A 56,525-nucleotide genomic window follows, 5' to 3' on the forward strand; every position below is an offset into this window, starting at 1 on the left:
ATGGTCCTGTTCTTCGTCGCCTGCCTGGTCATCAGCCTCGGCGCGACGCAAGACCTCGCGGCGGTGTGGTGGATCGGGTTCGCCGCGTTCGTCCTGGCCGGTCTGCTCCCGGTCTGGACGCGCTTCATGGACCACACCCAGGACGCCCCGCGCGACACCGGCATGGAGTTCGACGACCGGGTCTCGTAGCGGGCAGCCCCGCGGCGCAGCGGACCTGTAGCGCAGCAGTCCCGTAGCCCAGGACAAGGAGAACCACGTGAGCCATCCCGACGGCCCCCGCACCGGCCGTGCGCCGTGCCGGGCACCGAGCGGCGTCGTGTCGACCCCGCACTACCTGGCGAGCTCCGCGGGGCTGGACGCGCTACGCCGCGGTGGCACCGCCGTCGACGCCGCGATCGCGGCCAACGCCGTGCTGTGCGTGGTCTACCCGCACATGGCGGGGCTGGGCGGCGACGGGTTCTGGCTGATCGCCGACCCGGGGGACCGGCAGGTTCACGCGATCGACGCCTGCGGACCCGCCGCGCGGGGCGCCACGCTCGACCGCTACCGGCCGCTGGCCGTGGACGGCGTGATCCCCGCGCGGGGTGCCCTCGCCGCGCTGACGGTGCCGGGCGCCGTCGACGGGTGGCGGCTGGCGCACGAGCGGTACGGCAGGCTGCCGTGGGACACGCTGTTCACCGCGGCGATCGGCTACGCCCGCGGCGGCATGCCCGTGGGCCGGTCGCTCGCCGACTGGACCGCCCAGGACGAGCAGGTGCTCACCCGGGACCCCGGGACGGCCGCCGTCTACCTGCCGGGCGGGCGCGTGCCGCGCGAGGGCGAGCGGCTGGTGCAGCACGACCTCGCCGGCTCCTTCGAGGAGCTCGCCCGCGGCGGTGCGCGCGGCGGCTTCTACGAGGGTGGCCTGGCGCGGCACCTGGCCACGCTCGGCGCGCAGGGGTCGCCGCTGACGCCGGACGACCTGGCCGCCTACCAGGCCGAGTGGGTCGAGCCCATCTCGACCACCTACCGCGGCTGTGAGGTGCACGAGCTGCCGCCGAGCACGCAAGGTTTCACGGCGCTCCAGGTCTTCAACCTGCTCGACGGGTACGACGTCGCCGCCTGGGGCGAGGGCACCGCCGACTACTACCACCACATGGCCGAGGTGGTGAAGGTCGCCTTCGCCGACCGCGACGAGTGGCTCACCGACCCGCGCTTCGTCGACATCCCGCTGAGTCGGATGATCAGCCGTTCGTACGCCGACGAGCGCCGGGCGCTGATCGACCCGGAGCGTGCCCTCGACATCGCGACGGTGCCGGCCGGGATCCCGTACCCGCGGGCGCACGCGCGCCTCGTGCCCGACGGCGACACCTGCTACTTCGCGGCGGCCGACGCCGACGGCATGGTCGTCTCGCTGATCCAGTCGATCTACCACGACTTCGGCAGCGCCGTCGTGGCCGGGGACAGCGGCATCATCCTGCAGAACCGCGGCGCCTTCTTCTCGCTCGACGAGGACCACCCCAACCACCTGCGGCCCGGCAAGCGCACGTTCCACACCCTGGTGCCGGCGCTGCTGACCAGGGACGGCGAGCCGTACCTCGCCTTCGGCTCGATGGGTGGCGAGGGACAGCCGCAGTCGCAGGCCGCCCTGGTCACCCGCATCCTCGACTTCGGGTACGACGTGCAGCAGGCCGTCGAGGCACCACGCTGGCTGATGGGCCGCACCTGGGGCACGCCGTCGCGCGCCCTCTCGCTGGAGGGCAGGATCCCGGACGAGACGGTGCGCGAGCTCCTGCGGCGCGGGCAACCGGTGCAGATGGTCACCGGGTGGAACGACAACATGGGCCACGCCCAGGCCATCCGCGTCGACCGGGCCCAGGGGCTCTACGAAGGGGGAGCGGACCCGCGCGGCGACGGTGCGGCGCTGGGGTACTGAGGTGACCGTCGACATCGCGATCACGCTGGGGGTCATCCTCCTGGCGATGGTGCTCTTCGTCTGGAACCGCATCCCGGCCGCGGTCGTCGCCGTGCTGGCGTCGCTGGCGCTGTTCGTCACGGGCGTGATCTCCGCGCCGGAGATGCTCGGGGGTTTCGGCGACCCGGTCGTGATCCTCATCGCGGCGCTGCTGGGGATCGCGGTGGCGCTGGAGAACGCCGGGGTCGGCGCCTGGGCGGGCCAGTTCCTCATGCGCCACGCGGGGTCGAGCGACACCACGCGGCTGATCGCGATCATGGTCGTCGCCGCGGTGTTCAGCGGTCTGATCGGCATGAACGGCGCGGTCGCCGCGATGCTGCCCGTCGTGGTGATCGTGGCGGTACGGACCCGTACGGCGCCGTCGCTGCTGATGATCCCGCTCGCGTTCGCGTGCCTGACGGGCGCCAAGCTCACGCTGCTCGGTACGCCGGTCAACGTCATCGCGGCGACGCAGGCCGAGGAGGCCGGCGCCGGCGAGATCGGGTTCTTCGAGTGGTCGCTGGTCGGCCTGCCGCAGCTGGTCGGCACGATCGCGATCGTCGTCCTGCTGGGCCGCCGTCTGCTGCCGGAACGGCACAGCCAGGCCATCCCGGCGGACTTCAGCGCACACGCGCAGACGCTCGTCGAGGAGTTCCGGCTCCGGGAGGGCCTGCACCGGCTGCGGGTGCGGGCGTCGTCCCCGCTCCTCGGCTCGGCGCCGGGCGCGGTCGGCCTGGGGCAGTACCAGGGCCTGGCCGCGATCGCCGTCCTCGCGGCGGACGGCGCCACCCCGTTGCGGCGCGAGCTGCGCGAGGGGGACATGCTGCTGGTGCGGGGCGACGCCGAGGAGGTCGGCCGGGCCGCGCAGGACCTGCACCTCGCGATCCGCGCGGACGACGACGCGGACGCCGAGGGCGACGGTGCGCCCGTGGCCGACGTGCTGCTGAGCCGGGACTCCGGCCTCGCGGAGGTCGTGGTGCCGCCGCGGTCCGCGCTGGTCGGCCGGCCCGCGTTCCCCGGGATGGTCACCGACGACGGCAGCCTCCTGGTGCTGGCCGTGCAGCGGGGCGGCAGCGACCTGCGGGCAGAGCCGGTCGAGCTCCGGGCGGGCGACCACCTGCTGCTGCGGGGTACCTGGCAGGCGCTCGACAGCTACCTGGCCGACCCCCAGGTGCTCGTGGTCGACTCCCCGGAGGCCGTCAAGCGCCAGACGGTGGCGCTCGGCCGGGGCGCGCCCGCTGCGCTGGCGATCCTGGGGCTGCTCATCCTGCTGCTCGTGTTCGACCTGGTCCCGGCGGCGGTCGCCGCGGTGATCTGTGCGACCCTCATGGTGGTGGCCCGGGTGGTGTCCCTGCCGCAGCTCTACCGCGGCGTGGACTGGAACACCGTGGTGCTGATCGGCGCGATGATCCCGCCGGCGATCGCGATGGGGACCACCGGCGCCGCGACGCTGATCGGTGACTGGGTGGTCGGCGCCCTCGGGGGCCTCGGCCCGTACGCCGTGCTGACGGGGGTGTTCCTCGCCAGCGCTCTGGTCAGCCAGTTCATCTCGAACACCTCGACGGCACTGGTGATGATGCCGATCGGCCTCGCGACCGCCGCCGAGCTCGGGGTGGCGGGGCTGCCGATGGTGATGGCCGTGGCGATGGGCGCCAGCGCCTCGTTCATGACGCCGTTCGCCAACGGCGTCAGCCTCATGGTCTACGGCCCCGGCGGATACCGGTTCGGCGACTTCTGGCGGCTCGGCACGGTCGTCCTGGTGTGGAAGCTCGCCGTGACCGTCGTCGTCGTGCCGCTGGTATGGCCGTTCTGACAGGTTCTCGTCCGGGAAACCAGGGGTGGTGAAAAAGGCCCGATACGGTCTATATGTCGCTATCGTCTCTTGCGTCTGGGAAATCTCGCCCTGGCCCTTGGCGGAAGAGGACGATGACGGATCCGAATGTGACTGTGGCTGCGCGCGGCTCGGGCTCGGTGCTGGCCGGGCCGGCCTCCGGCGGGTACCGGATGCGCCTGTACGACCCTGAGACGGTCCCGATGCTGGCCGACGTGCTCTCGGCGCGCGACATCGACGCCGCGTGGTCCGGCCTGCGACAGGAGTGGGGCGAGGCCCTTCCGGTCGATCTCGGGTCGGGCGCGCGAGCCTGGCTGGTGAGCGGGTACCAGACCATCGTCATGCTCGCCCGGGACTCCAGCATGGTCACGACCGACACCGGCGCCTGGAACGGAGAGCCGGGGTCGTTGCCCGCCCCGCTGCGGTCGTTGTTCCGGCCCCGGGTCGGGCAGCGGGTGGAGACGGCGTCCGGGCCGGTGCACGCCCGGCTGCGCGGACCGCTGGACGAGATGCTCGAGGCCGTCGACGCGGCCGAGGTCGGCCGGGTCACCCGGGCGGCGTGCGACCAGGTGCTCGACGAGCTCGGCAGCGGGGGCGACCGCGAGGCCGACCTGATGCGCCACTACGTGGTGCCGGTCACGCGTCTCGCGTTCGGCACGGTTCTCGGGCTGGACCCCGCGACCGGTCGTCAGGTGTTCGAGATCGCCGACGACCTCGCGGCGGGCAAGGGCGATGCCGCGAGCGTCGACGAGCTGAGCTTCGTGCTCGGCGGGCAGGTCATGGGACGTGACGCCAACGGCGCCCCGACGCCGTCCGGCCTGCTCGCACAGCACGCTGCCTACGAGGGCACCGACGAGGCGGTGGCCGGGATGCTCTCGGTGGTGACCGGGGCGAGCCTGGGCATGCAGGCGTGGCTGGGGCAGGCGTTGCTGCTCGCCCTGAGCGACCAGCAGTTCGCCCGGCGGCTGGCCGGCGGCCGGCTCGGGACCGACGAGGCGCTGGACGAGGTCTTGTGGGACGCGTCGCCGGTGACCGTCATGGCGCCCCGGTTCGCCGTCAAGGAGGGCCACCTGTTCGGCGACGGCGCCTACGTCGAGCCCGGGGACGCGGTGCTCCTGGCCGTCGGGGCGGCGGCGTCGGACCCGAGCATCCGGGGCGACGGCACCTGGGACGGGCTCGGCAACCGGGCCCACCTGGCCTGGGGCGCGGGCGCCCACCGGTGCCCCGCACCCCGGCAGGCCCGGCTCATCGTCCGCACCGCCGTCGAGACGCTCCTGCGCCAGGTCGAGCCGGTGCTCACGACGGGTGCCGACCAGATCCGCTGGGCGCCCGACTTCCGCTTCCGCCGCCCGGCGGCGCTCCCGGTCACGCTGCGCCCCACCGCACTGGCCGGCTGACCCGTCCGGCCGGCTGACCGGTCCGGCCCGGCAGGCCCGTCGTGACGACCCCGCGTCCCGTCGGGCGCACGAGCAGCTCCATCGAGCACATCCCCATCGAGCACAGCTACCGACATCCCCGGAGGACCAGTGAGTCGCACTTCCCGCACGACCCGCGTGCTGAACACCGTGCTTGCCCCTGTCATCAAGGGCTACCAGGACCCGGACGCGTCCTGGGCCAGGACGGTCGCGCAGGTCGAGAAGGAGGCCGGGACCGCCGACCCGCGGTTCGCCGCCGAGCTCGCGGTGATCGTGCGGGCGGCGGCCGAGATGCCCCGGCTGTCGCCGCTGGGCTGGTACCTCATCACCGCCGACGTCAAGTCCCGGTACGTCAACCGGCTGCGGATCGACCGGATGCTGGCCGAGCACCCGCGGATCGCGGACGAGGAGATCACCGCACCGGTGATCGTGTGCGGGCTGCCGCGTACGGCCACGACCCTGGCCCACCGGGTCGTGTCCGCCTCGCCCGACCACCGCGCCCCGCTGCTGTGGGAGATGCAGAACACCGGCCTGGACGACCCGCGGGCCGCGCGGAAGCTGATCAAGCAGCTCCAGCAGGGCGCGGCCATGATGGAGAAGTTCGCGCCCGACATCCCGCACATCCACCCGATCAACATCGACAAGCCCGAGGAGTCGATGTTCATCCTGCCGCACGGCAGCCACTGGCCGATCCTGCACGGCCTCATGCCCTCCTACTCCGCATGGGCGGCCGGGCGGGACGTGACCGGCGACTACGAGTACCTCAAGCGGGCGCTGCAGGTGCTGCAGCACGGGCGGCCGGCCAAGCGGTGGGTCCTGAAGTACCCGGCGCACCTGGAGGACATGGACGTCATCCGGAAGGTGTTCCCGGACGCGACGTTCGTGTGGACCCACCGCGACCCGGTCACGGTCATCGGGTCGTTCTGCAGCCTGGTGGAGACCTTCTGGGGGATGTACCAGCACGACACCGACCGCAAGGAGATCGGGCGGTTCGCCCTGGACCACCTGTTCACCCAGGTCGAGCGGGGCCTGGAGCTGCGCCGGAGCCTGCCGCCGGCGTCCATCGTGGACGTGCCGTACCACAAGCTGTCCGCCGACCCGTTCACCGAGGTGCCCCGCCTGTACGCCGCGATCGGAGCCACCTGGACCACCCGCGACCAGGAGAACCTGGCCGACGTGATCGCCAAGCCCAAGGGCACCCCGTCGCACCAGTACGACCTCTCCGACTACCTCGACCCCGCCGAGGTCGAGCAGACCTTCGCCCCGTACAACCGGCTGCTGGACCGCCTCGACATGCGCGACGCCGAGGCCGCCGTGGAGCTCTGACCGTCCCGTCCGCCGGCCGAACCCGGACCGATGAGTTCGGCCGGCGTCCCTCGTCAGCCGGAGAACGACCGACCGAGGGAACGGACATCGCGATGACTGAGCTGAGCACGGAGCACGCCCGGCGGGCGATCATCGAGCACACCAGGCGCCTGGCAGCGGCGGCCGCCGCCGCCGGGCCGGACGCCGCCGTGCCGACCGCCCCGGAGTGGACCGTCACGGACCTCGTTGCGCACGTGGGCCAGACCCAGCACTGGACCGCGGAGATCATCGAGCGGCGCGTCACCGACCCCGCGAACCTGCCCACGGACGTGCCCGATCTCCCCGCCGACCCCGACCGGTGGACGGAGTGGCTCGCGGAGTCCTCGGTGCGGGTCGCGTCCGCGTTCTCCGACGACGCGCTCGACGCGCAGGTGTTCAACGCAGCGGGGGACCAGCGGTCCGGGGCGCGGTTCTGGCTGATCAACGAGCTCAACGAGTCGGTCGTGCACGGGTTCGACGGAGCCTGTGCAGCCGGTGCGGCAGAGCCGGCCCACATCGACACCGACGTGGCGGCCGAGCTGGTCGGCCACCACCTCGCGATGCTCACCTCGCCCACGTGGGAGATGCTCCGGTCCGAGTCCGCCCAGGCCCTCCGGGGCACCGGGCAGGTCCTTCAGCTGCGGGCCACCGACACCGCGGACGGCGACGGCGCGTGGTTCGTCGAGCGGCTGCCCGACGGCGCGACCTGGCAGCACGGGACCCGGCCCGCCGACGTGACCGTGACGGGACCTGCCGGGGCGCTGCTGCTGACGCTGACCCGGCGGCTCCCGCTGGGCGCCGGCGTCGGTGTCGAGGGGGAGGCCGGGCTGGTGCGGCACTGGTTGGACAACACGGCGCACGTCGCGGACTGACCCGCGCCCGGACGCCGGACTACCCCGACGAGCCAGGCGTGGCCGCGGTTCTCCGGGTGGTCGAGAACCGGCGCTGGTACGCGGCGGGGCTCGTGGACAGCTTCCTGGCGAAGACCCGGCGCAGGCTCTCGTAGCTCGGGAACCCGGCGAGCGCCGCGGCCCGGGTCGCGGTGTGCCCCTGGTCGAGCAGGGCCCGGGCCAGGTCGAACCGGATGTCCTCCACGTAGCGGGCCGGCGTCGTGGACAGCTCGTCGCGGAAGAGCCGGGAGAGATGCCGGGTGCTCACGTCGAGGTGCCCGGCGAGGTCGGCCAGCGAGTACCGCCCGCCGGGGTCCGAGACCACGAGGTCGGTGATGGTCCGCAGCGCGGGGGAGCGGGGCGGCGAGGCCTGGAGCGGCGCCGAGAACTGGGACTGGCCGCCCGCGCGCTGCATGTAGACCACGAGGGAGCGCGCGACGTCGCGCGCGACGTCGGCGCCGTGGTCCTCCTCGACGAGGGCGAGCGCCAGGTCGATCCCGGCCGTCACCCCCGCCGAGGTCCAGGTGCTGCCGTCGCGGACGTAGATGGCGTCGGGGTCGACGTGGCACGTCGGGCACCGGGCGGCGAGCTCGTGGGTGACCTTCCAGTGCGTGGTGGCGCGCTTGCCGTCGAGCAGGCCGGCGGCCGCCAGGACGAACGCCCCGGTGCAGACCGACGCGATCCGGCCGGCGGTCGCGGCCGGCAGCCGTGCGGCGTCCGCCAGGTGACGGGGGACGCGGGCGCGGGGGTAGATGTCGGCGCCGGGGACCAGGAACGTGTCGGCCTCCGCGCCGGCGGAGACCGGACCGTCGACGGGGATCCGGACCCCGATGTTCGACGTGACGTCCGCGCCGTCGGGCGACAGGAGCGTCAGCCGGTAGTCGGCACCGAGGCGGCTCGCCTCGGCGAACGCCTGCGCGGGGCCGGCGAGGTCCAGCAGCGTCACGCCGTCGTAGACGAGGATCGCCACGTGGTGCGGGGTTGCGACGGGCGGGGGCACCGTCCATTGGTAGCACACGGCCGCGCGGCGTCCCTGTCCGGATATCGGGGGTTCGTGGCCGGTCGAGTGCGGCGTGGGGCGGGGTGCGCGGGACAGCATGGGGAGATGCCAGAGCTCACCGAGATTCCCCGGACGGCGGTGGTCGCGGAGGCGACCGAGCGCGTCCGGGCCATGCTCAGCCCCGTCATCTACCACCACTCCCGCCGGGTCTACCTGTTCGGCCTGCTGCACGCGCGCCGGCTCGGCCTCCGGCCGAACCGGGAGCTGCTGTACGTGTCGGCGCTGTTCCACGACGTCGGACTGGCGCACCCGTACTCGGCTGCCGAGCAGCGCTTCGAGGTCGACGGCGCCGACCACGCGCGGGAGTTCCTCGTCCGGCAGGGCTTCCCGGTGAGCGCCGCGGAGACCGTCTGGGCCGCCGTCGCGCTGCACACCACGCCGGGCATCCCCATCCGGATGGCCCCGGAGATCGCGGTGACCCAGCTCGGCGTCCTGACCGACGTGGTGGGGTTCGGCCTCGACGACCTGGACCCCGGGCAGGTCGAGGAGATCGTCGCGGCGCACCCGCGCGGGGACTTCAAGAACGAGTTCCTGCGGCAGACCGTGGAGGGGCTGCGGCACCGGCCCGAGACGGCGAACGGCACGGTGAACGCCGACATCCTGGAGCACTTCATCCCCGGTCTCCGGCGGACGACGACGGTCGAGCGGGTCCTCGGCTCGCCGTGGCAGAGCTGAGGGGGCGTGCGCATGAGACTTGGACTTCGCCTGCCCCAGCGCGTGGGCACCGACCTGCGGCATGACGTCACGGCCGTGGCCCGCGCGGCCGAACAGGCCGGTTTCGACAGCGTCTGGGCGTGGGAGCGGCTGCTGTTCCCCGTGGCGCCCCGCAACTCGCTGACGCCGGGCCGGCCCTGGCCGTCCGCGTACCGGCAGGCGGCGGACCCGCTGGCGGTGCTGACGGCCGCGGCCGTGGTGACCGAGCGCGTGAGCCTGGGCACCAGCGTCATGATCGCCGGCCTGCACCCGCCGCTCCAGCTCGCGAAGAGCATGGCGACCGTCGACCAGATCAGCGGCGGGCGGTTCGTCGCGGGTCTCGGCACCGGCTGGTCGGTCGACGAGTTCGACGCGGTCGGCGCGGCCCTGACCGAGCGCGGCCGCCTGCTCGACGAGACCCTCGACGTCCTGCGGGCGGCCTGGGGTCCCGACCCGGTGAGCTACCGCGGAGCACGCATGCTCATCGACGACGCCTACGTGCTGCCCAAGCCGGCCGCGCCGATCCCGGTGCTCCTGGGCGGCGACGTCGACCCGACCGTCACCGGCGGGCCCCGGGCGCGCGTGCTGGAGCGGATCGCGCGGCGCGCCGACGGCTGGCTCCCGATCCCGTCCGCCCCGGGCCTCGCCGGTGCCGAGCGGCTCCGTACCGCCTGGGACGCGATCCGCCAGACCGCCGCGGCGGCAGGCCGGGACCCGTCCCCGATGCAGATGGTCGTGGTGGCCAACGTCGCGTTCTCCGAGCACCCGGCCGAACCCGGTCGGCGCGCCTTCGAGGGCACGCGCGAGCAGGTGCTGGACGACGTCGCCGCGGCGGCGGGCGCCGGTGCCGACGAGCTGATCATCGACCTGAACCTGCAGGACTGGTGGCGGAGCACCACCCAGATGCTCGACGCGGCACTCGAGATCCGTGAGCTCACCGCGGCGGCCGGCATCTGACGACCGAACGGCGGCGTGGCGACGGGACCCGTGTCATGGTGGGACGGCGCCCACGACGAGGTGGCCGTCGAGAGGACCGAGGTGAGGTCGAACGATGAGCGAGAGTCCCACGCGGGTGGTCATCGTCGGGGGTGGTTTCGCCGGCTACAACGCGGCCCGGGCGCTCCGTCGCGCGCTGCCGCGCACGGCCGACGTCGAGATCGTCCTGGTGAACCGGACGGACTACTTCCTCTACCTGCCGCTCCTGCCGGAGGTCGCGGCCGCCGTGATCGATCCCCGGCGGGTGACGGTCTCGATCCCGGCGACGCTGCGCGGGGTCCGGCTCGCGCTCGGCGACGTGACGGCGATCGACCCGGACGACGACCGTGTCGAGTACACCGACCCGGAGGGTGGGACGCACACCCTGCGCTACGACCGGCTGATCATCGCCGCGGGCAGCGTCACCCGGCTCCTGCCGGTCCCGGGCGTCGCCGAGCACGCGCACGGCTTCCGCGGCGTCGCCGAGGCCCTCTACCTGCGTGACCATGTCATCCGCCAGGTGGAGCTGGCGGCCGCGACCGACGACCCGGCCGAGCGGGACGCGCGCTGCACGTTCGTCGTCGTCGGCGCGGGCTACACCGGCACGGAGGTCGCGGCGCAGGGACCGCTGCTCACCGAGGCGCTCCGGCGACGGCATCCCGTGCTGGCGGACCAGAGGATCCGCTGGCTGCTGCTGGACCTCGCGCCGAAGGTCCTGCCCGAGCTCGACCCACGCCTGTCCCGCACGGCGGACCGGGTGCTGCGCGACCGGTACGTCAAGGTGCTGACCGGCACCTCCGTGGCGGAGGCGACGACCGACGGCGTCCGGCTCACCACCGGTGAGCTGGTCCCGGCCCGCACCCTGGTGTGGTGCGTCGGCGTCCGGCCCGACCCGCTCGTCGGCGACACCGGGCTGAAGACGCAGAAGGGGCGGCTCGTCGTCGACACGACGCTCACCGTGCCCGGCCGGCCGCGCATGTTCGCGTGCGGGGACGCCGCTGCCGTGCCCGACGTGACCCGGCCGGGTGAGGTCACGGCGATGACCGCCCAGCACGCGACCCGCCAGGGCACGCTCGCCGGCCGGAACGTCGCGGCGTCGCTCGGCTACGGGCGCACCGGTGAGTACAAGCACCACGACCTCGGGTTCGTCGTGGACCTCGGCGGGCTCCAGGCGGCGGCGAACCCGCTGCAGGTCCCGATGTCGGGGCTCCTGGCGAAGGTCGTGACCCGCGGGTACCACCTGATCTCCATGCCGGGCAACCGGGTGCGGACCGCCGTCGACTGGCTGCTCGACGCCGTGCTCGGCCGCCAGTCGGTCCAGCTCGGGCTCGTCCGGTCGACCGCCGTGCCCCTCGACACGACGGCGCCCGAGGACAGGGGGGCGTGATCACGCGGGGTCGACGCCGGGTGCTGAGGTGCGCACGAGGCAGACGGGGGTCACGGCGCGGGTGCGTCGCAGGCGTCGGACGGCAGCTCGTCCGTCGACGGCTCCGGCGTGGCCGACGGCGTCGGGTGCGCCGGCGAGCACTCGCGCGGGTTCGGGCTGGGCTCGTGCGCCGGCGGCTGGGTCGGCCCGGTCTGCCCGGTCTGCGCGGGTGCCGGGGACGCGGGCGGCGTCGACCCGGGAACCGTCTCGCCGGACCCGGACCACAGCGCGGCGGTGCCCACCCCCGCGCCGCACAGCAGCGCCACGGTGGCGGCCAGGGCCCAGGCGGCCGCCCGACGGCGGGGGTGCGTGGGCCGCTGCCCGGACCGGATGATTTCCACCCGGGGCTCGGCGTCGCCGTCCAGCGGGTCCTGCTCCGTGCCCGGCGAGCCGTGACCCGTCACGGCGTGGACGCGGGCCAGGTCCAGCTCGTCGTCGACCTGGTGCAGCGCCCGGCGGGCACGTGCCAGGGGGTCGCCCTGCGCTCTCTTCAGCGCTCTCATCTCAGTCCTCCTGGCCTTCGGTCACGGTGCGATAGGCGGCCCGGAGCCGCCGTCGGGCCCGGTGGACGCGGGTGGCGGCGGTCGTCGCCGTGCAGCCGAGCACCCGGGCGAGCTCCGTGGTGCTGAGCTCGGCGGCCGCCAGCAGCTCGACCACCTCGCGGTCGGCCGGGCGCAGGAGCGTCAGGGCACGGTGCAGGAGATCGAGCTCGTCGACCAGCCGGGCATCGTCCTGGCCCGGTGGTGCGGGATGTCGCCCGGCCCGGTCCGCGAGGGCGGCCCGCCGCCGGTCGGCGCGGACCTGGTTGGCCAGGACCCGCCGGGCGACGGCGAGCAGCCAGGTGCGCGGCTCGTCGGGAACCTCACCCTTGCGCCAGGCGATGAGGAACACCTCGGCCACGACGTCCTCGGCCTCCGCGGCGCTCAGCCGCGTGCGCGCGTAGCGGTGCACGGCGCGCGCGTGCTCGTCGACCAGGGCCTCGGTCTGCTCCGGTGTCAGCGTGCCCCGTGCGAGGTCGCGTGGCTCGGCGTGAGTGGACAGGGTGGTCTCCAGTGGCGGGTGCGTGGACGGGCGCGGGTCTGCACAAGGGTCGGTGTCCGGCAACGCCCCCGTCGTCACAGTCTGCCGGTGTGGACCACGCCACACCCCGGAGCCGTGACGGGTCCTGCCCCGGCGCACACTGACCGGTGCGTGACCATCGAACCGAACACCCACGTCCCATCGACCACCCACCCGGCCGCGCGCCGCCGGGGTACCTGGAGCTCGGCCGTCCGTGGCGTCACCGCCGCGGGCGGGGCGCTCGCCGTCGCGCTGCTGGCCGCGGCCTGCACGCAGGCCAGCGCCGCCGTCCCGGAGGAGCCGACGCCCGTGCCGTCGGTCGCCGCCGACGCCGCGCAGCAGCCCGCGGAGGCGGCACCCGCACCCGCGGACGAGGACGCGGACGCCGAGCCCGCGGAGGCCGCTCCGGCGCCCGCCGACGAGGGGGAGCCGTCGCCCGTCCCGGCCGCCCCGGGCGAGTCCGGTCCCGCCGACGAGGGCGCGCCCACGCCCGCGCCGGCCGCTCCGGCCGAGACCGGACCGACCGACGAGGGCGAGCCGCGGCCCGTCCCGACGGTCCCGGGCGAGCCCGAGCAGGGCCTCGTCGTCACCGGCTGAGCCGTACCGCCCGTCCGGGCCCGGACGGGCGGGGGCGGTGTGCGAGGCGAACCTCGTACCCGCCCCCGCCCGCCCGGCGTGCCGGCCGCGCGGTCCGGGCCGACCTCACCGGACGGCCTGGAGCACACCGCTGATGATGAGCGCGGTCAGCGTGGTCCAGCCGACGATCGCGACGGCCTGCCAGACGAGGATGCGGGCCTTGCCGACGCCCGAGGCCGCGAGCATGGTGGCCGTGAAGTGGGTCGGCAGCAGCAGCGGGCCGAGCAGGCTCACGCCGGGTACGCCGTAGCGCTCGTAGGCGCGCTGGAACTTGGCCCGGCGGGCGGTGGAGCGGTCGTCCGCCCGTACCTCCGACGCCGTCCGCAGGGTGGTACCGCCGCCGACCGCCACGGCGTCGCGGGCCTGGGCCTTCGCGCGGTGGCGGGTCACGACGGCGTTGCGGGCGCCGGTGCTGAGCAGCACGAGCACGGCGACGGTCAGGAAGTTGCCGATCATCGCGGCCACGGCGGCCACGACAGGCGGGATGCCGCCGAGGATGCCGATCGCCACGCCGCCCTCGCCCTCGATGAAGGGGATCGCGCCGGCGAGCGCGACGATCAGGGGCTGGAGAAGCTCGGGCACCTGCCCGATCAGGTTCTGGAGGGCGTCGACGAGGTCCATGGGGTGCTCCTGTCAGTACGGCCGCCGGGGTGTCTCCTCGGCGCTGACCCCAGTCCACCGCGCGGGCGCGTCCCTCAGAAGTGCCGGGCTGTCACCAGCTCCCAAGGCGTTGCGCACGCCCGATCCATGACATGTGTCATGCCTGGCGCAGGGCGCCGCGAGGGTCCGCGTGCGAGTGGCGGAGTACCGTGACGAGAGTTGCGGGGAGCACCCCAGGGCTTGCTCGTTCCTCTTCCGCCGTCCGAAGGAGCCGCAGATGGAAGACAAGATCGAGGAAGTGCTCGACGGGGGCGACATGCCGCCGGTCGGCCGCTACCTGCTCGATCTGGTCACGGAGAAGTGGTCGTGGTCCGACGAGGTGTACAAGATGCACGGGTTCGAGCCCGGGGAGGTGGTGCCCACCACGGCGCTCATGCTCTCCCACAAGCATCCGGACGACCTCGGGCAGACCGACGGCGTGCTCAAGCAGGCTGCCGAGTCCGGTGAGACGTTCAGCTCGGTGCACCGGATCATCGACGCCAAGGGCGTCACCCGCGTCCTGGTGATCACCGGACAGGGCCGGCGCGACGCGAGCACCGGCCAGGTCGCCGAGCTGTACGGCTACTTCATCGACGTGACGGGTTCCCACCGAGCGGCGGCCGCGCGGGAGGCCACCCTCTCCATCAAGGCGTCCGCGGAGCGCCGGGCGGTGATCGACCAGGCCCGGGGGATGCTCATGATGGTCTACTCCGTCGACCACGACATGGCGTTCCAGCTGCTCCGGCGGGTGTCCAACGACACGAACGTCCCCGTGCGCGACATCGCGGACGCGATGGTCGCGTTCGTGTCGTCCTCCGTGCCGGCGACCTCGGAGAACCGCGCCCGCATCGACGAGTTCCTGAGGTCCTTCAGCCCGTCCTGAGGCGGCCGGGGCCCGGTGCGGCCCCGGCGTCGCCGACGGCCGGGGTCACGCGGACGGCTCGGACGGCTCGGGTGGCTGGGGCGCGGTCAGGACGGCGACGACGTCCGCGGCCGCGCTCTTGGCGCTGGTCAGCTCGACGATCCGGCGGGCGACGTCCCGCACCGCGACGTTCGTGTCGTTCGAGGCGCTGCGCAGGCGCTGGAACGCCTCGGCCGAGTCGATCCCCAGGGCGAAGGCGATGATGCCCTTGGCCTGCTCGATGGGCGCGCGGGTCGCGGCCGCGGCCTGGATGGAGCTGTTCGCGGCCCGGTTCGCCTGGGCCTTGATCCCGGCGGTCACGTCGATGAAGTACCCCACCAGCTCGACGACGCGCCGCGTGTCGGGGTCGCGGCGGCCCTGCCCGACGACGGCGACCGTCCGCTCCTGGCCCCGGGCGTCCACGATGCGGTGGACGCTGCTGAAGGGCTGACCCGTCGCCGCGACCACGCCGGCCGGGGCCTGACGGGCGGCGGGCAGGTCGTCGGGGTGCTTGTGCGCGAGGATCAGTGCCGTGGTGGGCACCACGTCACCGGGTTCGAAACCGTGGATCCGGTACATCTCGTCCGACCACCACCACTCGTCCGTGGCGACGTCGTAGCGGTAGCGCCCTACGGTGTGGATCGTCCCGACAGTGAGCGCGCGCTCCACTTCCATCGGTTCTGCGGTCAACGGCAAGCCTCCTCGTGCGCTGTGCGCCGACGAGCCGCGTCCTGACCCGCGGTAACCCTAGCCTGACTAGACCCGTGCTGACACATCGGCAGGAAGCGGCAAAGCACACCCGAGCGGCCCACGACCCCGGTGAGTCGCCGTCACCCGTGGGCATGGCGTGCTACAGGCGTTCGCCGGCCCGCCCGGCACCGTCAGCGGCCGGCACGTCAGCGGCCGGGCCCGACGGCGGCGATTTCGCCCACCGGATGAATTCAGCCGACGGTCGGCGGATTGTTCCGGGGCATTTGGGGACGCGTCGTGTCCGCCGGGATCGGCCGGCCGGGGGACATATTCTCTGAGGGGAAGGGGAAAACAGCAGAAATCCCCGAGCCGGAGCATTTCTCTGGCGTGAATCCGGGCCTCTCGGGGCAGTCAGATGCTTGAAATGTACAGCAGTGGGCGGGCTCCCGAATATTTCTCGCGGGGCCGTCGAATAGCGGCCTGATATGTTTGATCTCGACGGTTCCCGTTCTGGGCGGGAATTGCCGCGAGATGGCTCCCGCCTCCGGAAGCGCTCCGGGGAGAATGTGGTCAAGGGTCCCCGCGAGGTGGTGCGGGACGGGAGCTCGCGCGGTGCTCGGCGCGACCTCCGTGCCGGGCACTTCGCGTGTCACCCGGCAGGGGCCGGGTCGGCGGGGACCGGGTCGGCGGGGACCGGGCTGATCGGCGCCGGGCCCACCGGGTGCGTGGCTTCCACGGCGTGCGCCAGGGTGTCCTGGGTGATCCCTTCCCGGTTGTCCGGGGCCTGCAGCGCGGTCACGATCTGGTCGGCCGCCAACCGCACGGGAATCCCGGCGTCGTCGGCGGCGTCCGCCAGGATCTGGGCGGCCGTCTCCTCGTCGACGCGCCGCGCCACGACGACGACGCTCTTGGCTCGCTCGATCATCACCTGTCCGACGAGGCCGGGTGCCGCCGGCCGGCCGCTCTGCGGTGGTTCGACGTGATCGTCCTGCACGGCCGGCTGTGACTCGTGGCCGTGGTCGTCCGCGGTCCAGGACTGTCGGTGTGCAGGCATCATGAGGTTCTCGTTTCCGACGGGGATCGGAAAGCCACTTCATGACTTTGAACTCCTCAGAGTAGAGCAGTTCGGACGATTCGGACAGGTCGGCGTGCGGGTGGCCGGTCGTGTGTTCCGTCGCGTGACGCGCAGGTAAACAGTCACGGCCGGTTCCGGCCAGTGGCCTGATCCGGCCCGGCGGGCTCTTGCAGCGGATGGGCGGGGGCCGCTAGACAGCCCTCATGCAGCCGGAAGGACCTGCCGGGTCGCCCCGGACGCCGAGCGCCGGGACGGGTACCAGGATGACTGCTGGGCCTGCCCGTCCGGCCTCCGTCGAAGTCGTGGCGGATCCCGCCGAGTCCGCCGTCCGCGTGGCCGTGATCGAGTTGTTCGCGGCCAGGACGGCGGGCGCCTCGCCGCGCGACCTGGCGCAGCGGTTCGACGAGGACGTGGACCTGACGGTCCGCCGCGGTGAGGGCGACCCGCCCTGGAGCGGCCGGGGATCCGGCCGTGCGCGAGCCGCCGAGCACTTCGCCCGGCTCCGCGAGACGGTTGACCGGGAGCAGTTCAATCTCGTGACTGTCCACGCCTCCGGTCGCCGGGCCGTGGTGACGGGTACGGTCCAGGCCACCCTCGGTGCGACGGGTCGGGGCGTGGCCGGCGCCTTCGTCCTCGACATCGCCGTCGACCGCCAGGGCATGATCACGCGCTATCACCTGATCGAGGACGACTGGGCGGCCTCCGGCCGCTAGGCCGATGTCCCGGGCCTCCCGGAGGACGGCCGACCCCGGGAGCGCTACCGGCCGAGCAGGCGGACCAGCTCGGGCCAGGCCATCGCGCCGAGCCGGGCATCCGCGGACGCGGACCCGCCCCGGGCCATGCGCTGCCCGACGGTCGGAGCCGGCTCGGTCGGAAGGACCGCTCGATGACCGGCGGCTGGGTGCTCGACGACGGTGGTGGTCAGTCCGACCTGGTCGCGTCGCTCGGCGATCCGGCGGGCGTGGTCGACCGAGTCCCAGACACGATCGTCTCCACCGGCAACCACGAGCAGCTCACGGATGCGCTCGACGGGGATGGCGGCCGCAGCCGCAGCGTCCGGGTGAGCTGCACGGGACGCGGCGTACAGCCCGCGGAACTCGGGCGGGTCCGTGTCGGGAGTCCAGGAGGGGTCGAACGGAACGAAGGGCAGCGGCGTCCCCGCCGTCGTCCAGTGCGAGGTCCGTCGTCCGCCGGGCGCGACACCGGCCCAGACGACGTCGGTCGGGGCGAACGCGGCGACGGCGTCGACACGCGGGTGAACCGTGCCGAGGAGGAGCGCGGCCTCCGCCCCGAACGATGTCCCGACGACCATGACCCGGTCGCTGTCGGCAGCCAGGGAGTCGATGCGCTCGAGAAAGAGCTCGAGGGGGATCTCCCAGGGTCCGGGGTTCTGCCCCGGGCCGCCGAACCATCGGATCGACTCGCACAGCGCGCCCCGTTCCGCGAGCAGCCGTGCGCGGGCTGCATCGACCCTCCCGCTCGATCCCGCCAGGACGAGCACGCCGACCCCGTTCGGGCGGTCGGGCCTGAAGCGCACGCCCTCGGGCTCGACGAGTTGGGTCGTGTTCATGGCCGGGACCCTACGCGACGGACCGCGGTCCGCGGCGCCGGTTGATCCGGTCCGGTCCGTCTGCTTGGGTCGGGCCATGGGACGGTGGGTCGAGGTCGCGGACGGCGTGCTGGTGCGGCGGTACGCCGAGCTGGACCTCTCGGTCGGGCTCGTCGTGGGCGGCGCGTCGTGCCTGGTCGTGGACACGGGCGGGGACGCGGGGCAGGGCGCCGAGCTCGCCGCCGCCGTCCGGGAGGTGACGCCGCTGCCGTGGCAGGTGGTCCTGACCCACTCGCACTTCGACCACAGCTTCGGCACCGAGGCCTTCGCGCCGTGCGCCGTCTGGGCGCACCGCGGCTGCCGCGCCGACCTGGTGGCGACGGGCGACCAGCAACGGGAGACGTGGGCGCGGCGCTACCGGGACCGCGGCGCGCCGGACGTCGCCGACCGCATCGCCGCCGTGCGCCCGGTGCTGCCCGACCACCTGGTCGACGACGGCGCCGAGCTGGACCTCGGCGACCGCCGCGTCGGGCTGCGGCACTTCGGGCCCGCCCACTCCGACCACGACCTCGTGGTGCACGTCCCGGACGCCGACGTGGTGTTCGCGGGCGACCTCGTGGAGCACGGCGCGCCGCCCCAGTTCGGCGACGCCTTCCCGCAGGGCTGGCCCGCCGCGCTGGACGGCGTCCTCGCCCTGGGGGCGGCGACCGTCCTGCCCGGCCACGGCGACCCGGTGGGCCGCGACTTCGTCCGGGCCCAGCGTGCCGAGCTGGCGCTGGTCGCCGAGCTCTGCCGGGAGGTGGCCGCGGGCCGCCTCGGCCGGGAGCAGGCCCTGGCCCGCTCGCCGTACCCGGAGGAGTTCACGGCGGCTGCCCTCGCCCGGTGAGGCGTCAGGCGCCGGCGCCGAGGAGCGCGCGGCCGAGCGGGGTAATCGCGTAGACGACGTGCCGGCCGTGCCGTTCGCGGTCGACGAGCCCGTTGGTCCGCAGGACCGCGAGGTGCTGGGCGACGGCGCTGGGCGTCGTGCCCAGCTCCCGGGCGAGGTCGGTCGTCGTGGCGGGCGCGGTCAGGGCGCGGAGCAGGGTGGCCTTGCTCCGGCCGACGAGCCGGACCGTGCCGTCGGGGACGGGTTTTCGGTCAAGGACGACGTCGAGCAGCGCCGTCCCGCGGCTGGGGTAGCGCAGGGTCGTCCAGGTGGTGGTGTTGCGCTTGACGATCACCCGGTCCGGTCCGAGTGCGACCGGGAGCAGCACGAGTCCTCCGTGCGCGGCGGCAGTGTCGCGCCGGTCGGTCAGGACCGTCAGGCGGCCGTCGGACCAGGCGAGGTCCCGGTGCAGGTCGGCGAACAGCCGAGCGGCGCCGCCGGAGGCGAGCTGTGCCGCGCGGTGGGCGATGTCGGTCTCCAGCAGGGCACGGATGCGCGGCCAGTGCGGGAGCACGAGGCGGTCGTGGGCCGCACGGAGCTCTGCTGTCACCACGGCGAGCCGCTCCCCGGGAGCATCGGCCAGCTCGCGGGCCGCGGGCGGCAGGTCCTCCCCGAAGACCCGGCGCAGGCTCTCGACCACCTGCAGCGGTGTGGTCCGCCGCACGGCGTCCAGGTCGTCGTCGATACCGGTGCGGGTGGTGGCCGGTGCCGGCAGGAGGAACTGGGGCCAGGAGGGTCGGTCGCTGACGAGGAGCGGCCAGGTCGCCGCGAGCCGCAGCGGTTGGCGGGCGAGCTCGTCGTGGGCCCACCGCACCCATGCCCTGGCCCGGGGAGACGGCTCAGGCCGGGCCAGCTGCTGCAGCCCGGAGATCGTCTCGGCCAGCGGCGAGACGGCGAACCGGGTGCCCGCGAGGTCGGTCGCGCTGATCTCGATGCTCAGTGCCATGCCCCCATGATCATCGAGCCACGATCGTCGACCCACGATGTAGCGCAGGGCTCAACCCTGGTGCCGGCCGCCGGTGCGCTCCCAGGCTGCGGGCATGACATCGACGGAGGACAGACTGCCCGCCCGCTACTGGCGGCTCTGGTGGGCCGGGGCGGTCGACAGCATCGGCAACGGCGCGCTGGTGACGGCGCTGCCGCTGCTCGCGGTCACCCTCACCGCCGATCCCCGGCTCGTCTCGCTCGTCGCCGCGGCGAGCTTCGTCCCGTGGTTGCTGTTCGCGCTCCCGGCCGGGGCGATCGTCGACCGGTACAGCCGGATCGGCGTGATGCGGTCCGCCCAGGTCTTCCAGGCGGTCGTGGCCACGTCCCTCGCGGTCCTGTCCGCCGTCGGGGCCGTGGACGTCGTGACGTTGATCGCCGCCGCGTTCCTCGTCGGCGTCGGCCAGGTCGGCTTCGGGATCGCGAGCCAGTCCGTGGTGCCGGAGATCGTCGGGCACCGGCTGCTCGCCCGGGCCAACGCGCGCCAGTACCTGGCCACGACCGTGGGGCAGGGCTTTGTCGGACCGCCCGTCGGAAGTCTCCTGTTCGGGCTGGCGATCGCCCTGCCCTTCGGGCTCGACGGGGCGGCGCTGGTCCTCTCCGCGCTCCTGCTGACCCGGCTGCGCGGCGGATCGCGGGCGCGCGGATCCGCCGGGTCGGCTCGGCCCGCGGTCCTGGAGGGCCTGCGCTGGCTCGCCGGCCACCGGTTGCTGCGGACGCTGGCCCTGCTGCTCGGCGTGAACACGTTCTGCTTCCAGCTCGGCAACGTCACCCTGGTGCTGCTGGCCACCGGCGAGCTCGGCGTCGGCGCGGCCGGCTACGGCGTGCTGCTCGCCGTCGCCGCGGTCGGCAGCGTGCTCGGCGGGCTGTTGGCCGCCCGGCTCGGCACGGCGCTCGGGCAGATACCGGCGCTCGTCGCGGCCCTGGGCGTCAACGCCGTCGTGTTCGTCCTCCTGGGACTCAGCCCCGACGCGTGGATCCTCGCCGCGCTGCTCGCCCTCAGCGGACTGGCCACGGCGGTCTGGACCGTCCTGACGGTCACGCTGCGCCAGGAGCTGGTCCCGCTCGCCCTGCTCGGGCGGGTCAACAGCGTCTACCGGCTGCTCGGCTGGGGCCTCGTCCCGCTCGGCGCGCTGGCCGGCGGCCTGATCGCCCACGAGATCGGCGTCCGCGCCGGGTACCCCGTCGCCGGAGCGCTCCGCGCCGTCGCGCTGGTGGTCAGCCTGCCGCTCCTCCTGCGCGCTCGTCGCCGAGGACCACGGCCGCCGTCGGCCTGAGCCGTGCCCGGTCCTGGCTCATCGTGCGGCCACGCCCGGTCGGTCGCAGCGCAGGTCCGCGGGCGGATCACCCGCGGTGACGGCTCGCCACTCCCCGGGCGACAGGTCGCGCCCGGCCGCCCGGCACGCGGCCTCGGCCATCTCCGGGATCGAGAGGTCCCAGCGGGCGACGTCGGTACCGACCGTCGCGGAGTAGACGGCGGCCCCCGCGACGGTGAGGGTCGAGGAGTGCCAGGGGGCCTGGGCGGTCGTGGACCTCGGCACGGGCATCGCGTAGTCCGCGAGCTGCCGGCCGGTGGCCAGGTTCGCCAGGACGAGCCTGCCGTCCGTCCGGACCCGGGCGAGCACGTCCGTGTCCGGCACCACCGCCAGGGCGTCCGCGTAGTCGCCCGTCATCGCGAAGGAGGACGTCTGCTCGCCGTCGAGCGTGAACGTGCGGACGTCGCGCCCGGTCGCGACGATCACCCGTTCGCCGTCGATCAGCACCGACCCGACGGCGTCGGTCAGCGTCCGGACGCTCCCGTCGGCGGTGCGGACGAGCGCGACACCTGAGGCGTCGCCCAGGACGACGGCGGCGTGGCTGCCGTCGTCGCTGAGCGCGGCCTGGTTGGTGGTGGCCGCCGGCCGGTTCCACGCCTCGCCCCGCTCGAACCCCGGGTCGATCGTGCGTCGGAGGGTGCCGTCCCGGACGTCGCGGACCTGGATCACGCCGTCGTCGTCGACGAGGTAGAGGTCCGTGCCGACGATCCGGGCCGTGAGGGCACGGAACCAGGGGTCGACCTCCTCGGACCCGGTCGTCCACAGGTCTTGCGTCGAGGTTCCGTCCTCGGCGACGACGTATCCCTCGCTGCCGGTGACGAGCAGCAGCGAGCCGTCGGGCCGCCAGACCGGCAGGCCGCTGGTCGGGCCGGTGAGCTGCCCGGCGGTCTCGTCGACGTTCCCGTGGGACACCAGGTCGTACCCGCCGACCACGGCGATCGACCGGTGGTCGTCCGAGAGGGCCACGTGCGCGGAGAAGCCCACGGTGGGCCCGTCCGCGACCAGGTAGGGGAGCGTGGTCCAGGGGCCGGTGGGCTGCGCGAGGTCCCACAGGACGAGCGTCGAGCCGTGGGCGGACACGATCCGGGTCTCGTTCAGGAAGGCGGCCAGCCCGGGCAGGCCGGCGCCGGAGAGCTGCCACTCCACGGGCACACCCTCGGAGTCCGTCGTGGTCACCCAGACCTCGTTGCCACCGCCCACCAGGGCGCTGCTCCCGTCCGGCGACAGCTCGAACAGGCGCGGCATGAACGTGCCCGAACCCGGGATCGGGGCCTGGCGATACGTCTCGTCGAAGCTGCCCTGCGAGTTCCGGTTCACGTCCACGGAGTGCTTGACGAACCCGAAGTGCCCGGCGTCCGGGGACGCCTTTCCGATCCAGCCGTTGAACGGGGCCACTGGCCCGCCCTCGGCGACGACCACGCCGGGATCCGAGAGAGGCCGTCGCTGCCACGTGCCGTCGTGACCGACCAGGACGACCTCGTCCCCGTCGACCCCCACCCATCTCCAGTACCCGTCCACGGCCGTGGTCCGCAGGATGCGCGCGTCCGCCGTGTCGACCAGGACGAGCTCGAAGGTGTCCGGGCGCTCCGTGGTGCCCGAGCCGGCCCGGAGCACCGCCACGACATCGTCGTCGGACAGCCCGACGTCGAGCACGTTCTCCAGCGCGATCGACGTGGGCGCGGTGGCGCCGTCGGCGGAACGTGTCCAGAGCCGGAGCGTGTCGTCGGTGGCGATCGCGACCCGGTCGCCGTCCTGGTCGAGGTCGGCCGCGACCGTGCGCTCTCCGCCCAGGTCGACCGGCTCCGTCGTGCCGTGGAGCGTGTCCCAGAGGTAGGTCGTGTCCTGGGTCGCGGCGAGGACGTACGCGCCGGAGCCGGATCCTTCGAGCACGGTCACCTCGCCGTCGACCGTGGTCCGCGGCCCGAGGAACGGATTCTCGTCGGCGACGTCGTAGAGCGCCGTGAGCGTGAGGTCGTCCCGGTGCATCCGCAGCCCCTCCACGGCCAGGAGGCGCGCGAGGGCGCCGTTCTCGCCGGCGGACAGCATCGCCGACGACGACAGGAGGCGCGCGGTGGCCACGCGCCGTTCCTGTCCCGCCTCGTTCGCCTGCCAGACCGCGCCGACGAGGCCGGCGACCGCGAGGACGACGGCGACGGACAGGACGGAGACGACGGTCTGCGTGCGGCGGCGGGTACGGCGCTGCCAGGCGACCTCGTTGCCGACCAGCACCTCCTTCGGGACCTCGCGAAGCGTGGCCGCGATCGAGGCCATGGCGTCCACGGTGGTGGGATCCGAGCCGGCCTCGGACGACCGCCACCACCGTGGCGCCGGGAGCGTGGCCTGCGGTCCCGCGGCCCGTTCCCGCAGGTCGACGTAGAGGCGCTCGGCGCCGAACCGCGCCAGGTCCGTGGTGGTGATCGCGGCCTCGGGGCCGAGGGCGGCGAGCTCGTCGGGGTCCCAGCGGATCTCCCCGCCGACGAGCACGACGACGACGTCGCGGTAGCTGCCGTGGCGTTCCCACCACCAGTCGAGCTCCTGCCGCACCCAGGGCGAGGCCGCGGACTCCGGGGAGGCCAGCAGGATCAGCCGACGAGAGCGCGCCAGCCCGTCGATGATCTCGTCGCCGAGGGCTCCGCCGGCACCGAGATTGGTCTCGTCCCGGAAGATGCGCGAGGCGCGTCCGCGGCCGGTCCGTCCGAAGAACTCGAGGGCCTGGTGCAGCCATCGGGCGACCGGCTGGTTCTGGTGGCTGTACGACATGAAGGCGTCGTACGTGCCGGACTCTGGTGCTCTGCTGCCAGGAGCCATGGCCGGCAGTCTAGCGAGAAGCGGACAAATGGGGCGGGGGAAGTTCCGGCGCCGGGCCCGAGGACTCGCGCAGCACCAGCTCCGTCGGGAGCCTGACCTGCTCGGCGTCCTGCGTCGCGCGCCCGGCGAACTGCTCGATCAGCAGCTCGACGGCCAGCCGGCCGGCGTGCGCGCCCGGTCCGCCGAGGGTGGTCAGCGACGGGTGGACGAACTCGGAGGCGAAGATGTCGTCGAAGCCGACCACGCTGACGTCGTCGGGCACCCGGATGCCGCGCTGCGTGAGCCGGCGGATGACGCCGAACGCCAGCAGGTCGTTGTGGGCCACGATCGCCGTCGCCCCGGTGCGCAGCGCGCCGTCGGCCGCCGCTCCGCCGTTGGCGACGTTCGGGGTGTACGGGCCGACGCGGTGCGCCGTCAGGCCGTGCTCCTCCGCGCCGGCGCTCAGGGCCGCCCAGCGCACCGCGCCCATCCAGGATCCCGGCGGCCCGGCGCAGTAGGTGAAGCTCCGGTGCCCCAGCGAGGCGAGGTGCTCCAGGATCTGCTGGCAGCCCGTGGTGACGGCCATGGTCACGCTCGTCAGCCCGGCCAGCTCGCGGTTGAGCAGCACCACGCGGTGCTTCTCCGCCAGGGTGACCAGGGCGTCGTCGGCGAGCCGGCTGGCCGCCAGGACGAACCCGTCGACCGTGGGCGACAGGTCGCGCACCTGGTTCTCCTCGATGCGCTGCGACTCCTCGGCGTTGACGATCACGAGCGTGACGTCGGACACCTTGGCGCGCTGCTCCGCGCCGCGGATGAGCTCGAAGAAGTGCGGGTTGGTGATGTCCGACAGGACCATCGCGATGGTCCGGTGCCGTCCGCCCGGCAGCGCCCGGTTCTGCGGGCTGTGCTCGTAGCCCAGCTCGGCGGCCGCGGCGTGCACCCGCCGCCGGGTCGCCTCGTTGACCCGGCCGGGCTTGTTGAAGGTGCGGGAGACCGTCGAGGCGGCCACGCCCGCCGCCTTCGCGACGTCGTAGATCGTGGGCTGCACCTGGGCATCTAGCCATATCGCTGGCAACTTTGGCAACTGCTTGCGCAACTTGCCGCGCGGTTTCTAGGGTCGCCGCAGCTACGACGCCGCACACCGACGTGCGGCGACGACCGCGCCGCACACCGACGTGCCGTGCCGGACGGAAGGGGATCGTCCCGATGTACGTGAACCACGCATGAAGCAAGGCATCGACCGTCTCGTCAGGCTGCTCACCGGCGTGGAGCTGGCCATCGCGTGCCTGGCCACGGTGCTGATCTTCGTGCTCATCCTGTTCCAGGCGGCGCAGCGCTACCTGCCCGTGCCGCAGATCGTGTGGGCGGGTGAGATGTCGCAGTTCGGCCTGATCTGGCTGACGTTCGTCGCGGCCGGCGTGCTGGTCACCCGCAACGGCCACATCGCCGTCCAGCTCATCGACAACGTCCCCGGTGCCCGCTTCGCGCGCGTGGTGCAGACCCTGGCGATGGCCCTGGTCGCCGTCATCTCCGCGGCCTTCACCTGGGCCTGCTGGGAGCTGGTGCACTCCGCGGGCTTCCTCACCTCGCCCGCGCTGGGGCTGCCGATGTCGTGGGTCTACGCGATCGCGCTCGTCGGCCTGGTGAGCGCGACCGTCCGCGCGGTCGTGAGTGCGGTGCAGATCGCCCGGTTCGGCCCGCCGCCGCCCGAGCTCACCGACGGCGCGGGGGAGGCGTAACGATGACCTCGCTCCTGCTGGTGATCACGATCATGGTGCTGCTGACCCTCCGCGTCCCTGTCGCGTTCGCGTTCCTCGGGCCCGGCCTGGGCTACCTGCTCGTCGAGGGCCAGTCGCTCGGCCTGCCGATGCGCCTGGTCGCCGACGCCACCGGCAACTTCGTGCTGCTGGCCATCCCGCTGTTCATCCTGCTCGGTGTGGTCGCCAACCACGCGGGCATCGCCGACCGCCTCTTCGACTTCGCGCTCGCCCTGTTCGGCCGGGTCCGGGGCGGGCTCGGCTACGTGAGCGTCGGCGTCAGCCTCGGCTTCTCCTGGATGAGCGGGTCCGCCGTGGCGGACGCGGCCGCCCTCAGCAAGGTCGAGATCCCGCCCATGCTGCGCGCCGGGTACTCGCGCCGGTTCGGTCTGGGCGTGGTCGGCGCGTCCGCGCTCATCGCACCCGTCATGCCGCCGAGCATCCCGGCCGTCATCTTCGCGGGGCTGGCGACCGTCTCGACCGGCGCACTGTTCGCGGCGTCCGTGGTGCCGGCCCTCCTCATGGTCGTCGGCCTCTGCGTGGTGGTGTTCCTGCTGGTGCGCCGGCAGCCCGGCATCCGGCACGTCGGGTTCTCCTGGGCGCACGTGGCCCGGACCGGCAAGCGGGTCGTGCTACCGCTCGGGGCGCCGGTCGTCATCCTCGGCGGCATCCTGGGCGGCCTCTTCACGCCGACCGAGGCCGCCGCCGTCGGCGCGGCCTACATGATGGTTCTCGGCTTCGCGTACGGCCGGCTCCGGGTGAGCGACCTGCCCAAGATCTTCGTCGAGACCGTGCTGACGACGGCGGCGATCATGCTGATCGTGTCGTCCGCCGCGTTGCTCGGCTACGTGCTGGCCCTCGAACGGGTGCCCCAGGCGCTGGCCCAGCTCGTGCTCGGGATCACCGACGACGGCACGGTGTTCCTGCTGCTGGTGCTGCTCCTGATGCTCGTGCTCGGCACGGTGGGCGACGCGACGCCGATCCTGGTGCTCGTCGTGCCGATCCTCATGCCGATCGCCGCCACCCTCGGCGTCGACCCGCTCGTGCTCGGCGTCGTGATGATCATCTCGCTGATGATCGGCCTGCTCACGCCACCGGTCGGCACGGTCCTCTTCGTGCTCAGCTCGACCCAGAAGGTGCCGGTCGCCGAGGTGTTCTGGGGCACCCTCCCGTTCATGGTGCCACTGACCCTGGTCTGCGTCCTGATCATCTTCTTCCCCGGCCTCGCCACCTGGCTGCCGGGCCTGCTCGGCCTCTGAGCCCGCACCTCCTGGACACAGTCGGCCGACGACGACGTCGGCCCGAACCGAAAGGACTCCCTCATGAACGTTCGTCGCACCACCGCCGCGAGCGCGGCCGTGGCCCTGCCCCTCGTCCTGCTCACCGCCTGCGGCGGCACCGGCAACGGGTCCGACGCCGCCGCCGGAGGCGGCCAGGTCGAGCTGACGCTGGCCCACAGCTACACCGAGGACCAGCCGCAGCACGTCTGCGGCGCCCAGGTCATCAAGGAGGAGGCCGAGGCCGCGGACGTCGGGATCACCGTCGAGATCTACCCCAACAGCCAGCTCGGTGGGGACGCCGACCGGATCGCGTCCGTGCAGTCCAGCGACGTGGACATCGACATCCAGGGTGCCTCGGCGCTCGCCGCCGTCTACGAGCCGGCCGGCGTGATCGACGCGTCCTACGTGTTCGACGACGCCGCCCACCTGGACCGGTTCTTCGCCGACGGCTCGGCCGACCAGCTGGAGCAGGACTTCAAGGAGGCCTCCGGCGGGGTGTCGATCCTCGGCGCGTGGTCGGCCGGGGCGCGGCAGTTCACCGCGGACCGGCCGATCCGCGAGCCCGCGGACCTCGACGGCCTGCGGATGCGGTTCCCGGGCTCGGCGCAGCACCTGCACAACGCCGAGGCCCTCGGCGCCCAGGCGACCGAGGTCGCCTACGAGGAGCTCTACCTCGCCCTGCAGCAGGGGGTCGTGGACGGGCAGGAGAACCCGATCACCAACATCCACGCCAGCAACCTGGTCGAGGTGCAGGACTACCTGAGCCTGTCGGACCACGGGCAGAACTCGAACCTCATCGTGGCCGCTCCGTCGTACGACGCCGAGCTGGACGACGACCAGCGTGCCGCGCTCGACGCGGCCGTCGCGGCCGCCGTCGAGCAGATGCCCGGCTGTGTCGAGGAGGCCGAGCAGGAGATCCTCGACGCCTGGGCGCAGGAGGGCGCCGTCGAGATCGTCGACGACGTGGACCAGGAGGCCTTCGCGGAGCAGACCGACGCCTGGTTCCGGGAGAACCTCGAGGGCGACTCGCTCGTGGTCTACGAGGCCATCCGGGGATCCGCGCAGTGACGCAGGCGGCCCGCCGGTACCGGGTGGCGCTCCTCGGGAACGGCATCCGGGCGTCGCTGTCGCCCGCGCTGCACATGGCGGAGGCACGGCACCTCGGCCTGGACTACGAGTACCGCACGGTCGACCTCATCGACCGCGCCGCCGTGGACCTCGGCGCCGAGCTCCGCCGGCTGGAGGATGCCGGCTACGCCGCCACGAACGTGACCCACCCCTTCAAGCAGAGCGTGCTGGACCACGTGACGGACCTCAGCCCGACGGTGCGCCGCCTCGGCTCCGCCAACCTGGTGCTGTTCGGCGCCGGCCGGCGCACCGCGCACAACACGGACTGCCCCGGGTTCCGCGGCGCCCTGGCGGCGTTCCTCGCCGACGGCGGGGCCGGGTCCGAGGCCGCCCCCGGGGCCGGAGCAGGAACCGTGCTCCAGGTCGGCGCCGGGGGAGCGGGTCTCGCCACGGTCGCGGCGCTGCTCGACCTGGGGTTCCCCACCGTCGTCGTGCACGACGCCGACCCGGCGGCGGTCGGAACGCTGCTCGACCGGTTCGCAGACCCCTCACGCCTCCTGCCCGGCGGCGGCACGCTCGACTCCTGGCTGCCGCGGGTCGACGGCGTCGTGCACGTCACCCCGGTCGGCATGGCCGAGCACCCGGGCGTGGCGTTCGACGTCGATCGGCTGCGGCCGGACGCCTGGGTGGCCGAGGTGGTCTACCGGCCCCTGGAGACCGAGCTGCTGCGCCGCGCGCGGGCGCGCGGCCTGGCGACCCTCGACGGGGGCGGCATGGCCGTGGGTCAGGCCGTGGAGTCCATGCGCCTGATCACCGGCCTGGAGCCCGACGCCGGACGGATGCTCGCCCACTTCAACCAGCTCGTCGCCGGACCCGACACCCCACCGGACCCTGACCTCCTGGAGGCCTGACATGCGCACGTCCATCGCGACCGTCTGCCTCAGCGGCAGCCTGGAGGACAAGCTCCACGCCTGCGCCGACGCCGGGTTCGACGGCGTCGAGATCTTCGAGCCCGACCTCGTGGTCACCGACCGCAGCCCCGAGGAGATCCGGGCGCTCGCGGACCGGCTCGGCCTGAGCCTGGACCTTTACCAGCCGTTCCGTGACTTCGAGGGCGTGCGCCCGGACCAGCTCGAGGACAACCTGCGCCGCGCGCGGGCGCGCTTCGAGACCGTGCGGCGGCTCGGCATCGACACCGTGCTGGTCTGCAGCAACGTGGCGACCGCCTCCGTCGGTTCGGACGAGGTGGCGGCCGAGCAGCTGCGCCGGCTGGGCGACCTCGCGGCGTCCTACGGCGTCCGCGTGGCCTATGAGGCGCTCGCCTGGGGGCGCTACGTGGACGACTACCGCCGCTCCTGGGAGATCGCCCGGCTGGCCGACCACGAGGCGGTCGGGGTGTGCCTGGACAGCTTCCACATCCTCTCCCGCGGGCACGACCCGGCGGGGATCGAGGAGATCCCGGGGGAGAAGATCTTCTTCGCCCAGCTCGCGGACGCCCCCGCGCTCACCCTGGACGTGCTCTCCTGGAGCCGGCACCACCGGCTGTTCCCGGGCGAGGGGTCCTGGGACCTCGGCCGGTTCGTCACCCATCTCGTCCGCGCGGGGTACACGGGGCCGCTGTCGCTGGAGGTCTTCAACGACGTCTTCCGGCAGACCGACACCGGCCGGACCGCCCAGCACGCCCTGCGCTCCCTCGTCTGGCTGGAGGACCGGGCGGCCCGGCTCCTGGCCGAGCAGGACGGCGACGGCGCGGCCACCGGAGCCGCGGCCGCCCGAGCCGCGCTCGACCGGATCGCGGACGTGGACGTGCCCACCGGCTACGACTACGTGGAGATCAAGGCCGAGGACACCGGCGAGGTCGAGGTGATGCTCGACCAGCTCGGCCTGACCTTCCGGGGCCAGCACCGCACCAAGCCGGTACGGCTGTGGTCGTCCGGCCAGGCGCACGTCGTGCTCAACGAGCAGCACGCCCGCGACCTGGAGCCGCACCTGGCCGGGGTCGGCCTGGGCGTGGCCGACGCGGCGGCGGCGAGCGACCGGGCCCGCGCCCTGGCCGTGCGGGCGGCGCCGCGCCGGACCCAGGCCGGGGAGCTGGACCTGGCCGGGTTCGTCGCGCCCAGCGGGCTCGAGGTGTTCCTCAACGACCGGAGCACCGAGACCCGCACCGGCGTCGAGCCGGCGTGGACCGCCGAGTTCGACCACGGCCGGCCCGGTCCCGCCCGGGAGATCACCGGCATCGATCACCTCAACGTCTCGCACGGCTGGGACGCGCACGACGAGGCGGTGCTCTTCTACACCAGCGTGCTGGGCCTGGAGAAGCCGACGGCGACCGAGGCCGCCGGTCCCCAGGGGCTGGTCCGGAGCCAGGTCATGCGCACGGGGAACGGCGCCGTGCGGATCTCGCTCAACGTCGCGCCGCTGGACGTCGCCCACCCGCAGCACATCGCGCTGGCCTGCACCGACATCTTCGCCGTCGCGCGCCGGGCGGAGGAACGCGGGCTGCCGCGCGTGCCCGTGCCGGACAACTACTACGACGACCTGCGGGCCCGGTTCGGGCTCGACGACGCGACGCTCGGCCGCCTGCGGGACCACCAGCTCATGTACGACCGCTCCGCGGCGGGCGAGTTCTGGCACTTCTACACGCCGCGGGTCGGCAGCGTGTGCTTCGAGGTGCTCCAGCGGACGGGCGGGTACGACGTCTACGCGGGGGACAACACCCCGGTGCTGCTCGCCGCCCAGGACCGGCTGGACCGGGGCCGGGGGTGAGGCCCGGGTCAGCGCCGCTCGTTGTTCGCGATGATCTGGTCGAAGGCCGCCCTGAGGACCCTGGCGTCGTGGAGCAGGCGGTGCGCCGCCTCGTCGAGACCCGGACCGGTCTCGAAGCCCGCGAGGTCCGCGCGGTGCCGGAGGTCCTCGCACTCCGCGACGATCGGCAGCCGGGTCGGGGCGGCGAGGAGCAGGGGCATCAGGGCCTCCATGCCCAGCGCGGCCCGCAGGATCCTGATGCTCGCCGGACCCGGTTCGGTCGTCAGTGCCTCGATCGCCTCGCCGAGCCCGTCCGACGTCGCCCGCAGTCCCAGCAGGAGGTCCCCCTGGCGGGCCTTCGAGTCGGCGATCGCGCCGATCACCTGGACGTAGGCGAGCCGGTGCACGGGGCTGACGTCGCGGGTGACGAAACCGAGCAGGCCCGCGGCGTCCAGGCAGAGGGTCGCGGGCTCCCACTGGCGGGAGGCCACGAAGGTGCCGCCGATGCTCCGGAGCCGCTCCATGAGCCGGGGAGCCTGTTCCACCTCCGGGTCGGGCAGGCGTGACAGCACCTCGGCCGCCCCGACCTGCGTCAGCATGCCGTGCAGCCGGAAGTGCAGGAGCTGGGCGGCGATGCTGGTCCCTCGGCGCAGCTCGGTCGGGTCGACCACCGGGTCCTCGTCGCCGGCGACCAGCTCCTCGGCCTCGGTGAACCGCACGACGGCCTCGACGGACGACGACCGGACCAGCGCGGTCTGCCCCGCCGACGCCAGCGCCCAGGCCAGCACCGGGACGAGGTCGGGCCGGTCGAGCGTCTCGAACCGCACCACCCGGAGCGCCGCGTCGGCGGCCGCCGAACCGTCACCTCTCGCCAGGGCGAGCGCCTCGGCCGCGTACAGGTCGTCCACGGCCTGCCGGAGCGGTGCGGAGGACCTGGCGAGCTCCCGGACCGGACCGAGGCCCTTCTCGGTGGACACCGTGGTGAGGACGCGGCCCTCGGCGGTATGGGCGGCCGGCCGGGACCGGACCGAGCTGACGGGCCGCCACGGCGCCCACGGCGTCCCGGGGAGGTAGGCCCACTCGTCGAGCCCGAGCGCCGAGGTCAGCGACTTCCGCAGGAGCACGAGGAGCGACGGGAGGCTCGGCAACGTCCCGGAGCGCACCAGGTCGGCGGCGAGCGGCCAGTCGTCCAGCTCCCGCAGCTGGGCGAGGACGGTGTTGTGCATCATGCCTTCGAGCAGGTCGGCGCCCCGGCCGACGTCGTCGAAGCTGACCCGGTAGGGGATCCCGTTGGTCCATGTCCCCTTCCTGAGCTCCCGGAGCCAGTCCGACGCGCCCTTGTCCGAGGACCACGTGATCTGCCGGGGCAGCTCGACGCCCTCCTCGACCTCGGCCAGGAAGCCGTGCGTCCGGCGTGCGCGCCGGAAGACGTACAGCACGGCCTGCTCGGCCGGGTCCCGGCGGCCGACCAGGCCGACGACGCGCAGCAGCTCGATCGGCGCCCGGGCCTCGACCAACCAGGGCGGGTCCACGGGAGGAGCGGCCATCGACTGCGCGGCCGCCCCGGCCAGCTCCTCGATCTCGCCGTCGTTGGCTGCCGCCAACGCGTACAGGACCGCCCGGGCCTCGTCCGTCCCGTGCGCCGCCAGCCCCTGGACGATCGCCTCGCGACCCGGGCCGTCGCAGAGGTCGGCGGCCAGGTGCATCGGGGCGCTCGCGCGCGCCCCGAGATGCTCCGCCAGCGCGGCGTCCGACCCCAGGAGGAGGTCGCCGCCCGCGGCGAGCGCGTGCTCGACGAAGCGGGAGACCTCGTCGTGCGGGGCGCCGTCGCCGCCGGGCGGGCCGAAGGCCGCGGGACGGTAGTCGGTCCGGAGAGTAGGGCGGCTGGCATCGGCGTCGCGTCCTCGCGTCCCGAAGGGCATGCGCCCCATCATCCCGCAGATCGTGCCGTTGTCAGCCCCCGTTCTCGCAGGTCCCGCGGCGCGGCGGGCCGATAGCATGGTCGGCTGACGCTCATGTCGAGGTCGACGCGACGCCGAGCGCACCCGAACCCCGATCGAGGAGCCACGGTGTCAGCGAGCTACTACCAGTACGTCTCGGACGTGAAGGTCGACATGCTGCTGCAGCAGATCGATCCTGGCTCGACCGACGGGCACCAGACGGAGTTCTCCATCGGCCTCAAGGTGTTCGGCGCCCGCCGGACGGCAGTGGCCGAGGCGGGGTCCGCCCGGATCGCCCGGCTCGAACAGGTGCTGCGCCACCTGAGCGACACCCGGTCGATCGGGTCGCTGGACGCCCCGGAGAGCTTCTTCTGGGGGCTGATGCCGATGCGCTGGCGGGTGATCCCGACCGAGCTCAGCGGCCCGCTGGCCTTCTTCGGCGGCACCTGGGAGGGCACGTCGGTCGGCCTGGGCGGGTCCAGCCGTCACGTGCTTGGCCCGCGCACCGCGGACGCGGCGTTCTCCGCCGGTTCGGTCACCCCGACGATCCTCGACGGCATCGCGGCGTCGGAGCTGGAGGACGAGCTCGTCGTGGACGCGGTGGAGGGTGAGATCGACGGCGACCTCGACGCGCTGGAGACCGTGAGAAAGGCGGTCGCGGGCCTGAAAGGCCCCACGCAGAACTTCGAGTTCGTCGCCAAGCGCCTGCTGCACGGCGACGCCGGCCGCCCCGGCGCCCCGCAGCCGGTGCTGCTCGGCACGCCCCTGTACGTCGCGCTGGTGGACTGAGCCGGCGTGCCGGGTACCGGCGGTTCGTCCGACTGGCGGCCCGGCGACGTCGTCCTCGACCTCTACGAGGTGGTGCGCGGCAAGGCCAAGGGCGCCATGGGCGTCGTCTACCGGGTGCACCACCCGGTCTGGGGGATCGACCTGGCCGTCAAGGTGCCGCGCGCGGCCCTGCTGCACTCGCCCGACGCGGTGCGCGAGTTCGAGACCGAGGCGGAGACCTGGGCGGGCCTGGGGGTCCATCCCCATGTCGTGAACTGCGCCTACGTCCGTCGCATCGGGAGCACCCCCGCCGTCTTCGCGGAGTGGGCCTCCGGCGGCAGCGTCGCGGAGGCCGTCAAGTCCCGCCGGCTCTACGCGGAGGACCCGGTCGGGTCCGTGCTCGACGTCGCGATCCAGTCCGCCTGGGGCCTGGCGTTCGCCCACGGCCAGGGCATGGTCCACCGGGACGTCAAGCCCGCCAACCTGATGCTCGCCGCCGATGGGACGGTCAAGGTGACCGACTTCGGCCTCGCCAGGATGCGTCGCCTCGCCGGCGCGACGCCGGACGGTGCGGCAGGTACTGCCGCCCGACCGGTCGGGTTCAGCATGCCGTACCGGTCGCCCGAGCAGGCCGCCGCCCGGACCGTGCTGACCACGGCGACCGACGTGTGGTCCTGGGCGGTGACCGTGGTCGAGCTGTTCCGCGGCGAGCGTCCGGACCGGAGCGGCGAGGAGGCGGGTACGGTCCTCGCCGAGCTGCGCCGCCGCGGCGCCGTGGACGGGCTGCCGGCGCTACCCGTCCAGGTGGCCGACCTGCTCGCCGAGTGCCTCGACCCGGATCCCGCCGCACGGCCGGCCGACCTCGGGACCCTGGCCGAGCGGCTGGTCGCCCTGTACCCCGAACTGACGGGCCGCGACTACCCGCGGCGGCTCCCGTCCGCGGCGCGGCTGCTGGCCGACGGGCTCTCGAACCGGGCGCTGTCCATGCTCGACCTCGGGCGCCCCGACCAGTCCGAGCGGCTCTGGGAGCAGGCGCTCGACGTGGACCCGCGGCACCTGCACACGGTGTACAACCGCGGCCTCCACCGCTGGCGGGACGGCCGGGCCGACGACGTCGAGGTCCGCAACGAGCTGCTGGCGGCCGGCGCGGGCGACCACGGCACCGGGGACGACGACGGCACGTACGAGCACCTGCTCGGGCTGCTTGACCGGGAACGCGGCGACCCGGCGCCCGTACTGGTCCTGGACGGGCACGCGTCCGACATCGTGTCGGTCGCGGTCAGCGCGGACGGCGCCGTCGGCGCGACCCTGGACCAGGGCGGCGTGCTGCGCGTCTGGGACCTCGGCACGGGCGACCGCCGGACCGCGGTCCCGGTGGCCGAGAACGGCGGTGTCGCCGTCGTGCTTGCTCCCGACGGTTCCTACGCGGTCGTGCTCGACGGCATCGGGTACGCGAGGGTCTGGCACCTCGCGCCGCCGGCGGCGCCCGTGCGCCTCGGGTCGCGGCTCGAGCGCGTCCGTGCCGTGGCCGTCACGCCCGACGGGGCGCGGGTCGTCACGCTCGGGACCGACGGACGGGCCAGCACCTGGGACCCGGTCACGGGCGTGGTCCAGGACACGTGGGAGCCGCCGGACCCCACCGGCGCCGTCCGACCCCTCGCCCTGGACCCGACCGGCAACCGGCGCGCCGACCTGCACGACGGCGCCCGCGTGGTCCTCTCGACGATCGGCGACCCGGCCGACCGCCAGGAGCTGCACGGCTGGAACGCCGACGTCCGGCTCATCGCGGCGGGGAGCACGGCGCTCGCCGTCGCCGACGACGGGTCCGTCCGGGTGTTCGCGCCGGCCGGGGACGGCCTGCCCCGCGCGAGCGAGGCCGACCATGCCGCACCCCGGAGGTCGACGGCCCAGCTCCGGGGCGCGCGCTGGCCGCTCGCCCCGAGCGGCGACGGCCGGTACGCGTACGGGGCCGGCGCGTGGTGGGACCTCGTCGTCGGGCGGTGCCTGCACACGGGAACGTACCGGGGCGACCTGTCCGCGGTCGACCACGCCGGGCGGGTGGCCCTCAGCGCGCACGGGAGCACCGCCACGGTGGAACACCGGCCCGAGTCGGTGCAGGTCCCCTGGAGCTATACCCGCCCGCGGGACGCGGTCCTGCTCTCCGCCGAGTCCGACGCGGCGGGCCGCGCCCTCGCGCGCTCCGCGAGCCTCGCCGCCGCCGGGCGCCTCCAGGAGGCGGCCCAGGTCGTCCAGGAGGCGCGCGACCTCCCCGGCCTGCGCCGCGATCCGCGGCTCACCGAACAATGGCGGCGCCTCGGGACCCGTGCCCGGCGACTGCGCCTCCGGGACGCCTGGCCCGTGCGGGAGCTGCGGGCACCGCCGGGCCAGGACTGGCGGCTGGGTGCCGTGTCCGAGGGACCGCTGATCCTCGCCCACAGCCCCCGGCACCGGACCCCGTGGATCGTCGACCGGACCGCGCCCGGGGCGGATCGCCCGCTGCGCCTGCACGCCGGACCCGTCACCGCCGCCGCCCTCAGCGCGGACGGCGCCGTCGCCGTGTCCGCGGCATCCGACGCCCGGGTGATCGTGTGGGACGCCGCGCACGGCTCCGTGCGCCACCTGGTCGAGGCCCACAGGAGCCCCCCGCTGGTCGCCGCGGCCGGCCGGGGCGTGGCCTTGACCGGCTCACCGGCCGGCGAGGTGGGCATCATCGACGTCGACCGCGGGCTGCTCGCCCTTGCCGACACGCACCACGGCTCCGTGCGGGCGCTGGCCATCGCCCCGGGCGGCCAGATCGGCCTGTCCAGCGCCGAGGACGGCAGCGTCCGCTCCTGGGACCTCACCTCCGGGGCGCCCCTGCAGGCCCTGCGGTTCGACGACGCGTGGGCGCACCGGGCCGCCCTCAGCCGCACCGGGCACCGCGCCGTGCTCTGGACGACCGACGACGAGCTGCGCCTGTGGAGCCCGCGCAACGGCGCGACGCTCGCCGTGCTGAGCCCACCTCGCGGGGGCCGTCCCACGAGCGCCGGGCCGCACTCCGGCTACGTCACCACCCACAAGCCAGGGCGCGCCGAGATGTGGGACCTCGACCGGCACGGCGGGCGGGTGGCGATCAGCGCCGACGGGCGCTGGGCGCTCACGGTCGACCGGGCGGGTGCCCTGCGCACCTGGGACCTCGACAGCGGGCGGTGCACCACGACGCTGGCGGAGGGGGTGGTCCGCGTGACCGCCATGACGGTCACGCCCGGCTTCGACCTGGCCGCCGTCGCCCGGGACTACCTGGTCGACCTGTGGGACCTGGCCACGGGGGAGCTGGTCCGGTCCGTCGAGCTGGCGCCGCACCAGGCGGAGGACCTCGTGCTCGCCCCTGACGGCGCCGCGCTGACCACCTTCGACAGCCGGGGCAGGCTGCGGGACTGGGTGCTGGACTGGGAGCTGGAGCTCCCCGCCGAGGGCGCGCCCCTCGACCTCGCCGCACCGGAGGGCGCCGCGCCCGCCGGCACGGGCACCGACCTGGCGGTCGGCGACGCGGCAGAGGACATCGGTGCACCGTGGGTGCGGCTCCTCGACGCCGAGCTCGCCCGCCAGGAGCTGCGCCGGCAGGTCGACCGGACGGTCGTCCGCGGTGCCGACCCGGGCACCGGGAGCGACACGTCGTCCGACGCCGCGGCGATCGCCCGGGCGGTCGCCCTGCTCGACCTCCCTGACGCGGGGCTGACGGTCGAGGAGCGGGGGCGGCTGCGGGAGTTCCGGCACCGCGTGGCGGACGAGCTGCATGCGCTCGCGGGCTCGGTCCGGTCGGCGGTCCTCGCCGGACGCCACCGCGACGCCGAGCCGTTGCTGAGGCTCGCCCTCGGCATCCGGTCCAACCTCGACGGCAGGGGAGCTCCACGCACCCGGGAGGCCCTCCGGGAACTGGCTGCCTGCTGGTCCCAGCTCGGGCGCGACGACGAGGCGCGGGCGCTGCTGCAGGGCGCGGAGATCGCGCCCCGGGCGGTGGAGGGCGACCTTCCCGACCACACCGTGCCCGCTGCGGACGTCGAGCGGATGACGCGCCGGCTCGTGGCCCTCCAGGCCGATTCGCGCCGTCTGTTCGACCGCGAGGGACCCCGCGTGGCCATGGTCCCGGCCGAGGAGGCCCTGGCGGTCGCTCGCGTCGGCGCGGCGCAGGACCCGGCGGGCGTGCCGAACCTGGCGCTCGCGCTCGCGTCCCTCGGCGACCTGTGCAACGACGCGGGACTACCGTTCGCCGCCGCCCGCTATCTCGCCGAGGCGCTCGTCGTCTCGGCGCGGGCCGAGCGGGACGGCATCCGGTTGATCGTGCCGCTCGACGTGGTCGCCGGCGCGCTCCTCGCCGCCACGGCGGTGATCGACTCGCCGTACGGCTCCTGGTACCGGCACGGCCACCTCGCCCTGGTCCGCGAGGAGATCGACCCCGCCGAGCGGGGTCTGCTCCGCGAGCTGATGCACTGGTGCGACGAGGCGGGCCGCGAGCTCGACGACGGCGGCGCGTCGAACTGGGCCCTGTTCTGCCTCGGCGCCGCGATGATCGTCGGCGAGGTCATGCGGGACGACGATCCCGCCTTCACGGGTCCGCTGTGCGCGACGCTGCCGACCCTCGCCGGGCTGAAGGCCGGGACCGGCCACCGGGACGACGCGTTCCGCTTGCTTGGGCGCGCCGTCGGCCTCGCGTACCACGCCTGCCTCGCGGACGAGGGCGACCCGGAGCCGCAGCGGACCCTTGCCGCCACGCTCGACAGGTGCGCTCCCGTCCTGGACCGGCTGGGCGAGGGGGCCGACGCCCGGGCGGCCGAGCGGTCCGCGGCGGAGCTGCGCGCGAACGCGTCCGGGACGTACGCGGGCGAGGTCCCGGACGAGACGGTGCTGTTCGTCCAGCGCCTGGTCGGTCAGGCCTGACAGACCTCGCCCGCGATCGCCTCGGTATCGGCGTCGTCCTTTTGCCCCTCCCGTCCGTCTAGGACCATGAGAGGGAAAGGGGCCGGGCATGGCGCAGTGGGAGTCGGAGCTCACGGAGCTGGTGGAGCGGCGCGGCGGCGCGCTCGTCGGGTACGCGTACACCCTGTGCCGCGATCGGGGTGCGGCCGAGGACCTGGTGCAGGACGCGCTCGTCAAGGTGTACTCCCGCCTGCGCCGTCCGCCGGCGGCATCCGACACGGGGCAGCAGGTCATCGACCTGGAGCAGCCCCGGCTGACCAACGCGGAGGCGTACGTGCGGCGCGCGATCCTGAGCATCTACCTGGACCGGTACCGGCGCGGGAACCACTGGTCGGGCCTCAAGCACCTGCTCGCCGACGAGGAGAGCGCGCCGGCCGCCGAGCGGGTGGCGACGGCCCGCGTCGACGTCGCCAGGGCGCTGACCCGGCTCTCGCCCCGGCAGCGGGAGGCGGTGGTCCTGCGGTACTTCGAGGACATGACCATCGCGCAGGTCGCGCGCACCCTGGGGACGCGGCCGGGCACGATCAAGCGGCACCTGTCCAACGCGACGGAGGTGCTGCGCGAGGCGCTCGCGGAGATCTCGGTGCCGGAGCTGGAGACCGCGCTCGACGAGCGCCTCGGCGCCGTGACGGGTGCGGTGCGCCGCCGTCGTGCCGCGAAGGTCGGTGCCGTGGCGGGCGGTGCGATGGTGCTGGTCGTGCTGCTGGCGTTCGCCGCGGTGTGGGGTCCCGGGCGCCTGCGGTCCGAGCCGGTGCCGCCGGCCACGCCGAGCCCCGACGCCTCGGCCGTGTCCGACGTCGGCGCCGAGGGCTGGGCGCCGTCCGGCTGGCGGGACCACCCGACGTTCGAGTGCGGCGCGGACGTGGCGAGCCTGGGGTCGTCGTCCGACGAGGTGATGATCGCGCTCACCGGTGACGCGAGGGTGGTGGAGGGCGACGAGGGGGAGAGCGCGCGGCTGGAGGCGCCTGTCCGGATCACCCGGGACGCCGCCGCCGGACCGGCGCTCCAGGGCACGTCACCGCTGCTGGTCTTCGCCCAGGACGGCAGGGTGGTCGACCTCGGCCTCGGCCCCGCCGTGGGCCGAGACGCGTACGAGCTGCCGGAGGCCGGCGCGTCGGCCGTCGGCCGGGCGGACGCGGCGCCCACCACGGCGTGCGGCCCCTGGACCATGGACCTGGGGCTGTCCGAGGAGTACCTGGAGCAGCGCCCGGCCGGCACCTACGACGTGTACGCGGCCGTGTGGTGGTCCGACGGCGCCGGGGCCGTCGGCCTGGCCCTCAGCGAGCCGGTGACCATGGATGTCCCCGCGATCGAGGTCCCGGAGGTGCGGCCGCTGCCCGTCGAGATCCGGGACGGCTACCAGCCGCCGTGGCTGGCCGGCACGGACCTGGCCTGCGGGGCGCTCGCGGAGGACATCCCGGGCGTCGCGACGATCCAGGGGATGGCGGCGGGTGCCGTGCTGGTCGGGAAGGGCGCGAGGAGCATCAGCCTCACCTTCCACGACGCCCACGAGGAGCCCGCCGACACCACCCGCACCCCGTTCACGCTGGTCTGGCTGCTGGACGGGCGGGTGGTCGACGTCGGCACCGACGTCTGGTCCGAGCCGGCGGTGCGCCTCCGAGGGGACGGCGAACGCCAGGCGTTCGCCGAGCTGCCCGTCGGCGAGCCCGACCGGACCTGCCTCGCGGACGCGGGGGACCGGCTGTCCGAGGGCCGCTACGACCTGTACGTCCTGGCCGAGCTCGACCCGGGTACGGGCGGCGAGCGCCGGTTCGTCGCGGTGAACATCACGGAGGGTCACCGCTACCGTGCCGACTAGCTCACCCGACCGGTCAGCGCCAGTCCTCGTCGGCCGACAGCACGGACGAGATGTCGTACTCCTGCTCGCGCTGGATGGGCGGCGCGTCGGTGAGCCACTGCTGGACGGCGAACCGGGCGACGACCTCGTCCCGGGTGATCCCGGTCTCGCCGAACCGGCCGTCGACCCAAGGGGTCCACGACCACAGGTGGATCCGGTCGTCGCCGAGGTCCTCCATCATGAGGCGGTGGTTGTCGCTGGCCACCAGCATGGCGCCGACCAGGCGGTTGTAGTTCTCGACGGTGACGAGGTCCACCAGGCCGAGGTCGATCTGGTCGGCCGCGGTGGTGCGCAGGATTTCCTTCGCGGAAGGCATGGACACTCCTTGGGCTGGTCGGGGCTCTTGAGGCGTTGACGGGCGGCTCATACGGCGATCCCGCGGGAGACGTAGCCGTCGATGAAGGTGCGTTGCATGGTCAGGAAGAGCACGACGACGGGCAGGGCCATGATCAGCCCGGCCGCGCTGACCAGGGACCAGTCGGTCGTGAACCCCTGCTGGAACGAGTAGAGCGACAGTGCGACGGGCTGGAAGTCGCGGTCCTGGATGAAGGTGACCGCGAGCATGAACTCGTTGTAGGCCTGCAGCCCGGACACGAGCGCCGCGGTCAGGACCGCGGGCCGGATCATGGGGAGCACGATGCGGGCGAACACGCCCAGCTCGCCGGCGCCGTCCAGGCGGGCGGCCTCCTCGTACTCCCGGGGCATGCCGATCAGGAACGCCCGCACGAGCAGGGTGGCGAACGGGCTGTAGACGGCCCAGTAGATGATGATCAGGCCGACGGGCTGGTTGTAGAGGCCGAGCGTCGACCACCAGCTCACGAGCGGGACCAGGAAGAGCTGGATCGGCAGCGACGAGGACACCAGCAGCCACAGGATCCAGGCGCCCCCGCCGGGCAGGTCCAGCCGAGTCATGGCGTAGGCGGCCAGGGTGGCGATCAGCGCGACACCCGCCGCGGTGGCCACCGCGATGACCAGGCTGTTCAGGAGCGCTCCGCCCATGTGGGCGCGCTCCCAGGCCACGGCGAAGTTGCCCCAGCTCCAGGACTGCGGGAGGCCCAGCGGGTTGCTGTCGATCTCGCGGGCGGACTTGAGCGAGTTCGAGGCGAACACGAGCAGCGGCCCCAGCGCGTAGACGCCGAGCAGCCCGAGGACGACCCACGTGACGGGCCGCGCGCCGCGGGTGGTGCCGGCCATCAGATGTCCCATCGCAGTCGTCGGCGCAGCGCGAGGTAGCCGAGCACGGTGGCGGCGCTGATGGCCGAGAGCAGCATCGCGACGGCGGAGGCGTACCCGTGGCGCTGGTTCTGGAAGGCCTCGCGGTAGAGCACCGTGCTGAGCACGTCGGTGGAGCCCGCGGGGCCGCCCTGCGTCAGCACGTAGACGTAGTCGAAGACGAGGAACGACCAGATCACGGTCATCAGGCCCAGGAACACCAGCGTCGGCCGGATCATCGGCAGCGTGATGTGCCAGAACTCGCGCACCGGCCCGGCGCCGTCGAGCCGCACGGCCTCGTAGAGCGCCGGGTCCACCGACTGCATCGAGGCCAGGAAGATCACGAGCAGGAAGCCCCACCACTGCCAGGTGTTCACGAAGGCCACCGAGCCGAGGGCGAGGGACGGGTTGCCGAGGAAGTTCACGTCGGCGAGGAACGGGATGCCCAGGGTCGCCAGGGCGGCGCCGATCCCGCCGTCCGGGTCCATGATCTGGCGCCAGACGGCGGCCGAGACCACGGTGGCCAGCACGTACGGGATGAAGTACAGGACGCGGAAGAACGCCTGGTGCCGGCGCAGCCGGGACAGCAGGAACGCGCCGACCAGCGCCATCGTCATCGGGACCACCAGGAAGAACAGGGTCCACACGACGTTGTGCACCAGCGCGCCGCCGACCGCTCCGGACCGGAGCATCTCGGCGTAGTTCGCCAGGCCCACGAACCGGGGCGTGCTCAGCCCGTCCCAGTCGGTGAACGAGTAGTACACGGAGGCCAGGCCCGGCCCCGTGATCACGAGGAGGTTGACCACGAGCAGCGGCGCCACGAACACCCAGGCGAGCAGCCGGCGCTGCCTCCTGGCCCCCAGCGGCCGGCCCCGGAGGGCCGGCCGCGGTCCGCGACGCACCGGGGCCGCCGCCAGCGCGGCCCCGGTGGTCGCCGTCTCGGTGGTCACCCGTCAGTCCCCGGTCTGGGGGGTGAACGGGGTCAGGGTGGCACCGGCCTCGAACTCCTCGTCGAACACGTCCTGCATCCCGGACAGGTACTGCTCGGCGGTGCTGTCACCGGTCACGACCTTGTCGAACTCGGTGATCAGGTAGGAGTCGGTCTTGGGCGGGAAGAAGGTCCAGGTCGCGTAGCCCACGTTGGTCGACTCGGGGATCTGGCTGTAGAGCTGGACCGTGCGCTCGTCGACCTCCTCGGGGAACTGGTCGGCGCTCACGGCCAGCGGCGGCGGGTTCTCGCCCGTACGCGCCGTGTACGACAGCGCCCGGTCGACGTCGCCGGCCACGTGGTCGATGAACGACGCCGCGGCGTCGGGGTCGGCCGAGTCGGCGCTGACCGACAGCGCGGTGCCGATCGCCAGGGGGAACACGCCGGGCTCGACCGCGTCGCTCAGCGACGGCAGGGGCGCCCAGCCCCACGTCGACGGGTCCTCGAACACCTCGGAGAGCGAGTTGAACGACCAGGTGCCGCTCAGGTACATGGCCGTGGTGCCGTTGGCCAGGCCGGTCACGTTCGCGGTGTCGTCGGTGGTGAAGTAGGACTCGGCGCCGCCGGCCAGCCAGCCCTTGTCGATCCAGTCCTGGATCAGCTCGATCGCGGAGACGAACTCCGGGTCGGTGAACGACGCCTCGCCGGTCAGCACGTCGTGGATCTTCTCGGGCCCGACCGCCGCGTTGAACACGGCCGTCACGAGCCACTCGCTCATGCCCTGGTAGCCGGCGTTGCCGCCGCCGAGCGGCACCATGCCCGCCTCGTCCGCCTCCTGGGCGACCTTCTCGAACTCCGCCAGCGTGGTCGGCGGGGTCCAGCCGTGCTCCTCGAAGACCTCGGTGTTGTAGTACAGGACCATCGACCCGTAGCTGGCCGGGACCGACGAGACCTTGTCGTCCACGGTGCTGAGCTCGTAGGCCCAGGGCAGGAACGTGTCCTTCCAGCCGTACTCGTCGGCGTACTCGTCCAGCGCGATCGTCCGGTCCGCGCGGGCGAAGTCGGAGGCCGACGACGGGCCGTCGGAGTACACGATGTCGGGGGCCTGGCCGGCCGAGACCGCGGTGTCGGTGAGCTGGCCGATGGTGGTCAGCTCCTTCACCTCCATGTCGACCTGCACGTCGCTCTCCGCGTTGAACGAGTCGACGAAGATCTCCTGGAACGCCTCCTCGGTGGTCGGCGCGTAGAACGCGCCCCAGTAGGTGACGTCGCCGCCGCTGTCGCTGCCGCCGCCGCTGCTGCTCACACAGCCGGCCAGGGCGACCGTCAGCGCGGCGGCGAAGCCGACAGGAGCCAGTGCGTGCTTCGGGATTCTCAAGGTTCTCGTGTCTCTCTCGCGAGGGTGGATGGTGCCTGGCGGATAGAGCAGGTGGAACGAACTGCGGAGGTGCGGTCAGGTCGAGTCGCGCACGATCAGACGGTTGGACAGGCCCACGGCGCGCGTCACCTCGGTGACCTCGCCGTCGAGCCGTTCCAGCAGCAAGCGCGCGCACGCGCGCCCGATCTCGCGGGCGGGGTTCTCGATGGTGGTCAGCGGCGGGTTGACCAGGGACGCCGCGTCGATGTCGTCGTAACCGGTCAGCGCCACGTCCTCGGGCACGCGCAGGCCGCGGACCCTGGTCGCGTCGAGCACGCCGATGGCGATCAGGTCGTTGGCCGCGACGATGGCGTCGGGCTTGTCGTCCCGGTCCAGCAGCGCGGCGGCGCCGTCGCGACCGCCCTGGCGCGTGTAGCGCGTGAACACCACGTCGTCGTCGCGCAGCGGCAGACCCGCCGCGCGCAGCGCGGACTGGTACCCCTCCAGGCGCTGCTGGGTGGGGATCACCGACTCCTCGCCGCCGAGGAAGGCGATGCGCCGCCGTCCGCGCGCGATGAGGTGCGCCGTGACGTCGCGTGCGCCGCGGACGTCGTCGCTGTGCACGTAGTCACCGCCGCCCGGCGGCTCCTCACCGAGGGTGACGAACGGGATCCCGGCGTCGTGCAGCTCGGCCAGGCCGGCCGCCGGGATGCCGAACGGCGCGGCGACCATCGCGTCGACGCGGCGCGACAGGAGGCGGTGGATGGCGCTCGCCGACCGGTCCATGCCGCTGGCGTCGGTGACGGTCAGCAGGATGTCGCGGGGCACGAGCACGTCCTGCATGCCGGCGGCCACCAGCGGGTAGAAGGGGTTCTCCAGGGTCGGGACGATCAGGGCGATCGTGCCGGTGCGCCCGCCGCGGAGCTGCGACGCGCCGGGGTGGGCGCGATACCCGAGGTGGGTGATCGCGGCCTCCACCCGGGCCCGGGTCGCCGCCGAGACGGGCCGGTTCCCGGAGACGACCTGGGAGACCGTCGACATGCTCACGCCCGCGACCTCGGCCACCTCGCGTATTCCGACCATCACCCGCTCCTCGTCGACCCGTCGTGCGCCTCGGCGTGCGCAAAAGGTTTTGGAGTAGCATCCTGCAAACTCACCCTGTGATGCAAGACACAAGCGCAAACAGGTGCGCAAACACCTCGGCGCCACGCATGCTCAGCCTGCTTGCTGCATGCAAAACGTTGCGTTCTGCGGCAACGAAGCCGGAGAAATGACAGCCGAGGACCGGAGGAGCATGAACAACGACCGTGCGCGCGGAGCGCTGCTCGGCCTGGCGATCGGTGACGCGATGGGCGCACCGACCGAGGGCATGACCCTTCCCGCGATCCGCGAGAAGTGGGGCCGGGTGCGCGGCTTCGTCGACCCCGACGCCGCCGGGACCGACGACACCGAGTACGCCGTCCTGTGCGCCCGCGGTGTGCTGCGCGCCGGCGCGGACCTCACGTCCGAGGTGGTGGCCGACACCTGGCTGGAGGCGCTGGAGGCGCAGCGCACCGGCTTCAACCGCGCGGGCTTCAGCGAGATGATCGCGATCGCCAACCTCCACGCGGGCATGACGCCGCCCGCCAGCGGGCAGCGCAACGCCGAGACCTGGAGCGACGGCGCCGCCATGCGGGTCGCCCCGATCGGCGTCTACGCCGCCGGGGACCCCGCCCTCGCGATCCGGATGGCCCGCGCCGACGCGCAGGTCAGCCACTCGCGCGACGGAGTCTGGTGCGCCCAGGCGATCGCCGCCGGCGTGGCCGTCGCCATGGTCGAGGACGACGTCGACCCCGTGCTGGACGCCATGCTCGCGGCCATGCCCGCCGACTCCTGGTCGGCCCGCACGGCCCGCCGCGCGCTCGACATCGCGGCCCGCGCCGATTCGCCGGAGGAGGCCGAGGAGGCCCTCTTCGAGGCGATCCCGCTGCGGCACTACATGTGGGCCGACGTCGCTCCCGAGGCCGTCGCGCTGACCATCGGCCTGCTGCGGGCGAATGACGGGACGACGGGCGTCATCGAGTCGGGCGTCAACATCGGCCGCGACTCCGACACGATCGCGGCGATGGCCGGTGCGGTCGCCGGCGCCCTGCACGGTCGGGGCGCGTTCGACCCGGCGCACGTCGCCCAGGTGCGGTCCGTGACGGGCCAGTGCATCGCCGCGACGGCCGGCACCGACCTGGTGGACCTGGCCGACGCGCTGGCCGAGCGTGCGGCCGCGGACCGTGACAAGGAGAACCGAGCATGACCCACCGACTCGACCGCGCCGTCGGCGCCGTGCACGGGCTGGCGCTGGGCGACGCCCTCGGGGCGCCGGCCGGCGAGCACCGGACCGTCCGCGACCCGTGGGTGCGGCAGATGCTCCGCAAGGGGGCGCTGGAGCTGGACGAGTCCAGGGTGCTGCGCCCGGTGGTGCCGTTCGTCCTGACCGCCGTGGACTCGCCGGCGCTCGTGGCGACGGACGACGCCGAGACGTTCGCAGTCGCTGCCCGGGTGCTGCTGGAGGCTCCGGGGTGGGACCAGGACGGCCTGTTCGACACCTGGCGCGCCCTGCTCGACACGCCTGACACCTGGACCGGCGCCGCGCAGCGCTCGGCGCTGCTCAACGCGGCGGCCGGCCTGCGCCCGCCCCACACCGGGGCCGACAACCCGGCGTTCTACGACGACACGGCACTGCCCGGGGCGCTGGCCGTGGCGATCGCCACCGCCGACCCGGCGTCGGCGGCCGGGCTGGCCCGCACCTACGCGACGATCACGCACGACGCCGTCGGGGTGCACGCGGCCGCCGCGTTCGCTCGCCTCCTGGGCCACCTGCTCCAGGGTGCGCCGGTCGGGGACGCCCTGGGCGCCGTCGACGAGGACCTCGCGGCCGACGACTGGCTCGCCGACGGCGTGCGCGACGCGCTGCGGATCGCGGGCGACGCGCGCTCGCCCTTCGCGGCGGTCCCGCCGCTCGTGGCCCGGTTCGCCCCGCGCACCTACAGCCACCCCGGCACGGTCGCGGAGACCCTGCCGCTCGCCGTCGCGATCCTCGTGCTCGCCGAGGGCGACCACGAGACGGCTCTGCCCCTGGCGCTGTCGGTCACCCGGCACCAGGACAGCCTGCCCGCGCTGGTCGGCGCGCTGTGCGGCGCCGCGGGCAGCGCCCCGGAGGCGGCGGACCTGGACGTGCTGCACGGCGTGACGGTCCCGGCCGTCGCCGGGCGGTCCCTCGCCGCGCTGGCGACGGCGCTCGACGAGCGGCGGGCCTGACGCCGGCCCGCCCGAGCGCGCCCCGCCGTGGGCGGGGTGCCGGCGATATCATGGCCGCCTGCCCCGCGGAGGAAGGCTGAGATGACGACGACCGACCAGCAGCTCACCGATCCGGCACTCGACCTGCGGCTCACCGACGCCCAGTGGCAGAAGCTCGTCGCCCGCGCCACGCCGCGCGACGTCGAGCGCGGGGACTACGTCTTCCGGTCCGGCGAGCGCGACTACCCGATGGTCCTGGTCGAGTCCGGCGAGATCGAGGTGGTCCGCGACGCGCTGCGCTGGGTCGGCGAGGAGGTCGTCGCCACCATGGGGCCGCGGTCGTTCGTCGGCGAGCTGGGGCTGCTCAACGGACAGAGCGCGTTCCTCTCGGCGCGGGCGACCGGACCGGGCCGGGTCTGGTTCCTCGGCCGCCCGGACCTGCGCCGCATCCTGGCCCAGGAGGACGAGCTCGGCGACGCCGTGCTGCACGCCCTGTGGGCCCGGCGGGAGCTGCTGCGGCGCGGCCCCGCGGCGCTGACCCTCAAGTTCGTGGGGCTGGAGGCCTCGGGGGAGTTCCTCGCGCTGCGCCGCTTCGCGGAACGCCTCGACCTGGTCCACACCGCCGTCCCCCTCGACCCCGACGCCGCCCTGACGCACCCGCTGCACGACTACGCCGTCGACGACCTGCCCATCGCCTTCGTCCAGGGCGAGCCGATCGTCCGGGCGACGCCCGGGATCATCGCCGAGCAGCTCGGGCTGAGCTACGAGGCCACCGACGAGGACGTCGTGGACCTCGTCGTGATCGGCGGCGGCCCGGCCGGCCTCGCGGCGTCGATCTACGCCGCGTCGGAAGGGCTGAGCACGCTGCTGCTGGAGGCGATCGCCCCCGGAGGGCAGGCCGCGTCGACGTCCCGCATCGAGAACTTCCTCGGCTTCCCCTTCGGGGTCAGCGGAGGCGCCCTGATCGGGCAGGCGACGCTGCAGGCCATCAAGTTCGGGGTGCGCGTCTGCGCCCCGTGCGAGACGGCCGCGCTCACCTCGGCCGGTGACGAGCTCGCCGTGACGCTCACCGACGGCCGGGTCGTCCGCGCCCGCGCCGCGATCGTCGCGTCGGGCGCGGCCTACCGCCGGCTCCGCCTCGAACGCTGGGCGGACTTCGAGGGCGCCGGCATCCACTACGCGGCCACGCCCCTGGAGCTCAAGCAGGTCACGGAGTCGCCCGTGGTCGTCGTCGGCGGGGCGAACTCCGCGGGGCAGGCCGCCCTGTACCTCGCCGCGAACGGGTGCCCGGTGCACCTCGTCGTCCGGGGCAGCGACCTCGGCGCCCGGATGTCCTCCTACCTGGTCGACCGGCTCGTCGAGGACCCGCGCATCCAGGTGCACCGCGAGTCGAACATCGTGGGCCTGGACGGCGACGGGCACCTGGAGTCGGTCGCGATCGACACCGCCGGCCAGGTCGAGGCGCGCGGCCTGTTCTGCTTCATCGGTGCCGAGCCCGCGACGTCGTGGCTCCCGGCGCTCGACCGGGACCCGGCGGGGTTCATCCGCACCGGGGCCGACGTCTCGCCGGAGGCGCTCGCGCACTGGCAGCCGCTCGGGCGCGGTCCGCTCCCGTTCGAGACCTCCGTGCCGCGGGTCTTCGCGGTCGGCGACGTCCGCCGGGGCTCGATGAAGCGCGTGGCCGCCGCCGTCGGCGAGGGGTCGAGCGCCGTCGCGTCCGTGCACCAGGTGCTCGGGGCGCCCGTCGCCTGACCCCGCCGCCGGCGCGGGGTCGGCCCGGTCCATGACATGTGTCATGCCCGTAACCTGGCCGGATGAGCATCCAGCCCGGGTACGCGGCCGCGTCGGCGGGCGCCGCGACGGCAGCGTCCGCCGCCGCCGAGGTGCGGCTCACCCGGAGCGTCTCCGCGACGTGGTGGTACATGGCGCTCGCGATCGTGCTCTTCGAGCTGATCCTCGTCGTCGTCTCGGTGGACACCCTCGTCCGGGGCGGCGTCGGCACGCCCGAGGTCGTGGCCGTCGGGGCCGGCGGGCTCCTGTGGTGGCTGGCCACGCTCGTACCCCTGGCCGACTACCGCCGCCGGACCGAGGCCGCGCCCCTGCTGGTCTGGCGGCGGCACCTCCCGGCGTTGCTGCTCGGTCTGGCCTACGGCCTCGCCGTCGGCCTCGTCACCGATCTGTGGGTGCTGGGCGCCCTGCCCGTGATCCAGTCGGCGATGTTCCTGAACTGGCCACCGGGCATGCGGTTCCGCGTGGTGCTGGCCGCGACCGCCCTGCTCGTGGCGCTGTCCCTGATCGACTCCGCCCTCGTCCTGGAGGAGACGGGTGGTGAGGGCTGGGCCCAGCTCGTCTTCCTGGCCGCGACGCTGCCGGCCGTCACCGTCTCGTCGCTGTGGTGGTGGGACGTGCTCATCACGCTCGACCGCGCCCGCGCCTCGGAGGCGCGCCTCGCCGCGACGCAGGAACGGCTGCGGGTCGCCACCGACGTCCACGACCTGCAGGGGCATCACCTCCAGGTGATCGCGCTCCAGCTCGAGCTCTCCGAGCGGCTCATGCCGCACGACCCCGAGGCGGGCATGGAGCAGCTGCGCGCCGCGCGCGTCAGCGTGGACGCCGCCCGGCAGGGCACGCGCGACCTGGCCACCCGCTTCCGTTCCGTCCCGCTGCCGGACGAGCTCGCCAACGCCGTGGACCTGCTGCGGGCCGCGGGCACGGACGCCGAGGCGACGGTGGACCCGGACGCGGCCTCGGCCCCGGCCGCCGCCCTGGGGCCGGTGATCCGGGAAACGACGACGAACGTGCTGCGCCACGGCGGCGGGCGGCGGGCCCGCCTCAGCCTGACGCGGGCGGACGGGGTGTGGCGCTACGAGATCTCGAACGACGTCGGCGCCGTCGCCGTCGCGGAGGACCGGGCCGGCGCGGGGCTCGACGGGATCGCGCGCCGGGCGGCGGAGGCGGGCGGCCGGCTCGACGTGCGCCGCGGGGACGAGACGTTCACGGTGGTCGTCACCGTGCCCGCCGACGCCGACGCCGATGACGCCGCCCGCTGACCCCGCGGCGCGCCCGGCTCAGCGCCGTGTGGACGCCATCCACTCCCAGATGCTCGTGCCCTCGTGGCGCGGGTCGTTCCGGGCCACGTAGATCCACGACCAGTGCCCGGGGTAGGTGTTCCCGTCCCACGTGACGTTCTCGTACAGGCTCATGATCGAGCCGTCGATCCGCTCGTGGGCGTAGACGGTGTTCGCCTGGGCGTTCAGCGTGGTGTCGTCGGCCGAGGCCACGAGCCACGTCGGCGTGGTCGTCGCGGCGAGCTCGGCGTCGGAGATGAAGTAGGTGCCCGACCCGTCCCGGGGCCCGATGCCGCAGCAGATCGGCGACGAGGTGGCGAACACGTCCCCGTACTCGGCGACCATCTTCAGCGACATGTACCCGCCGTTCGAGCAGCCCACCACGTGGACCCGGCCCGGGTCGATCCGGTGCGCCGCGGCGACCTCCTCGATCGCCTCCCGGACGAGCGGCGCGAAGCCGTCGCCGTCCTGCATCCAGGCCGACGTCGCCTGCGGCGCGAGCACGTAGGCGCCGCCGAAGATCTCCTGGGCCTCCGGCGTGGCGAAACCGAGCGCGCCGCGGTTGGCCCGCAGCTGCGTCTCGTTGTCGTAGTAGTCGTACTGGTCGTTGATCAGGCCGCCCTCGCCGCCGCCGTGCAGCCACACGACCAGCGCCGCGCGGTCCCGGCCGCGCCGGCGCGACGGGGAGAACAGCCGGTAGTTCAGGCCCGACGTGGTCGCGTGGTAGCTGAACGCGTCGACCTCCGGGTCGGACACACCGCCCTGGCGGAACGAGTCCAGCACGACCGCGCCGCCCCCGCCCCGGGCACGCAGCGGCTCGACCTGCGTCACGGCGTGATCGAGGTCCAGCACCACGTTGCGGCCGAACGCACCCAGGTACTGCAGCGTGCTGCCGCCGTCGACCCCCCACCCGTGCTCCAGCTCCAGGAGGATCTCGCCGCGGCGCGTCCAGCTCGCGGCGGTGACCACCCGGTCCTGCTCGTAGGCGACCAGCCCGGTCAGCGGGTTGGTGGCGGTGACGTGCACCGCGAACGTCGACCCGGTCAGCGACGACCGCTCCACCCGGCTCAGCCGGTGGGCGGACACGACGAGCGAGGTCACCTGCTCACCGCCGTCGAGGACCTCGGCGACGGGCGTCACCAGCGCGTCGGCGCGCCCGCGCCCCGTGGAGACCGGGGCGCTCGCGGCGGCGGTGGGTACGCCCAGCAGGGCCGAGGCGCCGACGGCGGCGCCGGAGACCAGCACGGTGCGGCGGGAGATCGGGGTGCTCATGGCGGAACTCCTTTGTTCGGGGCCAAGGAGCCGGCAGTCGCCGTGGAGCACACCACCGGCCACCCCGGAGGCTAGTTACCGGTGTCGGCGCACGTCAACGAGTCCCGGAAGGTCAGGACTTGGTGCGGTAGATGTGCATCGCGACCGGGCCCAGCACGGCCGTGAGCGCGGCGGACGCGATCAGCACCCAGAGGATCTCGGAGGTGTCGGCACTGCCCGCCATGAGGCCGCGCACGGCGGTGACCAGGTGGCTCACGGGGTTGACCTCCACGAACGCGCGCAGGCCGGACGGCATGGTCGCGGGGTCCACGAAGACGTTGGAGGCGAACGTGAGCGGCATGAGCACCAGCATCGAGATGCCCATCACGGCGTTGGGCGAGCGCACCAGCAGCCCGAGGATGATGAAGGTCCAGCTCAGCGCGAAGGCGAACACCAGGAGGAGCAGGACGCCCAGCACCACGCCCAGGAAACCGCCGTCGGGCCGGAAGCCGAGCACCAGGCCCAGCGCGATGGTGATGACCGAGGCGATCGTGTAGCGCACGGTATCGCCCAGCAGGGCGCCGACGACGGGCGACGGCCGCCAGATGGGCAGTGACCGGAACCGGTCGAACACCCCCTTGGAGATGTCGTTGTTGAGCGTGTAGCCGGTGTAGATCGTCACGAACAGGATGGTCTGCACCAGGATGCCGGGCAGCAGGAACTGGACGTACGCCTGCGTGGAGCCGGCGAGCGCGCCGCCGAACAGGTACGTGAACATCAGCGTGAAGATGATGGGGGAGACCAGCACGTCGAAGAGCTGCTCGGGCACGTGCTTGATCTTGAGCAGCGCGCGCCAGCCGAACGTCAGCGTGGTCCCCACGGCGGACGGGCGGGACGGGCGGTCGGTGAGGGCGACGGCCTCGCGCAGGGTGGTCGTGGTGGTCATCGGGGCACCTCGCTGGTCTCCCGGGTGCCGCTGTCCCGGTCCGGGCTCGGGCCCTCCTCGTCGGGCAGGGGCTGGCCGGTCAGGGCGAGGAACACCTCGTCCAGGCTCGGCTGGCCCAGCGTGAACTCGGGCACGCTGATCCCGGCCTCGGCCAGCGCCGGCAGCAGGCGGGGGACGGCGTCGGCGCCGTCGTCGGGCACGCGCGCGGCGATGGTGTGCGGGTCGGAGCCGAAGGTTGCCTCGGTGCGCAGGACGCGCTCCGTGATCTCGGCGGCCCGGGCGCGCTCGGACACCTCGGCGACGCGCAGGTGGACGGCGCCCTCGCCGACCGACCGCTTGAGGTCGCTCGCGGTGCCCTCGGCGACGGTGAGCCCGTGGTCGACGACGGCGATACGGTCCGCGAGCTGGTCCGCCTCGTCGAGGTACTGGGTGGTGAGCAGCACGGTGGCGCCGTCGTCCACGAGCACCCGCACGATGTCCCACACCTGGTTGCGGCTGCGCGGGTCCAGGCCGGTCGTCGGCTCGTCCAGGAACAGCACGCGCGGGGCGAGCACGAGCGACGCGGCGAGGTCGATGCGCCGGTGCATGCCGCCGGAGTAGGTCTTGACCTGCCGGGACCCGGCGTCGGCCAGGTCGAACGCCTCCAGCAGGCCCGCCACGCGCCGCCGGGCGGCGGCCGGCGCGAAGCCGTAGAGCCGGGCGAGCATGAGCAGGTTCTCGGTGCCGGTCAGGTCCTCGTCCACGGACGCGTACTGCCCGGTCAGGCCGACGGCGGAGCGGACGGCGTCGGCGTCGCGCACCACGTCGTGGCCCAGCACGGTCGCGGTGCCGGCGTCGGGCCGCAGCAGGGTGGCGAGCATCCGGACCACGGTGGTCTTGCCCGCGCCGTTCGGGCCGAGCAGGCCGAAGACGCTGCCCTCGGCGATCGAGAGGTCGATCCCGTCGACGGCCTTGGTGACGGACTTGCGGCTGGTGAAGTGCTTGACGAGGCCTCGCGCCTCGACAGCGAGCGTGTCGGTCATACGCTCCCTCCTTCCTGCCACTGTCGCACCGCTCGGCCCGTCCCTCAATCCGGTTCGGGGCCCGCCGAAAGTGCGCCGGCCGGACGGGGGCCGACCGCGTCGTCGACGGCCCGCCGCAGGCTCGTCGGCGGCCGGCCGAGCAGGTCGTGCAGGTCGTCGGTCTGACGTTCCAGGGCCCCGGAGCGGGCGAGCGCCATGAGGAAGCCCATCGGGCCGGGGACGGCGTCCGCCTCCTCGTGGACGACCGGGCTGCCGGTGGCGTCGCCCATCGCCGCGGCGAGCTGCGGGTACGTCCACAGGGGGCCGGTCAGGTCGTAGGCCCGGCCCGCGTGCCCCTCGCCGGTCAGGACGGCGGCGGCCGCCTCGGCGAGGTCGGCCCGCGTGGCGGTGTTGAGGTCGCGCCCGCCCGTCGCGCTCACGAGGCAGCCGGAGCTCGTGGCCGCGCCGATCCCGGCCGCGACGAAGGCGTCGGTGTAGAAGGGGTGGCGCAGGATCGTGTGCGCGGCGCCGCTGTCCCGGAGCGCGCGCTCGGTGGCGTGGTGGGCGGCGTTCATGCCGTCGCCGCCGCGGTCGGCACCCAGGAAGCTGGTGTAGGCGATCGCGCCGACCCCCGCCGCGACCGCTGCCTCGATCGCAGCCAGGTGCTGCGTCGTCCGCCGGCCGGTGTCCAGCTCGGGGGAGGAGATCAGCAGCAGCCGGTCGGCCCCGGCGAACGCGGCGCGCAGGCTCCCGGGGTCGTCGTAGTCGCCGCGCCGCACCGCGACGCCGCATGCGGCCAGGTCGGCCGCGCGAGTCGGGTCCCGGACGGCGGCCACGACCTGGTCCGCGGGTACGCGGGCCAGGAGCGCGGCGACGACGAGCCGGCCGAGGGCGCCGGAGGCTGCGGAGACGACGATCATGCGGGAAACCTCACGGTCGGGACGGGGCGGACGCGGCGGCGACCGGTGGCGTCAGGAAACACCCTGGCCGTCGTCGCGGGCCACGGATTTTCGCTGACGGCATGCCGGGCAGGACGACGGGGTCCTAGGCCCTGACCGGCCCCGGCGGACGCGTCGCCGCCGGCCAGGCGGCGAGCATCCGGTTGCGCAGCCGACGGCCGCGCCCGGCCGTGGCGACGTCGGCCACGACGGCCGCTGCGGCCGCGGCGACCGCGACCGCGAGGACCGCGGTCAGCGCGGTGCGGGGCGTGGGCCCCAGGTCCCAGAACGGCTGGAGGGTCGTGGTCAGTGCCACGGCGAGGCTGCCGACGGCGGCCACGGTCGTCGTCGAGCGCCGGCCCGGGGTGTCGAACGTCAGCACCAGACCCGTCAGCTCGGGTTGCGGCCGCTGCCCGTCCGGCAGCGGCGCGTCGAGGCGGGTCACGAGCGCGCGCCGGGCGAGCGCGTAGCGCAGGTCGGACGCGACCAGGCGCAGCGCGGTGAGGACCAGCGCCAGGGCCACGAGCACGGTGACGGCGACCGAGACCGGGGACCCGACCAGCGCGTCGGCGGCGGCGGCCTGCTCGGACCCGCCGGGGAGCAGGACGAACCGTCCGCCGATCGCGACGCCCCGGCCCGACAGCGCGCCCCAGGCGGCCACGGCCAGCCAGACGAGCTGCAGCACCACGACGGTCACGACACCCGTGACCGAGGCGAAGCGCTCCGCCCAGCGGTAGGCGGCGGGCAGCACGACGGGCTCGACACCCGGGTCGGGGCCGAACGCCACGGGGGCGTGCCGCGTCGCGAGGTGGACGTCGGCGAGCCGGTTGCGCCACCACCGCACCAGCAGCATGGCGGCCACGCTCCCGGCGGTGAGCCCGGCGGCGAGCAGGGCCGCGCCGCCCAGCCCGTCGACGTCCGGGTCGCCGATCCACTCCACGAGGCAGAAGACGCCGAGGAAGGCGCCGACCACGAGCGTCGGGACGGCCAGGAACAGCCAGCGGACGAACGGCCGTCCGTTCGCCGTCTCGCCCGAGGCCACCTGACCCTGGTACTCGGGGACGGGCAGCGCCCGTCCGTCGACCCCGGTCTCCGACCGGTCGCGGACGGCGCGCGCGTGCGCGAAGGTCCGCGCCGTCGACAGCGCGAGCACGACGACGACGGCGACCAGCAGCACCACCAGGTCGCGGGCGAAGCCGCGCGTGAGGGCCTCGTCGAGGGGAGCGGGCGCCGCCGCGGCGCCGGACTCCACCAGCAGACCGACGACGACGTGGGCGAGCGTGGCGAGCAGCAGGCCGGTCGCGGCGCCGAGCGCCAGGGCGTGCAGGGCGTCGACCAGCCGTCCCGCGAGGCCTGGTGACACCTCCGCGAAGTGTCCGGTCGAGGTCGGTTCGGCGGCCGGGAGGGGGCGCGGCTGGGGAGGCATGGCCAGAATGTAGCGGACCGGCGGGCCCGGAGAACCACCCGGGTGAACCCGCCCCGGATCCCCTGCGCCCGACGTCCCGCGCCGCTACCTTGGTGGCCCTCGACCACGTGACAGGAGGGCATCGTGCGGGCCGTCATCCAGGACCGGTACGGCAGCGCCGACGTGGTGGAGGTCGGCGACCTCCCCGACCCCGTCCCGGCGGACGACGAGGTACTGGTCCGGGTCCGGGCCGTCTCGCTGAACGGGTCGGACCGCGAGAACCTCGTCGGCCGGCCCGCGTACGCCCGGGTGGGCGGACTGCGCCGGCCGCGCAACCCGGTGCCCGGTTCGGACGTGGCCGGGACCGTCGTCGCGGTGGGCCGCTCCGTCACCGGGTACGCCCCGGGCGAGGACGTGTTCGGGGAGCTCGCGGGCTACCGGGGCGGGCTCGCGGAGTACGTCGCGACGTCACCCCGGCTGCTCGCCCGCAAGCCGGCCGCCCTGTCCTTCGCGGACGCCGCGGTGATCCCGCAGGCCGGGTGCATCGCGCTGCGGGCCACGCGGGGCCTGCACCCGGGCGACCGGCTCCTGGTCAACGGCGCGGGCGGCGCGGGCGGCGCGCTCGTGATCGGCCTCGCCAAGCATCTCG

The 56,525-nt window shown here is 74.1% G+C and carries 48 protein-coding genes (2 of these 48 cut by a window edge); 27 read left to right on the top strand and 21 right to left on the bottom strand.

Annotated features, from left to right (window positions below):
- The 6 genes from ACZ7LE_RS26855 to ACZ7LE_RS26880 all read left to right on the top strand — a co-directional run.
- Positions 1–189 carry the 3' portion of a hypothetical protein gene (locus ACZ7LE_RS26855; RefSeq protein ID WP_470406265.1) on the top strand. 33 nt of this gene lie to the left of the window's left edge, so only the last 189 of its 222 coding nucleotides appear in the window; the start codon falls outside the window, past its left edge; its stop codon occupies positions 187–189.
- Between the two features lie 67 nt (positions 190–256).
- Positions 257–1,915 carry a gamma-glutamyltransferase gene (gene ggt, locus ACZ7LE_RS26860; protein WP_470406266.1) on the top strand — a complete coding sequence of 553 codons (1,659 nt, stop codon included), beginning with the start codon at positions 257–259 and terminating at the stop codon, positions 1,913–1,915.
- Between the two features lies 1 nt (position 1,916).
- Positions 1,917–3,746 carry an SLC13 family permease gene (locus tag ACZ7LE_RS26865; protein WP_470406267.1) on the top strand — a complete coding sequence of 610 codons (1,830 nt, stop codon included), beginning with the start codon at positions 1,917–1,919 and terminating at the stop codon, positions 3,744–3,746.
- A 128-nt stretch (positions 3,747–3,874) separates the two neighbouring features.
- Positions 3,875–5,161 carry a cytochrome P450 family protein gene (locus tag ACZ7LE_RS26870; RefSeq protein WP_470406268.1) on the top strand — a complete coding sequence of 429 codons (1,287 nt, stop codon included), beginning with the start codon at positions 3,875–3,877 and terminating at the stop codon, positions 5,159–5,161.
- Positions 5,162–5,290: 129 nt separating this feature from the next.
- Entirely contained in the window at positions 5,291–6,505 is a 1,215-nt protein-coding gene (locus ACZ7LE_RS26875) for a sulfotransferase family protein (protein ID WP_470406269.1), read from the top strand.
- Positions 6,506–6,597: 92 nt separating this feature from the next.
- On the top strand, positions 6,598–7,395 hold the full coding sequence (locus tag ACZ7LE_RS26880; protein WP_470406270.1) for a maleylpyruvate isomerase family mycothiol-dependent enzyme: 798 nt from the start codon (positions 6,598–6,600) through the stop codon (positions 7,393–7,395).
- A gap of 19 nt (positions 7,396–7,414) precedes the next feature.
- On the opposite strand, the gene ACZ7LE_RS26885 is transcribed toward ACZ7LE_RS26880, so the two are convergent.
- Entirely contained in the window at positions 7,415–8,413 is a 999-nt protein-coding gene (locus ACZ7LE_RS26885; RefSeq protein ID WP_470406271.1) for a GlxA family transcriptional regulator, read from the bottom strand.
- Between the two features lie 105 nt (positions 8,414–8,518).
- Here ACZ7LE_RS26885 and ACZ7LE_RS26890 point away from each other — a divergent pair, with 105 nt between their 5' ends.
- The 3 genes from ACZ7LE_RS26890 (at position 8,519) to ACZ7LE_RS26900 (ending at position 11,528) form a co-directional block, all read left to right on the top strand.
- A complete protein-coding gene (locus tag ACZ7LE_RS26890) occupies positions 8,519–9,148 on the top strand; it encodes an HD domain-containing protein (RefSeq protein ID WP_470406272.1) in 630 nt (209 codons plus the stop codon).
- 12 nt (positions 9,149–9,160) lie between these two features.
- Entirely contained in the window at positions 9,161–10,123 is a 963-nt protein-coding gene (locus tag ACZ7LE_RS26895; RefSeq protein ID WP_470406273.1) for a TIGR03619 family F420-dependent LLM class oxidoreductase, read from the top strand.
- A 94-nt stretch (positions 10,124–10,217) separates the two neighbouring features.
- Positions 10,218–11,528 carry an NAD(P)/FAD-dependent oxidoreductase gene (locus tag ACZ7LE_RS26900; RefSeq protein ID WP_470406274.1) on the top strand — a complete coding sequence of 437 codons (1,311 nt, stop codon included), beginning with the start codon at positions 10,218–10,220 and terminating at the stop codon, positions 11,526–11,528.
- A 50-nt stretch (positions 11,529–11,578) separates the two neighbouring features.
- Here ACZ7LE_RS26900 and ACZ7LE_RS26905 read toward each other — a convergent pair whose 3' ends face one another.
- Both ACZ7LE_RS26905 and ACZ7LE_RS26910 read right to left on the bottom strand, forming a co-directional pair.
- The gene (locus ACZ7LE_RS26905; protein WP_470406275.1) at positions 11,579–12,070 is read right to left on the bottom strand and encodes a hypothetical protein; all 492 of its coding nucleotides are present in this window, start codon (positions 12,068–12,070) and stop codon (positions 11,579–11,581) included.
- Position 12,071: 1 nt separating this feature from the next.
- Positions 12,072–12,671, bottom strand: a complete 600-nt coding sequence (locus ACZ7LE_RS26910) for an RNA polymerase sigma factor (RefSeq protein ID WP_470406276.1) — start codon at positions 12,669–12,671, stop codon at positions 12,072–12,074.
- Positions 12,672–12,758: 87 nt separating this feature from the next.
- On the opposite strand from ACZ7LE_RS26910, the gene ACZ7LE_RS26915 reads away from it, so the two are divergent.
- A complete protein-coding gene (locus tag ACZ7LE_RS26915) occupies positions 12,759–13,223 on the top strand; it encodes a hypothetical protein (RefSeq protein WP_470406277.1) in 465 nt (154 codons plus the stop codon).
- A 105-nt stretch (positions 13,224–13,328) separates the two neighbouring features.
- Here ACZ7LE_RS26915 and ACZ7LE_RS26920 read toward each other — a convergent pair whose 3' ends face one another.
- Positions 13,329–13,883 (bottom strand): small multidrug efflux protein, encoded by a 555-nt coding sequence (locus ACZ7LE_RS26920; RefSeq protein ID WP_470406278.1) that lies wholly within the window; start codon positions 13,881–13,883, stop codon positions 13,329–13,331.
- Positions 13,884–14,139: 256 nt separating this feature from the next.
- Between ACZ7LE_RS26920 and ACZ7LE_RS26925 the strand changes: the two genes are divergently transcribed.
- The gene (locus ACZ7LE_RS26925; RefSeq protein ID WP_470406279.1) at positions 14,140–14,784 is read left to right on the top strand and encodes a PAS and ANTAR domain-containing protein; all 645 of its coding nucleotides are present in this window, start codon (positions 14,140–14,142) and stop codon (positions 14,782–14,784) included.
- A gap of 45 nt (positions 14,785–14,829) precedes the next feature.
- On the opposite strand, the gene ACZ7LE_RS26930 is transcribed toward ACZ7LE_RS26925, so the two are convergent.
- Positions 14,830–15,492, bottom strand: a complete 663-nt coding sequence (locus tag ACZ7LE_RS26930; RefSeq protein ID WP_470406280.1) for a PAS and ANTAR domain-containing protein — start codon at positions 15,490–15,492, stop codon at positions 14,830–14,832.
- Positions 15,493–16,141: 649 nt separating this feature from the next.
- The gene (locus ACZ7LE_RS26935; RefSeq protein WP_470406281.1) at positions 16,142–16,546 is read right to left on the bottom strand and encodes an ANTAR domain-containing protein; all 405 of its coding nucleotides are present in this window, start codon (positions 16,544–16,546) and stop codon (positions 16,142–16,144) included.
- A 323-nt stretch (positions 16,547–16,869) separates the two neighbouring features.
- On the opposite strand from ACZ7LE_RS26935, the gene ACZ7LE_RS26940 reads away from it, so the two are divergent.
- Positions 16,870–17,280 carry a nuclear transport factor 2 family protein gene (locus ACZ7LE_RS26940; protein WP_470406282.1) on the top strand — a complete coding sequence of 137 codons (411 nt, stop codon included), beginning with the start codon at positions 16,870–16,872 and terminating at the stop codon, positions 17,278–17,280.
- A gap of 44 nt (positions 17,281–17,324) precedes the next feature.
- On the opposite strand, the gene ACZ7LE_RS26945 is transcribed toward ACZ7LE_RS26940, so the two are convergent.
- Positions 17,325–18,137, bottom strand: coding sequence for an acyl-CoA thioester hydrolase/BAAT C-terminal domain-containing protein (locus ACZ7LE_RS26945; protein ID WP_470406283.1), 813 nt, complete (start codon positions 18,135–18,137; stop codon positions 17,325–17,327).
- A gap of 76 nt (positions 18,138–18,213) precedes the next feature.
- Between ACZ7LE_RS26945 and ACZ7LE_RS26950 the strand changes: the two genes are divergently transcribed.
- Positions 18,214–19,002 (top strand): MBL fold metallo-hydrolase, encoded by a 789-nt coding sequence (locus tag ACZ7LE_RS26950; protein WP_470406284.1) that lies wholly within the window; start codon positions 18,214–18,216, stop codon positions 19,000–19,002.
- A 4-nt stretch (positions 19,003–19,006) separates the two neighbouring features.
- On the opposite strand, the gene ACZ7LE_RS26955 is transcribed toward ACZ7LE_RS26950, so the two are convergent.
- The gene (locus tag ACZ7LE_RS26955) at positions 19,007–19,987 is read right to left on the bottom strand and encodes an ArsR family transcriptional regulator (RefSeq protein WP_470406285.1); all 981 of its coding nucleotides are present in this window, start codon (positions 19,985–19,987) and stop codon (positions 19,007–19,009) included.
- 94 nt (positions 19,988–20,081) lie between these two features.
- On the opposite strand from ACZ7LE_RS26955, the gene ACZ7LE_RS26960 reads away from it, so the two are divergent.
- The gene (locus ACZ7LE_RS26960) at positions 20,082–21,302 is read left to right on the top strand and encodes an MFS transporter (protein ID WP_470406286.1); all 1,221 of its coding nucleotides are present in this window, start codon (positions 20,082–20,084) and stop codon (positions 21,300–21,302) included.
- 18 nt (positions 21,303–21,320) lie between these two features.
- Here the strand turns inward: ACZ7LE_RS26960 and ACZ7LE_RS26965 are convergent, their stop codons facing one another.
- Both ACZ7LE_RS26965 and ACZ7LE_RS26970 read right to left on the bottom strand, forming a co-directional pair.
- Complete coding sequence (locus tag ACZ7LE_RS26965) at positions 21,321–24,149, bottom strand: TIR domain-containing protein (protein WP_470406287.1); 2,829 nt, start codon at positions 24,147–24,149, stop codon at positions 21,321–21,323.
- A 10-nt stretch (positions 24,150–24,159) separates the two neighbouring features.
- The gene (locus ACZ7LE_RS26970) at positions 24,160–25,176 is read right to left on the bottom strand and encodes a LacI family DNA-binding transcriptional regulator (protein WP_470406288.1); all 1,017 of its coding nucleotides are present in this window, start codon (positions 25,174–25,176) and stop codon (positions 24,160–24,162) included.
- A gap of 175 nt (positions 25,177–25,351) precedes the next feature.
- Between ACZ7LE_RS26970 and ACZ7LE_RS26975 the strand changes: the two genes are divergently transcribed.
- From ACZ7LE_RS26975 to ACZ7LE_RS26995, 5 genes are all read left to right on the top strand, one after another.
- On the top strand, positions 25,352–25,867 hold the full coding sequence (locus ACZ7LE_RS26975; protein ID WP_470406289.1) for a TRAP transporter small permease: 516 nt from the start codon (positions 25,352–25,354) through the stop codon (positions 25,865–25,867).
- 2 nt (positions 25,868–25,869) lie between these two features.
- The gene (locus tag ACZ7LE_RS26980) at positions 25,870–27,144 is read left to right on the top strand and encodes a TRAP transporter large permease (RefSeq protein WP_470406290.1); all 1,275 of its coding nucleotides are present in this window, start codon (positions 25,870–25,872) and stop codon (positions 27,142–27,144) included.
- A 63-nt stretch (positions 27,145–27,207) separates the two neighbouring features.
- A complete protein-coding gene (locus ACZ7LE_RS26985) occupies positions 27,208–28,233 on the top strand; it encodes a DctP family TRAP transporter solute-binding subunit (protein ID WP_470406291.1) in 1,026 nt (341 codons plus the stop codon).
- Positions 28,230–29,144, top strand: coding sequence for a shikimate dehydrogenase (locus ACZ7LE_RS26990; RefSeq protein ID WP_470406292.1), 915 nt, complete (start codon positions 28,230–28,232; stop codon positions 29,142–29,144). Before ACZ7LE_RS26985 ends, ACZ7LE_RS26990 begins: the two co-directional genes overlap by 4 nt.
- Before the next feature lies 1 nt (position 29,145).
- Complete coding sequence (locus ACZ7LE_RS26995) at positions 29,146–30,999, top strand: TIM barrel protein (RefSeq protein WP_470406293.1); 1,854 nt, start codon at positions 29,146–29,148, stop codon at positions 30,997–30,999.
- Positions 31,000–31,007: 8 nt separating this feature from the next.
- On the opposite strand, the gene ACZ7LE_RS27000 is transcribed toward ACZ7LE_RS26995, so the two are convergent.
- On the bottom strand, positions 31,008–32,900 hold the full coding sequence (locus ACZ7LE_RS27000; RefSeq protein ID WP_470406294.1) for a hypothetical protein: 1,893 nt from the start codon (positions 32,898–32,900) through the stop codon (positions 31,008–31,010).
- Between the two features lie 147 nt (positions 32,901–33,047).
- Here ACZ7LE_RS27000 and ACZ7LE_RS27005 point away from each other — a divergent pair, with 147 nt between their 5' ends.
- The 3 genes from ACZ7LE_RS27005 (at position 33,048) to ACZ7LE_RS27015 (ending at position 40,461) form a co-directional block, all read left to right on the top strand.
- Entirely contained in the window at positions 33,048–33,707 is a 660-nt protein-coding gene (locus ACZ7LE_RS27005) for a DUF7019 family protein (RefSeq protein WP_470406295.1), read from the top strand.
- Positions 33,708–33,713: 6 nt separating this feature from the next.
- Positions 33,714–38,603 carry a protein kinase gene (locus ACZ7LE_RS27010; RefSeq protein ID WP_470406296.1) on the top strand — a complete coding sequence of 1,630 codons (4,890 nt, stop codon included), beginning with the start codon at positions 33,714–33,716 and terminating at the stop codon, positions 38,601–38,603.
- A gap of 88 nt (positions 38,604–38,691) precedes the next feature.
- Complete coding sequence (locus ACZ7LE_RS27015; RefSeq protein WP_470406297.1) at positions 38,692–40,461, top strand: RNA polymerase sigma factor; 1,770 nt, start codon at positions 38,692–38,694, stop codon at positions 40,459–40,461.
- A 13-nt stretch (positions 40,462–40,474) separates the two neighbouring features.
- On the opposite strand, the gene ACZ7LE_RS27020 is transcribed toward ACZ7LE_RS27015, so the two are convergent.
- From ACZ7LE_RS27020 to ACZ7LE_RS27040, 5 genes are all read right to left on the bottom strand, one after another.
- Positions 40,475–40,816 carry a hypothetical protein gene (locus ACZ7LE_RS27020; protein ID WP_400544745.1) on the bottom strand — a complete coding sequence of 114 codons (342 nt, stop codon included), beginning with the start codon at positions 40,814–40,816 and terminating at the stop codon, positions 40,475–40,477.
- A 47-nt stretch (positions 40,817–40,863) separates the two neighbouring features.
- Positions 40,864–41,694, bottom strand: a complete 831-nt coding sequence (locus ACZ7LE_RS27025) for a carbohydrate ABC transporter permease (protein ID WP_470406298.1) — start codon at positions 41,692–41,694, stop codon at positions 40,864–40,866.
- Positions 41,694–42,662, bottom strand: coding sequence for a carbohydrate ABC transporter permease (locus tag ACZ7LE_RS27030; RefSeq protein WP_470406299.1), 969 nt, complete (start codon positions 42,660–42,662; stop codon positions 41,694–41,696). The genes ACZ7LE_RS27025 and ACZ7LE_RS27030 overlap by 1 nt, the downstream gene beginning before the upstream one ends.
- 3 nt (positions 42,663–42,665) lie before the next feature.
- Positions 42,666–44,018: an ABC transporter substrate-binding protein gene (locus ACZ7LE_RS27035; RefSeq protein ID WP_470406300.1), complete on the bottom strand. Its 1,353-nt coding sequence runs from the start codon at positions 44,016–44,018 to the stop codon at positions 42,666–42,668.
- A 75-nt stretch (positions 44,019–44,093) separates the two neighbouring features.
- Positions 44,094–45,080, bottom strand: coding sequence for a LacI family DNA-binding transcriptional regulator (locus tag ACZ7LE_RS27040; protein ID WP_470406301.1), 987 nt, complete (start codon positions 45,078–45,080; stop codon positions 44,094–44,096).
- Between the two features lie 211 nt (positions 45,081–45,291).
- Between ACZ7LE_RS27040 and ACZ7LE_RS27045 the strand changes: the two genes are divergently transcribed.
- From ACZ7LE_RS27045 to ACZ7LE_RS27060, 4 genes are all read left to right on the top strand, one after another.
- Positions 45,292–46,284 (top strand): ADP-ribosylglycohydrolase family protein, encoded by a 993-nt coding sequence (locus tag ACZ7LE_RS27045; RefSeq protein ID WP_470406302.1) that lies wholly within the window; start codon positions 45,292–45,294, stop codon positions 46,282–46,284.
- Entirely contained in the window at positions 46,281–47,288 is a 1,008-nt protein-coding gene (locus ACZ7LE_RS27050; RefSeq protein WP_470406303.1) for an ADP-ribosylglycohydrolase family protein, read from the top strand. Before ACZ7LE_RS27045 ends, ACZ7LE_RS27050 begins: the two co-directional genes overlap by 4 nt.
- An 81-nt stretch (positions 47,289–47,369) precedes the next feature.
- Complete coding sequence (locus tag ACZ7LE_RS27055) at positions 47,370–49,019, top strand: FAD-dependent oxidoreductase (protein ID WP_470406304.1); 1,650 nt, start codon at positions 47,370–47,372, stop codon at positions 49,017–49,019.
- Between the two features lie 62 nt (positions 49,020–49,081).
- Entirely contained in the window at positions 49,082–50,317 is a 1,236-nt protein-coding gene (locus tag ACZ7LE_RS27060; protein ID WP_470406305.1) for a sensor histidine kinase, read from the top strand.
- 18 nt (positions 50,318–50,335) lie between these two features.
- Here the strand turns inward: ACZ7LE_RS27060 and ACZ7LE_RS27065 are convergent, their stop codons facing one another.
- The 5 genes from ACZ7LE_RS27065 to ACZ7LE_RS27085 form a co-directional block, all read right to left on the bottom strand.
- A complete protein-coding gene (locus ACZ7LE_RS27065) occupies positions 50,336–51,607 on the bottom strand; it encodes a prolyl oligopeptidase family serine peptidase (RefSeq protein ID WP_470406306.1) in 1,272 nt (423 codons plus the stop codon).
- A 112-nt stretch (positions 51,608–51,719) separates the two neighbouring features.
- The gene (locus ACZ7LE_RS27070; RefSeq protein WP_470406307.1) at positions 51,720–52,532 is read right to left on the bottom strand and encodes an ABC transporter permease; all 813 of its coding nucleotides are present in this window, start codon (positions 52,530–52,532) and stop codon (positions 51,720–51,722) included.
- The gene (locus ACZ7LE_RS27075) at positions 52,529–53,554 is read right to left on the bottom strand and encodes an ATP-binding cassette domain-containing protein (RefSeq protein WP_470406308.1); all 1,026 of its coding nucleotides are present in this window, start codon (positions 53,552–53,554) and stop codon (positions 52,529–52,531) included. Before ACZ7LE_RS27075 ends, ACZ7LE_RS27070 begins: the two co-directional genes overlap by 4 nt.
- A gap of 44 nt (positions 53,555–53,598) precedes the next feature.
- Positions 53,599–54,453 (bottom strand): NAD(P)H-binding protein, encoded by an 855-nt coding sequence (locus tag ACZ7LE_RS27080; RefSeq protein ID WP_470406309.1) that lies wholly within the window; start codon positions 54,451–54,453, stop codon positions 53,599–53,601.
- 124 nt (positions 54,454–54,577) lie between these two features.
- Positions 54,578–55,897 (bottom strand): hypothetical protein, encoded by a 1,320-nt coding sequence (locus tag ACZ7LE_RS27085; RefSeq protein ID WP_470406310.1) that lies wholly within the window; start codon positions 55,895–55,897, stop codon positions 54,578–54,580.
- A 123-nt stretch (positions 55,898–56,020) separates the two neighbouring features.
- Here ACZ7LE_RS27085 and ACZ7LE_RS27090 point away from each other — a divergent pair, with 123 nt between their 5' ends.
- A protein-coding gene (locus ACZ7LE_RS27090) for an NAD(P)-dependent alcohol dehydrogenase (RefSeq protein WP_470406311.1) crosses the window boundary here: on the top strand, positions 56,021–56,525 show its 5' portion. It continues 452 nt past the right edge of the window; 505 of the gene's 957 nt are visible here — the first part of the coding sequence; the start codon lies at positions 56,021–56,023; the stop codon falls past the right edge of the window.

The organism is Promicromonospora sp. NPDC110617 (genome assembly GCF_055598465.1).

Excerpts from the sequence above, each read along its gene's own strand:
- ACZ7LE_RS26880 (WP_470406270.1), top strand. The coding sequence starts at position 6,598 with ATGACTGAGCTGAGCACGGAGCACGCCCGGCGGGCGATCATCGAGCAC.
- ACZ7LE_RS26890 (WP_470406272.1), top strand. The coding sequence starts at position 8,519 with ATGCCAGAGCTCACCGAGATTCCCCGGACGGCGGTGGTCGCGGAGGCG.
- ACZ7LE_RS26895 (WP_470406273.1), top strand. The coding sequence starts at position 9,161 with ATGAGACTTGGACTTCGCCTGCCCCAGCGCGTGGGCACCGACCTGCGG.
- ACZ7LE_RS26900 (WP_470406274.1), top strand. The coding sequence starts at position 10,218 with ATGAGCGAGAGTCCCACGCGGGTGGTCATCGTCGGGGGTGGTTTCGCC.
- ACZ7LE_RS26905 (WP_470406275.1), bottom strand. The coding sequence starts at position 12,070 with ATGAGAGCGCTGAAGAGAGCGCAGGGCGACCCCCTGGCACGTGCCCGC.
- ACZ7LE_RS26920 (WP_470406278.1), bottom strand. The coding sequence starts at position 13,883 with ATGGACCTCGTCGACGCCCTCCAGAACCTGATCGGGCAGGTGCCCGAG.
- ACZ7LE_RS26925 (WP_470406279.1), top strand. The coding sequence starts at position 14,140 with ATGGAAGACAAGATCGAGGAAGTGCTCGACGGGGGCGACATGCCGCCG.
- ACZ7LE_RS26935 (WP_470406281.1), bottom strand. The coding sequence starts at position 16,546 with ATGCCTGCACACCGACAGTCCTGGACCGCGGACGACCACGGCCACGAG.
- ACZ7LE_RS26945 (WP_470406283.1), bottom strand. The coding sequence starts at position 18,137 with ATGAACACGACCCAACTCGTCGAGCCCGAGGGCGTGCGCTTCAGGCCC.
- ACZ7LE_RS26950 (WP_470406284.1), top strand. The coding sequence starts at position 18,214 with ATGGGACGGTGGGTCGAGGTCGCGGACGGCGTGCTGGTGCGGCGGTAC.
- ACZ7LE_RS26955 (WP_470406285.1), bottom strand. The coding sequence starts at position 19,987 with ATGGCACTGAGCATCGAGATCAGCGCGACCGACCTCGCGGGCACCCGG.
- ACZ7LE_RS26960 (WP_470406286.1), top strand. The coding sequence starts at position 20,082 with ATGACATCGACGGAGGACAGACTGCCCGCCCGCTACTGGCGGCTCTGG.
- ACZ7LE_RS26965 (WP_470406287.1), bottom strand. The coding sequence starts at position 24,149 with ATGGCTCCTGGCAGCAGAGCACCAGAGTCCGGCACGTACGACGCCTTC.
- ACZ7LE_RS26975 (WP_470406289.1), top strand. The coding sequence starts at position 25,352 with ATGAAGCAAGGCATCGACCGTCTCGTCAGGCTGCTCACCGGCGTGGAG.
- ACZ7LE_RS26980 (WP_470406290.1), top strand. The coding sequence starts at position 25,870 with ATGACCTCGCTCCTGCTGGTGATCACGATCATGGTGCTGCTGACCCTC.
- ACZ7LE_RS26985 (WP_470406291.1), top strand. The coding sequence starts at position 27,208 with ATGAACGTTCGTCGCACCACCGCCGCGAGCGCGGCCGTGGCCCTGCCC.
- ACZ7LE_RS26995 (WP_470406293.1), top strand. The coding sequence starts at position 29,146 with ATGCGCACGTCCATCGCGACCGTCTGCCTCAGCGGCAGCCTGGAGGAC.
- ACZ7LE_RS27000 (WP_470406294.1), bottom strand. The coding sequence starts at position 32,900 with ATGCCCTTCGGGACGCGAGGACGCGACGCCGATGCCAGCCGCCCTACT.
- ACZ7LE_RS27015 (WP_470406297.1), top strand. The coding sequence starts at position 38,692 with ATGGCGCAGTGGGAGTCGGAGCTCACGGAGCTGGTGGAGCGGCGCGGC.
- ACZ7LE_RS27020 (WP_400544745.1), bottom strand. The coding sequence starts at position 40,816 with ATGCCTTCCGCGAAGGAAATCCTGCGCACCACCGCGGCCGACCAGATC.
- ACZ7LE_RS27025 (WP_470406298.1), bottom strand. The coding sequence starts at position 41,694 with ATGGCCGGCACCACCCGCGGCGCGCGGCCCGTCACGTGGGTCGTCCTC.
- ACZ7LE_RS27040 (WP_470406301.1), bottom strand. The coding sequence starts at position 45,080 with ATGGTCGGAATACGCGAGGTGGCCGAGGTCGCGGGCGTGAGCATGTCG.
- ACZ7LE_RS27045 (WP_470406302.1), top strand. The coding sequence starts at position 45,292 with ATGAACAACGACCGTGCGCGCGGAGCGCTGCTCGGCCTGGCGATCGGT.
- ACZ7LE_RS27050 (WP_470406303.1), top strand. The coding sequence starts at position 46,281 with ATGACCCACCGACTCGACCGCGCCGTCGGCGCCGTGCACGGGCTGGCG.
- ACZ7LE_RS27055 (WP_470406304.1), top strand. The coding sequence starts at position 47,370 with ATGACGACGACCGACCAGCAGCTCACCGATCCGGCACTCGACCTGCGG.
- ACZ7LE_RS27060 (WP_470406305.1), top strand. The coding sequence starts at position 49,082 with ATGAGCATCCAGCCCGGGTACGCGGCCGCGTCGGCGGGCGCCGCGACG.
- ACZ7LE_RS27065 (WP_470406306.1), bottom strand. The coding sequence starts at position 51,607 with ATGAGCACCCCGATCTCCCGCCGCACCGTGCTGGTCTCCGGCGCCGCC.
- ACZ7LE_RS27070 (WP_470406307.1), bottom strand. The coding sequence starts at position 52,532 with ATGACCACCACGACCACCCTGCGCGAGGCCGTCGCCCTCACCGACCGC.
- ACZ7LE_RS27075 (WP_470406308.1), bottom strand. The coding sequence starts at position 53,554 with ATGACCGACACGCTCGCTGTCGAGGCGCGAGGCCTCGTCAAGCACTTC.
- ACZ7LE_RS27080 (WP_470406309.1), bottom strand. The coding sequence starts at position 54,453 with ATGATCGTCGTCTCCGCAGCCTCCGGCGCCCTCGGCCGGCTCGTCGTC.
- ACZ7LE_RS27085 (WP_470406310.1), bottom strand. The coding sequence starts at position 55,897 with ATGCCTCCCCAGCCGCGCCCCCTCCCGGCCGCCGAACCGACCTCGACC.